The 57671-nt window shown below is 68.9% G+C and carries 48 protein-coding genes and 2 pseudogenes (1 of these 50 running past the window's edge); 38 read left to right on the top strand and 12 right to left on the bottom strand.

Annotated features, from left to right (window positions below):
- From IG99_RS36315 to IG99_RS36280, 9 genes are all read left to right on the top strand, one after another.
- Positions 1–366: the 3' portion of a glycosyl hydrolase 53 family protein gene (locus tag IG99_RS36315; protein ID WP_037681913.1), read on the top strand. The gene continues 693 nt to the left of window position 1, outside the view; 366 of the gene's 1059 nt are visible here — the last part of the coding sequence; the start codon falls outside the window, past its left edge; its stop codon occupies positions 364–366.
- Between the two features lie 68 nt (positions 367–434).
- Entirely contained in the window at positions 435–1505 is a 1071-nt protein-coding gene (locus IG99_RS36310; RefSeq protein WP_234312078.1) for a rhamnogalacturonan acetylesterase, read from the top strand.
- A gap of 34 nt (positions 1506–1539) precedes the next feature.
- Positions 1540–2415, top strand: coding sequence for an SGNH/GDSL hydrolase family protein (locus IG99_RS36305; protein ID WP_037681910.1), 876 nt, complete (start codon positions 1540–1542; stop codon positions 2413–2415).
- A 381-nt stretch (positions 2416–2796) separates the two neighbouring features.
- Positions 2797–3651 carry an extracellular solute-binding protein gene (locus tag IG99_RS36300; RefSeq protein WP_158973310.1) on the top strand — a complete coding sequence of 285 codons (855 nt, stop codon included), beginning with the start codon at positions 2797–2799 and terminating at the stop codon, positions 3649–3651.
- Positions 3652–3690: 39 nt separating this feature from the next.
- Complete coding sequence (locus tag IG99_RS48160) at positions 3691–3828, top strand: hypothetical protein (RefSeq protein WP_234312077.1); 138 nt, start codon at positions 3691–3693, stop codon at positions 3826–3828.
- Positions 3829–3944: 116 nt separating this feature from the next.
- Entirely contained in the window at positions 3945–5294 is a 1350-nt protein-coding gene (locus IG99_RS36295; protein ID WP_107056109.1) for a right-handed parallel beta-helix repeat-containing protein, read from the top strand.
- 4 nt (positions 5295–5298) lie between these two features.
- Entirely contained in the window at positions 5299–7494 is a 2196-nt protein-coding gene (locus IG99_RS51790) for a family 43 glycosylhydrolase (protein WP_324606160.1), read from the top strand.
- Between the two features lie 87 nt (positions 7495–7581).
- On the top strand, positions 7582–9501 hold the full coding sequence (locus tag IG99_RS36285) for a glycosyl hydrolase 53 family protein (RefSeq protein ID WP_037681907.1): 1920 nt from the start codon (positions 7582–7584) through the stop codon (positions 9499–9501).
- A 358-nt stretch (positions 9502–9859) separates the two neighbouring features.
- A complete protein-coding gene (locus IG99_RS36280; RefSeq protein ID WP_037681906.1) occupies positions 9860–11173 on the top strand; it encodes an RICIN domain-containing protein in 1314 nt (437 codons plus the stop codon).
- A 102-nt stretch (positions 11174–11275) separates the two neighbouring features.
- Here IG99_RS36280 and IG99_RS50835 read toward each other — a convergent pair whose 3' ends face one another.
- The 3 genes from IG99_RS50835 to IG99_RS36270 form a co-directional block, all read right to left on the bottom strand.
- Positions 11276–12259: a transposase gene (locus IG99_RS50835; protein ID WP_234312076.1), complete on the bottom strand. Its 984-nt coding sequence runs from the start codon at positions 12257–12259 to the stop codon at positions 11276–11278.
- A gap of 15 nt (positions 12260–12274) precedes the next feature.
- Positions 12275–13177, bottom strand: coding sequence for a hypothetical protein (locus IG99_RS50830; RefSeq protein ID WP_234312075.1), 903 nt, complete (start codon positions 13175–13177; stop codon positions 12275–12277).
- Positions 13178–13248: 71 nt separating this feature from the next.
- Positions 13249–14055 (bottom strand): IS607 family transposase, encoded by an 807-nt coding sequence (locus tag IG99_RS36270; RefSeq protein ID WP_107056108.1) that lies wholly within the window; start codon positions 14053–14055, stop codon positions 13249–13251.
- On the opposite strand from IG99_RS36270, the pseudogene IG99_RS46525 reads away from it, so the two are divergent.
- Positions 13961–14272 (top strand): annotated as a pseudogene (locus IG99_RS46525) (fumarylacetoacetate hydrolase family protein); the annotation flags it as partial. The gene IG99_RS36270 and the pseudogene IG99_RS46525 overlap by 95 nt on opposite strands.
- Before the next feature lie 43 nt (positions 14273–14315).
- A pseudogene (locus IG99_RS36260) lies at positions 14316–15200 on the top strand (zinc-dependent alcohol dehydrogenase).
- 324 nt (positions 15201–15524) lie between these two features.
- On the opposite strand, the gene folD reads toward IG99_RS36260, so the two are convergent.
- The 4 genes from folD to IG99_RS36240 all read right to left on the bottom strand — a co-directional run bounded on the left by folD (position 15525) and on the right by IG99_RS36240 (position 19767).
- Positions 15525–16457, bottom strand: a complete 933-nt coding sequence (gene folD / locus IG99_RS36255; protein WP_051866328.1) for a bifunctional methylenetetrahydrofolate dehydrogenase/methenyltetrahydrofolate cyclohydrolase FolD — start codon at positions 16455–16457, stop codon at positions 15525–15527.
- A gap of 21 nt (positions 16458–16478) precedes the next feature.
- Positions 16479–17273, bottom strand: a complete 795-nt coding sequence (gene purU, locus IG99_RS36250; RefSeq protein WP_234312074.1) for a formyltetrahydrofolate deformylase — start codon at positions 17271–17273, stop codon at positions 16479–16481.
- A 212-nt stretch (positions 17274–17485) separates the two neighbouring features.
- Positions 17486–18316 carry a methylenetetrahydrofolate reductase gene (locus tag IG99_RS36245; RefSeq protein ID WP_234312073.1) on the bottom strand — a complete coding sequence of 277 codons (831 nt, stop codon included), beginning with the start codon at positions 18314–18316 and terminating at the stop codon, positions 17486–17488.
- A gap of 74 nt (positions 18317–18390) precedes the next feature.
- A complete protein-coding gene (locus IG99_RS36240) occupies positions 18391–19767 on the bottom strand; it encodes a hypothetical protein (protein ID WP_037681903.1) in 1377 nt (458 codons plus the stop codon).
- 1185 nt (positions 19768–20952) lie between these two features.
- On the opposite strand from IG99_RS36240, the gene IG99_RS52150 reads away from it, so the two are divergent.
- Complete coding sequence (locus IG99_RS52150) at positions 20953–21108, top strand: hypothetical protein (RefSeq protein ID WP_158973308.1); 156 nt, start codon at positions 20953–20955, stop codon at positions 21106–21108.
- A gap of 669 nt (positions 21109–21777) precedes the next feature.
- On the opposite strand, the gene IG99_RS51525 is transcribed toward IG99_RS52150, so the two are convergent.
- From IG99_RS51525 to IG99_RS36230, 3 genes are read right to left on the bottom strand one after another with little or no spacing between them, the layout of a single operon-like run.
- Positions 21778–22161, bottom strand: coding sequence for an alpha/beta hydrolase fold domain-containing protein (locus tag IG99_RS51525; protein WP_267882593.1), 384 nt, complete (start codon positions 22159–22161; stop codon positions 21778–21780).
- The gene (locus tag IG99_RS51520; RefSeq protein ID WP_267882592.1) at positions 22113–22448 is read right to left on the bottom strand and encodes an alpha/beta hydrolase fold domain-containing protein; all 336 of its coding nucleotides are present in this window, start codon (positions 22446–22448) and stop codon (positions 22113–22115) included. The genes IG99_RS51525 and IG99_RS51520 overlap by 49 nt, the downstream gene beginning before the upstream one ends.
- A 39-nt stretch (positions 22449–22487) precedes the next feature.
- Positions 22488–23372, bottom strand: a complete 885-nt coding sequence (locus tag IG99_RS36230) for a LysR family transcriptional regulator (RefSeq protein WP_199815683.1) — start codon at positions 23370–23372, stop codon at positions 22488–22490.
- A gap of 415 nt (positions 23373–23787) precedes the next feature.
- Here IG99_RS36230 and IG99_RS36225 point away from each other — a divergent pair, with 415 nt between their 5' ends.
- The 7 genes from IG99_RS36225 (at position 23788) to IG99_RS36195 (ending at position 29944) form a co-directional block, all read left to right on the top strand.
- On the top strand, positions 23788–24846 hold the full coding sequence (locus IG99_RS36225; RefSeq protein WP_051866324.1) for a fumarylacetoacetate hydrolase family protein: 1059 nt from the start codon (positions 23788–23790) through the stop codon (positions 24844–24846).
- Between the two features lie 85 nt (positions 24847–24931).
- The gene (locus tag IG99_RS36220; protein WP_037681901.1) at positions 24932–25294 is read left to right on the top strand and encodes a hypothetical protein; all 363 of its coding nucleotides are present in this window, start codon (positions 24932–24934) and stop codon (positions 25292–25294) included.
- A 63-nt stretch (positions 25295–25357) separates the two neighbouring features.
- Complete coding sequence (locus tag IG99_RS44485) at positions 25358–26170, top strand: cytochrome P450 (protein ID WP_051866322.1); 813 nt, start codon at positions 25358–25360, stop codon at positions 26168–26170.
- A 144-nt stretch (positions 26171–26314) separates the two neighbouring features.
- The gene (locus IG99_RS36210) at positions 26315–26794 is read left to right on the top strand and encodes a DoxX family protein (protein ID WP_037681899.1); all 480 of its coding nucleotides are present in this window, start codon (positions 26315–26317) and stop codon (positions 26792–26794) included.
- Positions 26791–27813, top strand: coding sequence for an amidohydrolase family protein (locus tag IG99_RS36205; RefSeq protein WP_037681898.1), 1023 nt, complete (start codon positions 26791–26793; stop codon positions 27811–27813). Before IG99_RS36210 ends, IG99_RS36205 begins: the two co-directional genes overlap by 4 nt.
- Positions 27814–27870: 57 nt before the next feature.
- Positions 27871–28857, top strand: coding sequence for a cyclase family protein (locus IG99_RS36200; protein WP_037681897.1), 987 nt, complete (start codon positions 27871–27873; stop codon positions 28855–28857).
- Positions 28858–28960: 103 nt separating this feature from the next.
- Positions 28961–29944 carry a fumarylacetoacetate hydrolase family protein gene (locus IG99_RS36195; protein ID WP_037681896.1) on the top strand — a complete coding sequence of 328 codons (984 nt, stop codon included), beginning with the start codon at positions 28961–28963 and terminating at the stop codon, positions 29942–29944.
- 180 nt (positions 29945–30124) lie between these two features.
- On the opposite strand, the gene IG99_RS36190 is transcribed toward IG99_RS36195, so the two are convergent.
- Complete coding sequence (locus IG99_RS36190) at positions 30125–31252, bottom strand: FAD-dependent monooxygenase (protein ID WP_037681894.1); 1128 nt, start codon at positions 31250–31252, stop codon at positions 30125–30127.
- A gap of 632 nt (positions 31253–31884) precedes the next feature.
- Between IG99_RS36190 and IG99_RS36185 the strand changes: the two genes are divergently transcribed.
- The 18 genes from IG99_RS36185 (at position 31885) to IG99_RS36100 (ending at position 55042) form a co-directional block, all read left to right on the top strand.
- The gene (locus tag IG99_RS36185) at positions 31885–32769 is read left to right on the top strand and encodes a DODA-type extradiol aromatic ring-opening family dioxygenase (protein ID WP_051866320.1); all 885 of its coding nucleotides are present in this window, start codon (positions 31885–31887) and stop codon (positions 32767–32769) included.
- Positions 32766–33053, top strand: coding sequence for a hypothetical protein (locus IG99_RS36180; RefSeq protein ID WP_037681893.1), 288 nt, complete (start codon positions 32766–32768; stop codon positions 33051–33053). Before IG99_RS36185 ends, IG99_RS36180 begins: the two co-directional genes overlap by 4 nt.
- Before the next feature lie 200 nt (positions 33054–33253).
- Complete coding sequence (locus IG99_RS36175) at positions 33254–34615, top strand: glycine cleavage T C-terminal barrel domain-containing protein (protein ID WP_037681892.1); 1362 nt, start codon at positions 33254–33256, stop codon at positions 34613–34615.
- Positions 34616–34707: 92 nt separating this feature from the next.
- Complete coding sequence (locus tag IG99_RS36170) at positions 34708–35733, top strand: alcohol dehydrogenase catalytic domain-containing protein (protein WP_037681936.1); 1026 nt, start codon at positions 34708–34710, stop codon at positions 35731–35733.
- A 98-nt stretch (positions 35734–35831) separates the two neighbouring features.
- Positions 35832–36455 (top strand): TetR/AcrR family transcriptional regulator, encoded by a 624-nt coding sequence (locus IG99_RS36165; RefSeq protein ID WP_063768379.1) that lies wholly within the window; start codon positions 35832–35834, stop codon positions 36453–36455.
- An 823-nt stretch (positions 36456–37278) separates the two neighbouring features.
- Entirely contained in the window at positions 37279–38676 is a 1398-nt protein-coding gene (locus tag IG99_RS44480; protein ID WP_158973306.1) for an alpha/beta hydrolase, read from the top strand.
- A 223-nt stretch (positions 38677–38899) separates the two neighbouring features.
- Complete coding sequence (locus IG99_RS36155) at positions 38900–39472, top strand: TetR/AcrR family transcriptional regulator (protein WP_234312072.1); 573 nt, start codon at positions 38900–38902, stop codon at positions 39470–39472.
- A 353-nt stretch (positions 39473–39825) separates the two neighbouring features.
- Entirely contained in the window at positions 39826–40896 is a 1071-nt protein-coding gene (locus IG99_RS36150; RefSeq protein ID WP_158973305.1) for a pyridoxal phosphate-dependent aminotransferase, read from the top strand.
- 511 nt (positions 40897–41407) lie between these two features.
- Complete coding sequence (locus tag IG99_RS36145) at positions 41408–42682, top strand: ABC transporter substrate-binding protein (RefSeq protein ID WP_037681887.1); 1275 nt, start codon at positions 41408–41410, stop codon at positions 42680–42682.
- A gap of 213 nt (positions 42683–42895) precedes the next feature.
- Entirely contained in the window at positions 42896–43846 is a 951-nt protein-coding gene (locus tag IG99_RS36140; RefSeq protein WP_037681884.1) for a carbohydrate ABC transporter permease, read from the top strand.
- Positions 43843–44736: a carbohydrate ABC transporter permease gene (locus IG99_RS36135; protein WP_051866310.1), complete on the top strand. Its 894-nt coding sequence runs from the start codon at positions 43843–43845 to the stop codon at positions 44734–44736. The genes IG99_RS36140 and IG99_RS36135 overlap by 4 nt, the downstream gene beginning before the upstream one ends.
- Positions 44737–44849: 113 nt before the next feature.
- Positions 44850–45839, top strand: coding sequence for an alpha/beta hydrolase (locus tag IG99_RS36130; RefSeq protein WP_051866308.1), 990 nt, complete (start codon positions 44850–44852; stop codon positions 45837–45839).
- A complete protein-coding gene (locus IG99_RS36125; RefSeq protein ID WP_037681881.1) occupies positions 45836–46576 on the top strand; it encodes a sugar phosphate isomerase/epimerase family protein in 741 nt (246 codons plus the stop codon). Before IG99_RS36130 ends, IG99_RS36125 begins: the two co-directional genes overlap by 4 nt.
- Positions 46573–47667: a Gfo/Idh/MocA family protein gene (locus tag IG99_RS36120; protein WP_037681879.1), complete on the top strand. Its 1095-nt coding sequence runs from the start codon at positions 46573–46575 to the stop codon at positions 47665–47667. Before IG99_RS36125 ends, IG99_RS36120 begins: the two co-directional genes overlap by 4 nt.
- A 23-nt stretch (positions 47668–47690) precedes the next feature.
- Positions 47691–50162: a glycoside hydrolase family 2 TIM barrel-domain containing protein gene (locus IG99_RS36115; RefSeq protein WP_063768377.1), complete on the top strand. Its 2472-nt coding sequence runs from the start codon at positions 47691–47693 to the stop codon at positions 50160–50162.
- On the top strand, positions 50159–50809 hold the full coding sequence (locus IG99_RS36110) for an RraA family protein (protein WP_037681876.1): 651 nt from the start codon (positions 50159–50161) through the stop codon (positions 50807–50809). The genes IG99_RS36115 and IG99_RS36110 overlap by 4 nt, the downstream gene beginning before the upstream one ends.
- Before the next feature lie 9 nt (positions 50810–50818).
- Positions 50819–51433 carry a TetR/AcrR family transcriptional regulator gene (locus IG99_RS36105; protein WP_037681866.1) on the top strand — a complete coding sequence of 205 codons (615 nt, stop codon included), beginning with the start codon at positions 50819–50821 and terminating at the stop codon, positions 51431–51433.
- A 78-nt stretch (positions 51434–51511) separates the two neighbouring features.
- Positions 51512–55042 carry an indolepyruvate ferredoxin oxidoreductase family protein gene (locus IG99_RS36100; RefSeq protein WP_051866305.1) on the top strand — a complete coding sequence of 1177 codons (3531 nt, stop codon included), beginning with the start codon at positions 51512–51514 and terminating at the stop codon, positions 55040–55042.
- A 545-nt stretch (positions 55043–55587) separates the two neighbouring features.
- Here IG99_RS36100 and IG99_RS52145 read toward each other — a convergent pair.
- Entirely contained in the window at positions 55588–55929 is a 342-nt protein-coding gene (locus IG99_RS52145; RefSeq protein ID WP_394298063.1) for an alpha-L-rhamnosidase C-terminal domain-containing protein, read from the bottom strand.
- 500 nt (positions 55930–56429) lie between these two features.
- Here IG99_RS52145 and IG99_RS36095 point away from each other — a divergent pair.
- On the top strand, positions 56430–57671 hold a 1242-nt coding region (locus tag IG99_RS36095; protein WP_037681919.1), incomplete at its 3' end, for an MMPL family transporter.

Raw genomic sequence — 57671 nt, 5'->3', positions numbered from 1 at the left:
AAGTACGACGTCATGACGACGTTCTTCAGCCGCTTCGCCGCGAACGGCGGCAAGTGGGACATGTCGGTGTTCTCCTCCTACGGCAGCGCCGACCTCGCCCCCGGCATCGTCGCGAACATGAAGAGGATCTCCGACGCCTACGGCAAACCGTTCCTGCAGAGCGAGTTCGGCGGCCGGGTGGACCGGGCCTCCTCCACCCAGGCCTCGCTGGTCGCCTACATCAAGGCGCTGAAGGCCAACGGAGGGCAGGGCCTCTTCTACTGGGAACCGGAGTGCATGTCCCCGTTCACCGGCTACAACATGGGCGCCTGGGACTCCTCCACCAAGCGGCCCACGGCGATCATGAACGGCTTCACCCAGGCCTGAGCGGCGGGCCATGGACCTCAACCCGGGCAACTCTCCGGCCAAAAACTGGAATGGTGATTGTAATGGGCATGACATCAAGTCTCGAAGGGCACGGGGTCAGGCTGGGAGCAGTGGGTCTGCTGACCCTTGCGACGCTGGTCGGCACCGGTGCGGCGCATGCCGATGCCGCCACGCGGGCACTGCCGGCCGGTTGTTCCGGCACTGCGCCGATCAAGTGTCACTACGCGGTCTCACCCGGCAACTACGACGTGACGGTCTCCGTCGGTGGTGCCACTGCCGCCGAGACCGACGTGTGGGTGGAGGCCCGGCGCCTGATGCTTCCGGCGACGAAGACGGCGGCCGGTGCCGCCGCCACGTACTCGTTCACGGTCAACGTACGGCAGCCGGAAGGGCAGCCGACTGGCCAGGGCGGCACCGGAAACCCCGGTCTGGACATCCGGTTCGCGGGGACCAACCCGCAGGTGTCGGCCGTCTCCGTGAAACCGGTGGCCCAGCCGCTGGTCGCCTACCTGGCCGGTGACTCGACCGTGTGCGACCAGCCCGTGGCCCCGTACACGGGATGGGGCCAGATGATCACGCCGGCGGTGGGTCCCGGAGCGTCCGTCGCCAACTACGCGGACTCGGGGGAGAGTTCGGGCAGCTTCCTGAGGAACTCGGCGCTCTTCCCGGCGCTGCTGTCGAAGGTCAAGGCAAACGACGCGGTCTTCATCCAGTTCGGCCACAACGACAAGCAGACCAGCGCGTCAGCCTTCCGGAGCAACCTCACCTCCATGATCACGCAGGTCCGTGCGAAGGGCGGCGTCCCCGTTCTGGTGACGCCGCCGGTCCGCCGGCTGTTCGACGGCAGCCGGCTCACGTCAACGGCCCTGCACGTCAACGGCGTCGGCGTGAACCTGCCCGCCGAGATGCGCTCGGTCGGGACGGCCCAGAGGGTTCCGGTGATCGACCTGACCGCCAAGAGCAAGGCGCTCGTCGAGTCCCTCGGCCCTTCCGCCTCCGCACAGCTCTTCCTGCGCTCATCCGTCGATGGTGTCACGGACAACACCCACTTCTCGCAGTACGGCGCGAGCCAGATGGGCGGGCTGGTGCTCCAGAGCATCCGCGAGCAGCGCCTGCCCCTGGCCGCGTACCTGCGCTGACCGACGCCCGGCGCCAGTCCCAAGGAGGGACCCGTTGAGGAACTTACGGATTCTCATCACGACCGCGCTCATGATCGCCTTGTCGAGCCTGGGTGTCAGCGCCGCATCCGCGGCGGACCGCGTCGCCACGAACTGCACCAGCGCCTCCCACGCCCAGGCCCAGGCCCCGGCCGCACGGGCGGTCGCCGCGCCGGTCACCGTGTGGCTGGCCGGCGACTCCACCATGGCCAACCCGAGTTCCGGCCGTTGTCCGGTCGGCTGGGGCAGCCAGTTCGACGCCCTGCTCACCAGCGACGTGACCGTCAAGAACCAGGCCGTGGGAGGCCGCAGCATCCAGACCTGGCTGTACGAGGGGAACGTGAGCAGCACCAAGGGCTCGGACGGTGAGTGCCGCCTCACGTCCACCACGTACTCGTCCCGCTGGCAGGCGATGCTGAACTCGAGCACCGGAATGAAGGCCGGTGACTACCTGTTCATCCAGTTCGGCATCAACGACTCCTCCTCGACCTGCCCCCGGCACGTCGGCCCGGCCCGGTACCAACAGCTGATGACCATGATGGCGCAGGCCGCCCTGGCCCGGGGCGCGCACCCGGTGCTGCTCACCCCGGTCGCCGCCATCACCTGCTCCGGCGGCACAGCGACCAAGAACCGCGGCTTCGTGGGCGAGACCTTCGCCGCCGGATCCGCCACCAGGGCGCCGGTCATCGACCTGCAGACGCTCAGTGTCTCGCTCTACAACAGTCTGCGCTTCTGCCCGAACAACGGCGACTACGGAGGCAGCGGTCCCCTGGGCACCTTCTTCTGCAACGACCACACCCACTTCGACACCTACGGCGCCCAGCGGGTCGCAGGGCTCGTCGCCGGTGACGTGCGCCGCCAGAACCTCCCGCTCGCCGCGTATCTCACGTAGCACGCGGCGGTGGGCGCCAACCGGGGCCGCTCGGTTCGCGGGTGGCCTCAATGACGGCGGTGCCGCAGACCGACGTCGCAGTCGTCCCTACCTTTCGGTGGCGTGCAGAAGCGGCTTGGCTCCGACCGGGCCGCGGCGTGCGACGAAGGCAGAAGCCGGGGCGAGGGTACGACCGGCGAGGCAATCCCCGCATCAGTGGTAACAGGAGGCCTCTCCATGGGTGAGTCACGGCTGGTCGGCTCGACAGTTGCGGTGGCTCCGGACCGGCGTGCGAGTTGGCGCCCTCGGCGCCCAACCAGACCAACGTTCGCGATGTCTGTTCCGCCACCGCCCGAGAGATCAGGGGGTGGGCCGCTCACCCGGAAGGTGGTGCACGCGTCCATGGCAGTGTCACGAAGACGGTTGCTGGCGCTGAGCGCCGGAGCGGCCGCCGGAGGGTTCGGGACGGCCGGCTGCGGGTCGCAGCGCTCGCTCGGCGACCCGGATGAGATCACGCTGTGGACCTGGGGCCGGTCGGTGAGCGGCAAGGTGGTCGCTCGGGCAGAGACGAAAGGCATTCCCGGGGCCCAGGACTTCAGACTCAGCCGCACCGACGTCGGCGGCCATGTCAACACCGAGGTGGGTACCACGCTCGCCGGCAAGTCCATGGTGCCGGACATCATCGCAATCAACTCCGACGTGGCCACCTACTTCCCCAATCAGGACGTGTTCGTCAACCTCAACTACTTCGGCGCGGCCGAGCTGAAGAGCCGGTGCCTGGACTGGAAGTCAAACGAGTGCGTCACGCCCGAGGGCCGGATGATCGCGTTCCCCATGGACACCGGCCCCACCGGGCTGTTCTACCGCGCCGACCTGCTTCAGGAAGCCGGGATCACCACCGACCCGAAGGAGCTCGCCGCCCGGGCCCCGGACTGGGACGGCTTCATCACCCTGGGCAAGGAACTGCGGAAGTCCCAGGAGCGCGCGTTGGTCTGCCCCAACATCCGCCACGTCTGGAGCATCCGGCGGGGCCGGCTTGGCACCAAGTTCATGACCCGGGGCGGCCGGTACGTCGCCGAAGCCGCCGGCTGGTCGGCCACCTGCCACGTGCCCTCGGTCTTCGGCGCGGCCGACTCCGGGAAGGCGAGGCCCCACCACACCGCGCCGACCGGCTGGCGGCCGCTGGTGATCACTCCGTACAAGTCGGGGGAGCCATCCGGGGCGCCGGCCGACAGGCCGTCCCTGCCGATCCGGTAAGCCAGTTCGAATGCCTCGCGCAGTTCGTCCCTGTCGCCGATGAACGGCGTCTGCACCACCGGCCAGTCGATGGTCATCGCCGGAGCGCTCATGTCCGTGATCCCGCTGATCGGGGCCTTCCTGATCGGCTCACGCCACTTCATCGCCAACCTGGCCGCCGGCGCCTTGAAGTTCTGAAGAGACACGCGCGTGGTCCCGCCCTTCGAAAAGCAGCTTTCGCCTGCGCTGAGTACTTCAGGCCGGCACGAGCCCTACCGCTGCACGGGAAATCACCTGACTCGGGAGATGACGCTGTGAGAACCGCGAAGCTCGGCACCCCTGCCCTCCTGCTCTCGGTGGTCACGGCGAGTTCCGTCGCCATGACCCCCGGCTCAGCCTCCGCGAGCGCCGCGGCGGCCGGAAACACCTACTACGTCGCCCCGAACGGGAACGACGGAGCAGCAGGTACGCAGGCCGCCCCGTGGGCATCGATCGCCCATGCACAGGCCGTCGCCAAGGCGGGCGACACGGTCTACTTCCGGGGCGGCACCTACGCCTACACCCGCGCGAACAGCGCCTGTTCGAGCCAGACCGCCAAGGTCGACGCGATCACCCTCAACAAAAGCGGCAGCTCGGGCAACCCGATCCGGTACTGGGCCCAACCGGGCGAGAAACCGGTATTCGACTTCTCGCGGATGACGGACAACTGCCGCATCAAGGGCTTCAACGTCACCGGCAGCTGGATCCACCTCAAAGGACTGGAAGTCAAGGGCGTTCCCCAGAACAACAACCGCAACGCCGAGTCCTGGGGGATCTGGGTTTCCGGCAACAACGACGTTTTCGAGCAGATCGACACCCACCACCACATGGGTACCGGCCTGTTCATCAGCGGCGGGGGCGGCAACCTCGTCCTCAACTCGGACGCGCATGACAACTACGACCAGCGCAGCAACGACGGGCCCGGGGAGAACGCCGACGGGTTCGGTTCGCACTACACGCCGGCCGGCCAGTCCGCGAACGCGTTCCGGGGTTGCCGTTCGTGGTGGAACGCCGATGACGGTTTCGACCTCATCTCCACGTATTCGCCCGTGACCATCGAGAACTCGTGGGCCTGGCGCAACGGGTACGTGCCGGGGACGACGACGTCCGCCGGCAACGGAGCCGGCTTCAAGTCCGGCGGCTACGGGGGTGACTACGAGGCCAACGCGCCGAAACACACCGTCCGCTTCTCGGTGGCGTTCCTCAACAAGGCAGCCGGTTTCTACGCCAACCACCACCCGGTCGCCAACGACTTCTTCAACAACACGGGCTACGGAAACCACCCCAACTTCAACATGCTGGGAATCGACTCGCGCGGCGCCGCCGTCGGCCGGGGCACCCTGCGCAACAACATCGCCTACACCGGAACGGCCACGTCGAACATGAGCGGAACGAACCCCGCGTACAACTCCTGGAACCTCGGCGTCCCCCTGTCGGATTCCCAGTTCCGCAGTGTGTCGACGTCCGGCTGGGACGCGCCCCGCCAGCCGGACGGGAACCTGCCCGTGCTGCCCCACCTCCGTCTCGCGGCGAACAGTGCCCTGACCGACAAGGGCACCGACGTGGGACTGCCCTTCAGCGGAAGTGCGCCGGATCTCGGCGCCTTTGAGAATGACGGAAGGTGACCTCTTGAGGCAAAGATCGCGTGTCGTCTCCAAGTACTGGAAGTTGGCCGCCGCCACCCTGCTGTCCGTGGTGTTGGCGGCGCCGCTCTCGGCGAGCACCGCCGCGGCTGAGACACCTGCAACGCAGAGACAGGCAACGGAGCTCCAGGACCAGGGGGCGGCTGCTGGACCGGTGGTGGATCGCGGCCTCGAGTACCTGGTGTCCGACTACCAGACGCGCACTCCGACGAAGTACACGGCTGACTCCTGGAAGCCCTTCGCCAAGGCGTTGACCGCCGCGGCTGAGGTCGCCGGCGACACTTCGGCGACCACGTCGGACGTCGCCGACGCGAAGACGGCACTGATGACCGCCGCCGCCGATCTAAAGGCCGCCGACGAGGGCACGTTCCAGACCATCACGAACAACACCTTCTGGAACGACACCAGCGGCAACCCCATCTATTCGCAGGGCGGTGGGGTCTTCAAGTTCGGCGACACCTACTACTGGTACGGCGTGCACTACACCGGCGCCGAGCTCTACCGGGCCAATCCGACGAAGAAGTACGACGGGAACGTCAGCTTCGTCTCGATCCCCGTGTACTCGTCCAAGGACCTGGTGAACTGGAAGTTCGAGAACCGCGTCGCGACGCGCTCGACCAGGATCCAGAACGGCGCCACCCTCGGTCAGGCAGGGTGGGTCGGGCGCCTCGGAGTCTCGTACAACGAGAACACCGGCAAGTACGTGCTCGCCACCCAGGCCTACGTCGGAGGCGGGCACGGGGTCCTGTTCCTCCAGGGTGACTCCCCCACCGACACCTTCGACTACGGCCACTTCCAGACCCAGATCACCAACTCGCCCACGACCGGCACCGGAGATCAGACCGTCTTCACCGACGACGACGGCAAGGACTACCTGATCTTCTCCAACCGGGAAGGACGTGGCCGCGCCTTCGTCAGCAAGCTCAGGGAGTCCGACTCGCTGCGGGCGGAGCCCGCCGTGCAGATCGGCCAGAACTCCTCCGGCCGCGAGGGCAACGCCATGTTCAAACTCGACGGCAAGTACTATCACGCGGCCTCGGATCTGCACGGCTGGAACAGTTCGGTCGCGCACGTCCTGGAGTCAACCAGCGGCAACATCCAGGGTTCCTACACCAGCGAGTACACGCTTGCCGGCACCGAGATGGACTACAGCCACGTGACCCAGACCGGGTTCTTCATGACGGTCAAGGGCACCAAGCAGAACACGGTGATCTTCGCCGGCGACCGCTGGGCCGACTTCGCCTGGAACGGCATCGGGTACAACCAGTGGATGCCGGTGACCAAGACCGGCGCGAGACCACAGTTCCACTCGGTGAGCCAGTGGCAGTTCAACGCCACGACCGGGGAGTGGCGCATCGGGCCGGCGAACAACTACATCCTCAACCCCGACATCCAGGCCGACCGCGTCATCGTCTCCAGCGTACGGGGATGGCGGAACCTCGGTGGTTCGGTGACCAACGTCAACGGTGGTGTGAACGGGTCTCGCTTCGCCCTCCAGGTGAGCAACAGCGGCGGCGTCGAGCAGCGGGTCGAGTCGGTGCCCGCAGGCACCTACACCCTGTCCCTGCACGCTCGGGGTAGCGCCGGACAGGTCGTGATCACCGGCGCCAACGGCAGCCAACGCACCCTCGGCATCCCGTCGTCGAGCGGCTGGGCCAAGCGCGAGCTCACCGGTATCGAGCTGCCCGGCGGGGCCGCCACCGTCACCGTGCGGGCGTCGGGTTCGGGCGGCGTCACCGTCGACCAACTCTCACTCGTCAAGACCTCGGCCAGCACACCAGCACCTCCGGGGCGTTACGAGGCAGAGACCGCTCCGGCGCAGTGCCGGGGCACGAGCGACTCCAATCAAGCCGGCTATTCCGGCAGCGGGTTCTGCAACGGCGACCCCGCTGTTGGGGCCTTCGCGGAGTTCACCGTGACCTCCGAGACCGCCCGTACGGCGACGCTGGAGATCCGGTTCGCCAATGGCGCCACCACCGGTGCGAGGCCCGCGAACCTCGTCATCAACGGAGCCATGACAGGGGTGCTTTCGTTCGAGTCCACCGGTGCGTGGACGACCTGGACGACCAAGACCGTGACGGTCCGGTTGAACGCCGGCAGCAACACCATCCGGCTGGATCCGACCACGGCAACCGGACTGCCCAACGTCGACTACCTCGACGTCGGAGCCGCGGCCGGCTGACATTCCCGTGCTCCGCCGTCTTCTGGGGCCGGCGGAGCGTACGGAACAGCCCATGCCGCACGTACATCACCTCGTCAGGAGAAGGACATGAGCAGCAAGCGTCTGCCCCGCGCCATCGCGGTCACGACGACGTTGGTCACCATGGTGTCCGCGAATCTACTCATGGTGCCCAACCCGGCCCACGCGACCTTCGGAACCGCGGACATCAAGCCGATCGAAAGCAATATCGCTGCCAAGCCCTGGGCCGCGGCGACGGCCGCCGCCGGCTCGTCGAACGCCCGTCTGGCCATCGACGGCGACCCGACGACGTCCTGGCAACCCAGTCGTGCCGGCGCCCGTCAGTGGCTCACCGTCGACCTCGGTGGAACTTACGACAACCTGCGCAAGGTCAAGGTGCTCTTCCCGGACCGCGGCGTGGCCCACCGGTACGTCGTCGAGGCCTCATCCGACGGTCGCCGGTGGAAGACCATAGCCGACAGGTCCCACAACCGAACCGTGTCGCGAGGGGAAGTGCACCTGTTCACTCGGCCGGCAACACGCTTCGTCCGGCTGACCTTCGCAGGTGGGCCGGGCCGGGCCCGGGCAGGTGTCAGCGAGCTCCAGGTCTTCAACTACCTGCGCGACGACCTCACCCTCGGCGCCGATCTGTCCTGGATGGACGACGTCCAGGACCAGCAATACTGGGTCGACCCCCTGGCCGAGAACCGCGGCGCCGGGCCACACCTGCTCGACGTGGCCAAGGACCGTGGCATCGAGTACAGCCGGCTGCGGATATTCAACGAGCCGCGCAGCGAGAGCACCGGTCAACCGACGCCGATACCGCGCCAGGGCCCGGAGCGCTCACTGGCCTCAGCCAAGTGGATCAAGCAGCGGGGCATGGGCCTGGGGATCGACTTCCACTACGCGGACTCGTGGGCCGACCCGAGCAAGCAACCAAAACCACGCGCCTGGGCCGAGCTGGAGTTCGCGGACCTGTCCCAGACCGTGTACGACTTCACCGCCGACTATCTGAAGCGGTTGATCCGGCAGGGCACCACACCGGAGAAGGTGGCCGTCGGCAACGAGATCATCAATGGCTTCATGTACGGCAGCGAGGCGGCCCACATCGGCACGACGAATCCGCCGTATTTCGTCGACCAGGCCGATATCTACCAGTCCAAGCCCGGCGGTGGCCTGCTGTGGAAATACTGGCGGTCGACCGACCCGGTGGAGCAGCAGCTCTACGACCAGTCGTGGGACCGGTTCACCACCCTGGCCGCGGCCGGGATCAAGGCCGTCCGCGACGCGTCACCGACATCCAAGGTCGAGATACACGTGATCGTCGACAAGGACAAGCTCGCCAAAACCATCGAGTTCTGGCACCAGTTCCTCACCCGGGTGAAGGCCAAGGGCCAGAACCCCGATGTGCTGGCCATCTCGTACTACCCGGAATGGCACGGTACGCCCGAGGCGCTGGATCTCAACCTGAACACCATGGCCACCACGTACCCCGGCTACGAAATCGACATCGCCGAAACCGCCTACCCCGCGTCGGGCGGCGACGGCTCGCCGTTGCCCAACTCACCGTACCCGCGAACCGTTCAGGGGCAGGCGGACGCGATCCGGAGGGTGTTCCAGGCCGCCAACGACGTGGTCGACAACCGAGGTTCAGGGGCACTGGTGTGGGAGCCGGCCGGCTACCAGCCGATGTTCCGGGCCGTGCCCGGACTGGCGAACACATGGGAGCCGCACGCGTCCATCAACGTCTTCAACGCCAGCCGCGCCAAGCACATCCTCCAGGACACCGTCTACACCGGCACCGTGGTGAGGGCCGCTCCGCAGCTGCCCTCTTCCATCCGCATGCTCACCACCGCCAAGAACAAGATCACCACTGTCCCCGTCCGCTGGCAGCCGCTGCCACCTGGCGCGACCGACAGGCCGGGTGAGGTGACAGTCACCGGGACGACCGCCACAGGACCGGTCACGGCGGTCATCGACGTCATGCCCAGACACGGCGACACGACGTGACTACCTCATAGCCTGCGTCACCGACGTCGCACCGCCAGGACCACGACGGCACCGGCGACATCATCGCGGCCTCACAGCAGTGCTCCGCTCACTCGGTGGCCGACAGCAACAAATGCGGCAGCGCCTGGGAGAACCAGGCCGTGCTCGACCGGAACGGCCACACTCCCCCCGACATCCGGTGCGCCCGACCAACCGCACGCCGCTCCTGCCGCCCCACGCGGGTGGCAGGAGCACCCACACCCGCTGTCGCGCCGCGCGCCCGTCGACCTGTCGGCCTCTGCCGCCGACGGGACGCACCCGGCAACGGGACCAGCCGAACACCAAACCTTCCGCCCCTCCCCGCACTCAAGGAGTCACCATGACCCTGCGACGACGGACCTTCCTCAGGCTGAGCGCTGCCGGAGCGACAGGCGTGGGCCTGTCCCTGCTAGGGGCAGGACAGGCACCGGCCGCCGCCGGGCCACTGGACACCGCGCCGACCACGCCGTTCGCGGTCGGCGTGCGCCGGTACAATTGGACCCGCGGCAGCCGCCCGTGCACCACCTACGTCTACTACCCGGCCACCGGCACCGCCGGCGGCAGCCCGGTGACGGACGCCCCGGTTGCAGGCGGGCTCTTCCCCGTCTACAACTTCACCCACGGTTACGGAAGCAGCCCGCAGAACTCCCTGTTCATCATCCGGGCCCTGGCCTCGGCGGGCTTCGTCGTCCCCGCCCCGCACTTCAACCACAACTTCAGCGACGTCAACAACGGCAACTCCTCCAAGGACGTCTCTCAGGTCCTCACCAACACCCTCGCGCTCAACGCGAGCGGTCCGCTGGCCGGGCACATCAACACCGGCATCGGCGTCGGCGTCTCGGGCCACTCCCTGGGCGGCATGGTCACCCACGGGCTGCTGACCTCCTGGCCCGACAGCCGGATCATCTCCGCCAACCCCCAGTCCTGCGTGGACATGGGCAACCCGTCCAGCTCGGTCTCGGCCAAAGTCCTGTTCGTCCACGGCGACCGGGACTCGACCACGTCGTACTCCTCGGCCCGGCAGGCGTACACGGAGATCACCTGGCCCAAGGCGTTCCTCACCTTCGTCGGCGGCAGCCACACCAGCTTCTGGAGCGACCAGCGCTTCCCGAGGACCGTCGTCGACTGGGCTCGCTGGACCATGTACGGCGACACCGCCGCACGGGACCGCCTCCCGGCTGACGCGTCCGGGTCCAACACCAGGTGGGAAGCCCAGCTGGGCGACTCCCCCGGCGGCCCGGGCCTCTACACCCTGCTGGCCCAGCACAGCGGCAAGGCCGCCGAGATCAACGGGGCCTCCACCGCCGCCGGCGCACAACTCGTCCAGCGGACCACCAACAGTCACCCCAACCAGCAATTCGAGTTCGTCGACGCCGGCGACGGCCACGTCCGCCTCAAGGCACTGCACAGTGGCCTGTTCCTCCAGCCCACGGGCACCGCGACCGGCGCGGATATCATCCAGCAGGCCGACACCAGCGCCACCAGCCAGCAGTGGCGCGTGGTCGATCACGGTGGTGGCGTGATCAGCCTCGTCAACCGGGAGTCCGGCCTGGCGATGGATGTCTGGGAGTACTCGACCGCCGACGGCGCCCGCATCGCCCAGTACACCTACAGCGGCAACCCCAACCAGCGCTTCACCCGCCGCCGCGTCTGACCGGAACGTGTCGGGGCACCGCTCGGGCAACAGGGCGGGCGGTGTCCCGACATGGCGCCGATGGTCCTTCGCGACTGACCAAGGGGTGTGCAGCGTCTCTGATCAGTTAAGTGATCCTGCGTGATCCGCGTGTTGCGGGATCGGTTGGATCGTTTGCCAGCGAGGCGGGGTGGCGTGGGCGTGGAGGTGGAATCCAGCGCCCAACGTTGCCCCGCTCGGTTTGTGCCGCCTGGTGGTCTTGCTGATCGTCTTCACGCCCTGGTGCCGGTGGGCTGCGCGGGGCAGCCGCTTCCGGCCCGGTGGTGCGTGCCCCTCCGGACGCTGGCCCGCCCGGCCATGGGGCCGGGTGGGGGAGGGTGCCCCGCGTCGCCTGGGCGCGGGGCGTGTGGTTCGGTTCCGGGTCGGGCCGGTCTTCGACCGGTCGCGCCCGGTGGCCTTGGGTGTGATGACCGCTTTGGCTTCGAGTTTGTCCACCACGGCGCGGATGGTCATGGTGCTGGTGGCGCGGTCAACGACGGTCTTGGCCTGGTGGGCGAGTCCGCGTGCCGCGATGCGCCGCCATGCGCCTTGGTCGCGGTCGCCCTGCCAGCGGCAGGGTGGGTTGGGGCAGATTGCCCACTTCCAGCCGGTCACGGTGGACCGGTCGGGGGCTTTGCGGTGGCGTAGCGGCGTCAGGCAGTGCGGGCAGTGCTTGGAGGTGTTGCGTGCCCAAACGGTTACCACGGCGATCCCGGCTTGTGCCGCCAGGTGGCGCATGCGGTCGGCGATCTGACCGCGCACCTGCTGCGACAAGCGGGTGTTGTGGGTGCGGCCCATGCCCTTTGCCTCCATCGAGCGGAGGTCTTCGAGGTAGATGACGGTGGCCCCGGCAGCGATCGCCTGATCGACGGCCCACCGCGCGGCGGACCACGCCAACGCGGCGTTGAGGTTCGACCGGCGGTCGGCGACGCCCCGCATCTCGCCCAGCAGGACGGCGTGCTTACCTGCGAGCGGGTGCTGTTCCTGTCCGGCGATGAGCCGTGTGTAGTGGTCGGTCTTGGCGTGCAGCTTCTCCCCGTGACGGCGCAGCCGGTGCTGCTTGGCCATCACCCCGCCGGCCCGTTACTGCGCGCCGGAGCCGAGTGCGGTGATCGTCTGGTCCTGGTGGAGCCGGGCCGCGCCCGCGCTGAGGAGGGTGTTCAGGCCCCAGTCCACCCCGAGCGCGACCGTGTGGCCGCTGTGCCGGGCCTTGGGGACGGCGTGGGTGTAGGCGAGATCGGCCCTCACCGTGCCTTGGACGATCCGCAGTGTCGGCAGGTGCAGCACCGCCGACGCCGGGACGGTCGGGGGCAGGGCGATCGGGCACGCCACCCACGTCCAGTCCCGATACCCGGCCGGGTCGGGGCGGGTGGGCAACTGTAAGCGGACCAACGCCCGCCCCGGGTCCATCTCGCCGCGTTCGATCGTGACCTGCTGCCCGTCGCACGCGGACAGCAGCAGCATCCGGGCCACCCTGGGCGTGCCTTCGAGCTCGAACACGTCCACGGGCAGCCGACCGCATTCCTGCCGGTACTTGGCCACCTGCCGTGTGCGGCCTTTGATGATGCTGGAGGGCAGATGCCCCCCGCCCGGTACCGCGGCCCGTACCTGCGCCCACTGCGCAGGGGTGCGCCCCAGTGGATCGGCCAGCCACGTGGCCACAACCCCGGCAGTCAGGTCAGCGCGCCACTTCGCCGAGCGCAGAGCCCGCCCGGCCTGCTCCTGGGCCATGCGCACGATCCGGTCATTGACCTTCACCCCCTCGGGAGCGGTCACGGTCCAGCCCAGGCGCCGCAGCGCCATCCAAGCGTTCGACGGCAGTTTCTGGCCCCCGGCATCCTGCCCGGAGGCGAGGGCATCGACGTCGCCTGCGTTCCAGTGTTCGCCCATCAGCGCAACCACCATGCCCGCTACCAGGTCGGCGCACCAGCCGACGCGCTCCGCGAGCATGGCCTGCGACAGGACTTCACCGCTCTTCTCGTCCACGCCCCTGCGCACAAGCGCGCGGGTGCACGCGGTGCGCGAAGTCTCACCATCGGCGAGTGGCAGCTTCCGGCTCACTGCCCACCACCAGGATGGCACTGCCCGGACTCGGCCAGCAGACGACGCCGGTTATCAGCCGACCGCATCCCGTACAGACGGCCGGCGAAGGTGGTGACCAACGACACGAAGTCTTCGAGGAGTTCGTCCCGGCCGCCGAGTTTCTTCGGGTGCAGTACTTCGAGGGTTGCGCCGTGCACGGCCAGCAGGTGCCCCAGCCAGCCGACCCCGAACCGTGCGAGCCGGTCCTCGTACGTGACACGCACGACCGTCACCGAGCCATCGGTGACGGCCCGCAGCAGACGGTTGAGACCCGGCCGGTCCTCCCGCAGGCCCGACGCCCGGTCATGGAAGACCTTGACGATCTCACCGGTGGAGGTGGCCCGCAGCTCCTTCTCCTGTGCTCCCAGCGAGGATTCCTGCCCGCTGGAGCCGGACACGCGCACGTACAGGCCCTCCAGGCGGACACGCTCGCTACCGGTGGAAACCTTCATCGCCTCGACGTCGATCGAGGAGAACCGGCGCTCACGGCCAACCCAAGCCACCGGAATCTTCCCCGAGTCAGCCCAAAGACGAAGCGTCACCGGGTGAACACCGAGACGCTTCACGGCCCTTGAGAGTCGGAGAAGTTCCACAGAGTCACCATATGAACACTGAGGGTTGTTAAGCAAAATCGGTGAGCCTTCACGCCCGCCGCCCGAGTGTGCGCAGGGATACGTCCTTGGCCCACTGTCCGCCGCGTTACAGCTGGAAGGCACCTTCGACCCTGCCGGGCCCTGGCTGGCCACCACCGCCGAGATCGACGACGTCCTCGCGCTCGGCATGTGGCTGGACGTCAACGGTGTCCGCCGTCAGACCGGCAACACCAAGACGATGATCTTCGACCCGTACTTCATCGTGCACTACCTGAGCCAGTTCCTCGTCCTGGAACCCGGCGACCTGATCAACACGGGCACCCCACCCGGCGTCGGTATGGGCTTGACCCCGTCGGTGTGGCTGCGGCCAGGTGACGTGATGGAACTGGGTATCAAGTATCCCGGCACGCAGCGTCAGCGCGGCTCGAGCCACAGCGAGCACCCGCCCCATGCGCGCCTTCGTGCTGACTGCCCCTGGGGAGTACGGGGTGCAGCAGGTCCCTGCACCGGTGGCCGCCCCCGGCGAACCAGTCGTCTCGGCGTGTGCGGCACCGACGTGGAGTTCTTCACCGGCGAGATGGCCTACCTCCACCAAGGGCCCTCCGCCTTCCCGATGAGGCTGGGCCACGAGTGGACCGGTCGCGTGGCGGCGGTCGGCGCCGAGGTCGACCCCGCGTGGGTGGGCCGACGGATCATGGGCGACACCATGCTCGGCTGTCGCACCTGCCGCCGCTGCCTACGCGGCCACCAGCCCATGTGCGAGATACGGCAGGAACTCGGCATACGAGGGGAGCGGGCAGGTGCCCTCGCGGAGCAACTCGCGGTGCCGGCCTCCTCATTGCACAAATGCCTGACTCCGTCGACGCCGTACTGGGCGCGCTGGTGGAGCCGGGCGGCAACGCTGCATCTGATGGGCCGCACCCAACGCTCGCTCGCCTTCGCCCGCGAGCTGGGCTTCGCGCACGTATGGACGGAGGAATCCGTTCCGGACCTGCCGTTCGACGCTGTCGTCAACGCGTCGAACGCCATTCATCTACCCGACCTGGCACTGGACTTGGTCGATCCGGCCGCGTCGTGTACGTAGGACTGGCCGGGGAACCCAGCAGCATCGACACCCGCACGCTGGCACTCAAGGACGTGACTGCGGTCTGCATCCTGTCGGCCTCCCCCGGCCTCGACGACACCATCCGGGCCTATGCCGGCGGATCGGTCGACCCCAGGTCGCTCGTCGCCGCGACCGCGGGCCTGGAACAGGCCGGTCCCGGGCTCGCCGGTGAACGTCCGGCCGACGCCGGGCCGGGCCCAAGGTCCATGTCGACCCGCGGCTGGGCTGAGGAGGCGAGGACCGGGCCGTCGGGTGCTGGGACACCGTCACCTCACCCAGGGTGACGGCCGCGCCCTCGGCGAGCACCCGCACGTCCCAGCGGTGCAGTTCCAGCTCGTCCCCAGCCGCGTACCGCCCAGAGCCGGCGATGCCTCAGTGCTGCGGGCAACCGGACGAGGGCCCGCTCCCGAGGCGACCTGCGTCGACCTGGCGCGTCGTGGCGGCAGGCCACCGGCCGAAGTACGGGTGATCGTACCCGGCGAGGACGGTGGCGCCGTCGGCGGTGACCCCACGGCCCGTCTCGTGGCCGCGGCCGTCCCGTCGCGCCATCTCGTCACGGCGTCGTGCCGGCGCCGTCGCCGAGGACGTCCGCTCGCCGGCCGCGCAGGGAGCTGACCCCAGGATGGCCACACCGATCCGCCTGCTGTGCTCGCGCGGCAATGAGTGTGTTGGCCAGGAGCATGGCGATGGTCATCGGGCCCACGCCGCCGGGGACGGGAGTGACGAAGGCCGCGGCGCCGACGACGGCGTCGGTGTCCACGTCCCCGCACAGACCCGCCGTGGAGCGGTGGATGCCGACGTCGATCACGGTGGCGCCGGGCTTGACGGCGTCGATGCCGATGAGACCCGGGATGCCGGCCGCCACGACCAGGACGTCGGCGCGGCGGCACACGGCGGCCAGGCCGCGGGTGCGTGAGTGGCAGATCGTGACGGTCGCGTTCCTCTCCAGCAGCAGCTGGCCCATCGGCTTCCCGACCAAGGCGCTGCGGCCGACGACGACGGCTTCGGCCCCCTCGAGAGGAATCCGGTGGGCGTCGAGCAGGGCCATCACCCCAGAGGGAGTGCAGGGTCGCAGGCCGGGGCTGCCCTGGGCGAGCAATCCGGCGTTCACGGTGGTCAGGCCGTCGACATCCTTGTGCGCCGGGATGCGCGCGAGCAGGGCGGCGGCGTCCAGGTGGGCCGGTGTCGGCAGCTGCAGGAGGATCCCTGAGACCGCCGGGTCGGCCGCTAGTTCGTCGATGAGCGCGGCAGCGTCATCCTGAGTTGTCTCGGCTGGAAGATGCCGGTGCAGGTCGGTCATGCCGGCCGCGGTGCAGGCGCGGCGCTTGTTCCGGACGTACACCTCGCTCGCCGGGTCATCGCCTATGAGGACGGTGGCCAGGCCTGGTGCGTTCCCCCCAGCGTCCACGAGTGCGGCGACGCCGGAGGCGACGTCGGAGCGGACCTGCCGGGCAACGGTGGTGCCGTCGATGAGCTGCGCGGTCACGAGAATCCCTCGGAAGACGATTCAGAAGACGATGGTGGAGTTGCCGTGGACGGCGAGCCGGTCCTCCAGGTGCGCGCGCACGGCGCGCGAGAGAACGTCGCGCTCGACATCGGCGCCGAGGCGTACGAGGTCGGCGGTGGTGTGCCGGTGGTCGACCCGGACGACGTCCTGGTCGATGATCGGGCCCTCGTCCAGATCGGCGGTGACGTAGTGGGCGGTCGCACCGACCAGCTTCACGCCGCGGTCCTTGGCCTTCTGGTACGGGCCGGCCCCGATGAAGGCGGGCAGGAAGCTGTGGTGGATGTTGATCAGCGGACAGCCGACCGCTTCGAGGAAGGAGGGCGTGATGATCTGCATGTACCGCGCCAGCACGACGAGGTCGACGTTGCCGCGCAGCAGGTCGAGGATGCGGCTCTCCGCCTCGGCGCGGTTGTCCCGGGTGGCGGGGACGTGGATGTAAGGCACCCCGAAGGGCCGGACCTCGTCGGCGAGGTCGGGGTGGTTGGACACGACCATGACCACGTTCATGTCCAGTTGGCCGCGACGGTGACGCCAGAGCAGGTCGAGCACGCAGTGGTCGGTCTTGGACACCATGATGGCCACACGTTTGGGCCGGGCGGCCTCGGTGAGGCGGTGAGTCATGCCCCAGCGCTGAGCGACGCCGGTTTCGAACGCACGGTCCAATTCGTCCCGGGATGCGGACAGGCCGGGCAGGTGGAACCCGGTGCGCTGGAAAAAGGTGCCGCCGACGGCAGTCGTCGAGAACTGGTCCAGGCTCGTGATGTTCGCACCGGCCTCGGCCAGGAACGTGCTCACTGCCGAGACCACGCCCGGCCGGTCGGGGCACTGGATCAGCAGACGCCCGTGGTCGGCTCGGTCCTCAGGGATCCCGCCCTCACGCGAAGTGCTCCCTTGGGACGTGTTGGGCGCGGACGCGGTTCGTGCGGACGTGGTGGGTGCGGACATGGCGACTCCGGTGTGATGGGCAGGGTGAGTACGCGCCGGCACAGTGCTGGTCGCGGCGTCGGTCATGCCAGGTCCGAGAGAAGACGCCGGCGCCACGCCTCGGTCGGCGCGAGATCGTTGAAGGTGAAGACGTGGAACCCGGCGACGGCGTCGTCGGCCTCCCCGAGATGGGGCGCGAGCCCCGAGAGCAAGGCGTCCGGCCGATAGCCGCCGGGGAGGAAGAAGCGCCGGAGCAGGGTCTGCTGCTTCTTCAGGAACTTCGCCGACTCCCCGAGGCCCAGTCCGCCTGCGACGCGCAACAGCTTCTGCCGGTGGACGGCACCGGGGAGGCCGACGTGGACCGGCAGGTTGACGTCGTAGGCGCGGACCCGGTGGATCCACGCCAGGATGGCTCGGGGATCGAAGACGATCTGCGTCGTGATGTGCGTGGCGAGCGGCGCCTTGTCCGCCAGCGCCTGCATCAGCACCTGCTCCGATACGTCCGGATGGCCCTCGGGATGACCGCCGATCCCAATGTCGGTGAAGCCGTGGTCCAGTTCGTGCACCGCCCGTAGCAGCGCCAGAGCGTCGGCGAACGCCGTCGTCGTGGCGGTACGGTCGCCTCCGACCACGAACACGCCGGTGATACCGGCGTCGCGGCACCTGCCGACGAGGCCGGCCAGGTGCTGGTGGTCCCTCACTTGCTGGGCCGACAGGTGCGGTGACACGGCATAACCGTGGCCCGCGAGCGCGACCGCCAGGTCGATGGTCGCGTCCTGTCCCTTGGCCGGTGAGGCGGTCACGGTGAGCGGAACGTCGGTCGGGACGTGGTCGCGGACGGCCTGCTCGGTCTTGGCGAACGGGATGACCTCGTAGCCGAGACCCCTCACGGCCCGGACAAGGTCAGCGCGCACGATCACGTCGTGCTGGGAGTGGAGTCGGTTCACGGTCGGCCTCTCGGATGGGGGGGGTCGAGTGGTCCGGCACATCAGTGCTGAGCCGGCGGCCGGGTCCGTACCGTGGCCCGGATGGTGGTCTGCACGTGGTGGGGTTCGCTGAGCGGCCGGCCGGCTCCGCCGTCGGGCTCGCCCCACAGGACCTCGACGCGGTCGCCGTCGGTCAAGGACTCGTCGAGGATGGCGATGGTCACCACGCGCCCGACGTTGACGGTGTAGCCACCCCACGTGGACAGGCCCACGAGGCGATCGCCCTGCATCACGCTGTCCAGGTAGATCGTGGCGGGGTTCAGGTTGGGCAGGCTGAGCAGCTTGGGTCGGGGACCGTCTCCGAAGAAGCCGGCCCGGACCACCTCCATGACGTCGTCGGTGTCCCACTCCAGCCAGCGCTTGAGGCGCTTGGGTCCCTGGGCCGCCTGCTCGAGGGCTGTGCGGCCGATGAAGTCGTGGTCGAGCTTGACGATGGAGCCGTAGCCCAGCTCCCAGGGGTAGAAGTAGTAGTCCTGGATGTCGTCCGAGACGTAACTGCCCTCGATGGTGATCATGCCCTCCATCCCGAGACCGGGCAGGTGCTGCCGGTAGGCGGCCGTCTCCGGGGAGCTGTAGACGGCGGACGGGACGGCGGGGATCCACCCGGACTCGACCGTCGAGGACAGGTAGGACACGGCCCCGCCCTGGCGCAGGCCGCTCTGCGCGCCGGCGTACAACAGCGTCTCCAGGACGCGGGGGCCGTGCTCCACCGGGCCGAAGAGCTCCAGGCCGGTGTACTCCTCGCCCGGCACGCCCGCCATCGTGTGGTTCAGGGCGCGAACCGGGGTCCCCGCGATCTCGAAGGAGCCCATGCGGAAGAACGGAATGGGGTCGATCGGGCCGCCGACGGCGCGTTCCAGGATCTCCTGGGTGCGAGGGCCGTTGAGCTGGTATCGGTAGTGCTGTCGGCGGCCCAGCGGGTTGTAGACCGACGCCGGGTCCACGCTGAACTCGACGTCGTAGTCGCCCTGTTGAGCTTGGAACTGCACCCAGTTGGCCGCCTGGGGGACACCGACCAAGCTCAGGTGGTCCTCCTCGAGGCCGAACAGGATGCAGTCGCCGATGTAGCGGCCGTCCGGCCCGACGGCGACGAACTGCTTGGCGCGGTCGCGGCCGAGGGTTGCCGGGCTGTTGACGCCGGTGTCGCTGATCAAGCGCTTCACGTCGGGCCCAGTGATGTGCACCTCGGTCATGTGGTGGGACTGGTCGAACAGGACGCAAGCGTTCTTCCAGGCCCACTGCTCGTTGTGCCAGCTCGTGTACTCCTGGGCGTAGGTGAACGGGTAGTGCGTGGCGGGATTGGTCCGCAGCATCGCCAGCGGGCCCCCGCTGCGGTCGATGCGCTGCTGCAGGGTCTCGACGTGCGGTTGGTCGGTCACGGGGTTGCCTCCTGGGTGGGTGGTGGTCGGCGGGGCGCCGGGGTCGCTGCGACGAGATGCCGAGCAATGCGTCGCGCTGGAGCGCGCGGAGAGGGCACCGCCCGGCCTGGCATGCTCGGGGCGACTCCGTTCACTGGTCACCGGCCGCGGAGGTCCTCGTTCACTCAGCGGTTGCGCTGACGGCGGGGCCGAGATGGAGCTGCCGGCGACGTCGACGGCAGAGAAGAAGCGGCCGCCGTGGTGGGCACCGTTTCCCGGCCGGAGACCCTCAAGGACTAGGTCCTGGAGCCGCACCCGTGAATGACCATCTCGTCGGCGGCCAGTCCTGCATCACCTCGCCGTTGACCTGTAGGACGATCCGCACGGCGTCGCGGTCGGCCAAGGGCGCCCGCACGACGAATGGCCCGAACGGCTCGGCGCGGCATGTAATGGTTTCAGGCACCGGTCCGTCGCCGAACTGAGCGGCGAACAGCGACGTGAATGCTGTTTCCGGCGACGAAGCCGAGCGGCAGCTTCATCCCCATCGGCGGCATCGGCGACCTGCTCCGCCCCCCCCCGTGGGGAACTGGGCTGGTCCCGTGGCGTCGACCTGCACGGCCGCGACTGCCTCCGCCGCGACGCGCTTCTCACCCAGGCGGCTGACGGCGGTCCGCGCCGGTTCGCCGGGCTGGTCGGGAACACCGAGGAGCCGCATCCCGTGCTCGGCACAGGCGGCCGTCGGGGCGGCCCGGACGGTGTTGACGTCGTAGCTGTCGCCCCAAGTCCGGTACAGGATTCCGTCCGCGGGTGGACCGAAGGTTGCCAGGCGGTCCAGGTCCCAGCGGCCGTCCCGGCGAGCCGGCTGCGCGGCCGTTGTGACCCGCTCGCGTCAGCGGCGACCTGCGCGGGAGGCACAGGGGTCCCTTCGGATACCACCATCGTCGTCTTCTCCTGGGGCGGGCTGCCTTCCGACTCTCGGCCGGGCGGCAGGAGGTGGGGTGGGGCCGCCGGCGACGCGCCGGGCTTTCGGTGCCTGCTCGTCCCGCCGACGTCGTTGATAGTGACAACAGCCGCACCGATGCGGAATGGTCGAACTGGTATGCCACCAATCCACGGGACGGATGGCGAGCCACCGACGTCCTTCTGCTGAGCCGCCTACCGGACCCCAGCCAGCGGACCAGCTCCAAGCCTCGGTCCACGTGCGCCGTGAGGCGCCGACCCGCGACGAGTGCGGCGCCGACCCGGTTGCGGCGGCGCTTCGGTGCGGACCTGCTCGCCCGCGTCGACCGCGCCTACGAGCTCACGTCGCTCGCCGCCACTCTGCTGGTCCGGCTGTGGACGTGGTCGACGTCAAGGCCCTGATCCGGCGCGGCGACGCGATCACCCTGCCGCGGGAGGCCGTCCGCGGCTGTCCCAGCGAGCCCTTGGTCCAGGTCCGCTGAGTCGGCGTGGTGGCGGAGTCGGACGACAGCGTGGACAACGAGTTGCCGTCCGCCGACCTCGCCCCTCGTCACCACCTACCGTGGGCACGCCCCGCTCCCCTACGCGCCCCTGCGCGGGATGCACCCGATTCCGCCGGTTGATGACAATGGCGGCGCGGCGCCTCCAGGATCGCGAACACCTGGTGGCGCTGAACCGGCCACGCCGGGATTCCCGCCCGGGCGGGAGGGAGCCGGAGTTGTTCACGGCGGTCTGATGCTGCGTCAGCACGACGCGGCCCTCCAGCTCCGCTGCCCGCCAATCGGCGCTGCGCGAAGTCGACGGCGCCGCCCGAGGTCCACACGTCGCGCCACCGGGCCGTGGCCGCGCAGGCCACCGACACGAGCGTGCCACCCCCGGTTCCTCGTGTTCGACGTGGGCCGCTCTGCCCGGCTCGCCGTACCGCTGGTGCACGCGGGGCGGGCGCCTCCGCCTGGCACGCCCGCCGGTGCCCCGCCTGTCGAAGTGTGGCGTCAAGCCGTCGGGAAAGCAGGTGGTCACCGGGCCCGTCGGCGCGTTTCCAGACTCACTCTGCCACCGTGAAAAGTGCTGCTACGCCGCCGAGCGCACGCGCAGTCCTCGCTGGAGGCCGTCCAGCACGCCTGCGAGCATCGCCTGGCTGATTGCCGCGCCGGGGAGCCCTGCGGAGCCGTGGAACGTCCCCGGGTAGAGGTGGAGCTCGGTGGTGACCCCCGCCTGTACCAACCGCTGCGCGTAGCTCATCCCTTCCCCGCCCAGGTAGTGGCTCCAGCAGATCTCGGCGATAGGGCGGTTCCACACAGTGGTGTCGGTGAAGACCCGCATCGACGCTGTCTCCATTCGGTTGTCCAGCATCGGCACTCCCAGGTACTGGAAGCAGAGCGCCCGGCCTCCGCGGTCCCGGGCCATCAGGGCCACGGCCGTGGCGAGCCCACCGCCCGCGCTGTCGCCGCCGATGGCCAGCCGGGCCGGGTCGATGTCCAGCTCCGCCGCGCCCGGCCGTCCAGACCAGTGCGGCGTAGGAGTCCTCCAGTCCGGCCGGGAAGGGATGCTCGGGCGAGCCGGTAGTCAACCGAGACCACCACCGCGCCGACCTGGTCGGCGATCCGCAGCAGGTCGGAGGGGCAGAAGTCCGGACTGCCGAGCACATAGCCGCCGTTCAGGCCGGGCATCCCGCTGCCCACCGCTTCGGCGTCGACCGGGGTGTAGATCCGGACACGACGCCACGCGGCGGGACTGCTCACCCACAGCAGTCGTCCACGCGCTGACCAAGGAGTCCCACGCTAGGCGACACGTTCCGCCGCACGCCCCAGCGCATCACGGAACCATCGGTGGCCGGGATCGTCGCTCATGGTCGGGTGCCATCGCAGCGACAGGTTGAGAGGTCCGATGTCCACCGGGCTCGCCAGGATCCGCACGGGCGCCACGGGTGCCAGGCGTCGCGCGAGTCTCTCCTGAAGGAAGGCGACGCGGTTGCTGCCGGCGAGCAGGAACGGGACCGAGAGGAAGCTGTCGGTCACCACCTCCACGTGCGGCTCAATGCCGTTCGACCGCAGGTGGCGCAGCGCCGGGAAGCTGGCCGGGTCGGAGTGGGTGAACTGGCTCACCCACGGCAGGAGGGCGAGTTCGGCCAGGGTCGGCTCGCTGCTGATCACGGTGTTGCTGTCGGCCACGACGCACACCCAGCGGTCGCGCAGCAAGAGCCGGCCGGGATAGCCCTGCACCAGCTCGTGCGGCAGGACCACCCCGTCGGTGTGCCGGATCAGGGCGTCGGCGTCGAGGTGGGAGCTGGTGGTGAGGGGGCGAAGGTCGAGTCCGGCGCCGGGGGCCTCCTCGGCCAGAATCCGGTTGAGTTCCTCGAACAGGATGGCGACGGTGTAGTCGGAGAGCGCGAGGGAGAACTGCCGGTTGGTCGTCGCGGGGTCGAAGTCGTCGCCGAACACGCGCTCCAGCGCTTCGGTGGCCGACTCGATCCGTGACAGCAGGCTGGCGGCCAGCGGCGTGAGCTCGTAGTCCCGGCCCACCCGGATCAGCAGCTGGTCGCCGAACCGGCGACGAAGGCGGGCCAGCACCGCGCTGGTGGCGGGCTGGCTCAGGCCGAGGGACTCGCCGGCCCGGGTGACGTTGCGCTCGACCAGCAGGGCACGCAGCACGGGCAGGGTCGCCACGTCCTGGTTGCGCAGTATCCGGCCTGACGGCTCTGGGGTGCGTCCACCTGCCGTCGGGCTTGGAGTCGAGTTGTACGTCACCGCGGTGTCCTCCCCCGGCTTCTGTTTCAGGCGCGGTTCGGCGAGCCCACCAGCACAGCAGTGCGGCTCCGAGGCCTTCGCCGAACGACCCGCACCGGCCGGTCGATGCTGAGCATCCGTTCCGTCGATGGGTCACATACAAGGCTGAGCATATCCCAGGCCTCGTGGCCCGGTTCACAATCAGATCATCCTCCGGCCGGCCCGTCCTCCGGGCTCCTTGCCGTCCGCCGGAACGGTCGGACAGACCAATGGCGAAAGGTGATCCATGACTTTCCGCCGTCCAGGTGTCGTGCGTCCCGCACGACCCAGCGTCACCGAAACGGAAACGTGACCCATGACTGAGACCACCCCTGTCACGCGCGCTCCGGAACACCCGGTCGACCCGGCGACCGGACTGCGCGCGGGAACCTTCGCGCTCGGTACCTTCGCCGGCGAGACGCATGCCTTCCCGGCCCTCGTGACCGCCGACGGCATGGTCACCGACCTGTCCGACCGGTTCCACGACCTGCACGAGGTCTTCGCCGACTGGACGACGAACCTCCAGTTCCTCGAGGAGGTGTGGACCGACTCCTCCCGACCGACGCGGCCGTTGGCGGAGCTGCGTGCGCTACCGCCGCTCAGCCATCCGAACCTCCTGGGCGCCGGTGCCAACTACAAGACTCATTCGGCGCAGATGCTGACGAAGAACGCCTTCAACCAGCACAACCGCCGAGCGGGCGAGACCGACGAGGAGTTCTTCCAGCGCAATCTCGCGTTCATGGAGCGCCGGTCGCGAGAGGGGATTCCCTTCGCCTGGGTCGGGATGCACTCCTCGCTCGTGGGGGCGACCGACGACGTTGTGCTGCCAGCCCTGGGCGACGAGCCCGACTGGGAGCTCGAACTCGGGGTCGTCGTCGGCGGCACCGGTCGGTTCCTCACCCCGGACGAGGCGACAGGGCTGATCGCCGGCTACACGATCGTCAACGACCTAGGCACAGTCGACCAGTTCCGCCGCACCGACATCCCTTGGGGCTTCGACTGGATGGGCAAGCACCAGCCTGCGTTCAAGCCGGCGGGGCCGTTCGTCGTGCCCGCACAGTTCTTCACACTCGACGACACCATCCGGACCACATTGAAGGTCAACGGCCAGGTCATGCAGGACTGGCCGACCGGCGACATGATCTTCGACCCGGCGCAGTTCGTGGCGTACGCCTCCGAGCACGTTCGGCTGACGCCCGGGGACATCATCTTCATGGGCTCTCCGCCTGGGAACGGCAAGCACCACGGTCGCTTCCTGCACGACGGAGACGTCATCGACAGTGAGATCACCTACCTCGGACGGCAGCGCAACCGCTGCGTCGCCGAGATCCTGCAGGGCCGCAAGCCCCACTTCGGCCGCTTCCCGACCGACTGAGCTCGGCCGACCGACTGAGCTCGGTCGGCCAGCCTGGTCGGCCCCACCCAAGCGATTTCTGATCCACCGGAGAGCGAGGTGCACCATGTCGTCCACCGCCGAGACACATGTCGAACCGGACTGGTACCCGGAGGAGGACCTAGGGGGCCGTTCCCTCGGTGGTGGGATCCGCTCACCCGAACGGTACGCCGAGTACCCCCGTCTGCGCCGCGAGTGCCCGGTCGCCTTCAGCGACCCCTCCGAAACGCACGCGACCCAGACCCGGTACACGGACGTCAGCGCCGCCGCCCTGGACACAGCACGCTTCCGCAGCGACCCCTCGACCACCCCGTTCATCGGGATGCCGCTCGGCGACCAGATCCCCATCGCCTTGAACTCGCCGAGCACGGCCTGTTCCGGCGCATGCTCAACTGCTACTTCGGGCCGGGACCGCATGGCCGCGCTCTAGCCGCTCATCCGGCGCTACGCCGTCGAGCACGTCGAGACGCTCCTCGCCGCCGGGGAGGCCGACGTGAATCCCACGCTCTGCAGGCATGTCTCGGCCCAGGCCTTGGCGGCGCTGCTCAACCTTCCCGAAGAGGCCGCGCGGGAGCTGCTCGACCACTGGCAGATCGTGCTGGACACGGAATACGACGTCGAGAAATTCAACGACGTCATGTTCGGCGTCTCCGCCCAGTACGCCGGTGTCGTCGTCGCGCAGCGACGGGCCGCACCGCTCGATCCCGACGACGACATGATCAGCGGCACCCTGGCCACCGAGATCAACGGCACCGAACTCACCGACGACCAGGTCATCAAAAACGCCATAGCGACGATCGCCGCCGGGCACTTCACGACTGCGGAGACACTCGGGTCGGCGATCCACCGGGTGGCCACCGTCCCCGGGCTGCAGGAGACGCTACGGTCGCGGCCCGACCTCATACCGACGGCAGTGGAGGAGATGATCAGCCTCGCCCTGCCCCTCCACGAAGTCGGCTGGATGGCCGCCCCCGACGTCGAACTGCACGGCCGCACCATCGCGCGGAGCTGCCTCGTCGGGCTCAACTTCGCCGCCGCCAACCGCGACCCCGAGGCCTTCGACAACCCCGACGAGTTCGTCCTCGACCGGAGCCAGAACCGCCACCCCGGCTTCGGCCAGGGCGTCCACAAGTGCGTTGGTGCCCCGCTGGCCCGCTTGGAGATGAGGGTCGTGCTGGAGGAGATCCTGGCCAGGACGACGTCCACCGAGCTCGCCGGTGAGCCCCAGAACGACGTGGGCCTGCTGGGCCGGGGCTTCGAGAGGGCGCCGGTCCGTCTCCGGAGCGCGGCCGACCACGACAACTGACCCCTCGTCCGACCCCCCCCCTTTCTTGTGCGGCCCGTGGGCGGCCGCGGCTCGCGAGCGACCGCTTGATCCGGTCGCCGATCCACGAGCGCGGCTTTCCCCAACGCTCATCCACTCCGTCACCCCACGGGAAGAGAAACAGACATGGCGATCGTTTCCCTGCCACCTGTCCAGCGCCTCAGACCTCTGGCACCACTCGTCGTACGCGTGGCCGCCCGGGTCACCCTGATCGCGCACGGCTTCCACTACTCTCCCGCAGAGTTCGGCCAACTCGCCCGCCAGGCTCTCGGCTTGCCGTTCGCCGGCCTCATCGGCTGGGCGGCGATCCTGCTGCAAGTGGTCGGAGGCGGCAAGTTCGTCCTCGGCCTGCTGTCGCGGATCGTCGCGATCCCGGCGATCGTGCACATGGCGCTCGCGCTCTCGTGGGAGGTGCAGTTCGGGCTCGCGCCGGAGAACACGGCGGAGAGCATCGGCGCGCAGGTTCCACTCCTCATCATGGCGGGCTTCATCCTCGTGCTGCTCGCCGGCCCCGGGCCCGTGTCCCTGGACAGGTTGATCGGCTGGGACAACGGCTGGGATCAGCGCTCCCGGCCGGCTCGGACGGATGAGGTGGTGGCGCCGTGAGCGTGCCCACCGTCGATGTGCACGCCCATGCGGGCGTACCGGCCGTCGACGCGCTGATCGAGGGGCAGCCGGGCCTGGCACGGCAGCGGGAGATCGACGCGGCCACCCTCGGCCGGGCGTCCCTGGCGGTGAACCTGAAGCAGATCGCCGAGCTCGGGCCGAAGCTGGTCGACCTCGAGCTGCGGCTGGCCGCGATGGACGCCGCGCGTGTGCAGGTGCAGGCGCTCAGCGCAGCACCGCTGCCCCATGCGTGGGCCGACCGGGAGCTGGCCACCCGCATCATCGCGGTGGGCAACGAGGGCATCGCCGCGTTGTGCGCAAAGGAACCGACTCGGCTGCTTCCGATCGGAGCCGTAGCGCTGCAGCACCCCGACCTGGCGGTCGGGCAGCTGGTGACAGCGGTCCGCGACCTCGGTATGCGGGGGGTGCAGATCTCGACCTCCGCCGGCCCGGGCCGGGAACTCGACGACCCGTCGCTGGCCGACTTCTGGGCCGCGGCCGAGGAACTGGGCGCCGCCGTGCTCATCCACCCCTGGGGCTGCACCCTCGGCGAGCGGCTGAATGCCTACTACCTGTTCAACAGCGTGGGTAACCCGACCGAAACCGCTCTCGCGCTGTCCCGGATCGTGTTCTCCGGACTGCTCGAGCGGCACCCACGGCTGAAGATCTGGTCCGCGCACGGCGGTGGCTACCTGGCCAGTTACATGGTCCGCGCCGACTACGCCTGGGCGGCCCGCTCCGACGCGCACACCACCGTCGAGCCGCCATCCGCGCTGCTGCGCCGCACCTTCGTCGACTCGCTGGTCTACACCACTGAGCAGCTGCGGCTCCTGGTCGGCTCGATGGGCGCGAGTCAGGTGACCCTCGGCAGCGACTACCCCTTCGACATGGGCGTGGTCGACCCGGTCGACCGCCTGGAGGCGGCCGGCTTCGACCAGGCCACGACTGACGCCATCCGCGGTGGCAACGCCGCCCGCCTCCTGGGTCCGATCCCGACGGTGGGAACCGCGCACTCATGACGAAGCCCCCATGACCTTGCTGCCGATCCTTGATCGGAACTCCACGGAGGAAGACCTGTGACCACGTTCGACCGCTCCGATCCCGAAGGGGCCATCACGGCCGCGGCCAAGCGCGTCTCCAACTGGGGCCGCTGGGGCGCCGATGACGTCCTCGGCACGCTGAACTTCCTCGACGAGGCCAAACGGGCACAGGGCGCGCGGCTGGCCCGCCGCGGCGTGAGCTTCTCGCTGGCCCAGCGCTTCGACGCGGAAGGTCCGCAGAAGGGGTGGCGGCGGCGTACCAACCCGGTGCACACCATGCTCTCTTCCGGCCTGGACGCAGAATTCGGCCCGGCGGAGTTCCCGCACGGGCTCGGCGGCGCGGACGACGTGGTGTTCATGCCGCTGCAGGCCTCCACCCAGTGGGACGGCCTCGGCCACATCTTCGACCATGGCACGGCCTACAACGGACGCCGCGCCTCACAGGTGGTGACCAGCGAGGGAGACAGGCTCACCGGCATCGAGACCGTGGCCGACAGGATCGCCGGCCGGGGCGTTCTGCTCGACGTCGGCAGGGCGATCGGAGCCGAGGGCGAACTGCCGGACGGCTTCGCCATCACCGCCGAACACCTCGAGGCGACCATCGCCGCGCAAGGTGAGACCGCCCGGGTCGGCCGCGGCGACCTGCTGCTGGTCCGCACCGGCCAGCTCACCCGGGCCCGGCGTGGCATCGCCGCGGGCGACGGCTGGGGCGACTACGCGGGCGGTCCCGCCCCCGGTCTGTCGTTCGCCACGGCCGACTGGCTGCACTCCTCCGAGATCGCCGGAATCGCCACCGACACCTGGGGCTTCGAGGTTCGCCCCAACGAGTTCGATGCCGCCTTCCAGCCGCTGCATCAGGTCGCCATCCCGCACATCGGCCTGTTCATCGGGGAGTTGTGGGACCTCGACACCCTGGCCGCCGACTGCGCTGCAGACGGCGTCTACGAGTTCCTTCTCGTGGCCGCCCCCCTACCCGTGACCGGCGCCGTCGGCGCACCGGTCAACCCCCTCGCCGTCAAATGACAGGTAAGGAGCCCACCGTGCCCGTGGTGCACGACGTCATCGTCGACCGACGTCCGTCGAACACGCTCACTCCGCCGCCCCTCCACCTCGCCGGTCCGGGTCGATGAAGTTCGCGACCTGGGAGTCCCAGGGCAGAACGTTTTCGGGTGTCGTCTCCGAGGCAGGGCTGCACGCCCTCCCGGAGGGGACGACGGTGCTCGACCTCGTACGTGCGGGGCTGCCGGCCGCGCTGGAGACCGGCGGCACGGCGCTGGAGACGCGGGCCGTGCCGGTGGACGGCGTCCGGCTGCTGCCGCCGCTCGCCCCGCCCACCGTGCGGGACTTCGTGGCCTTCGAGGAGCATGTTGAGGGGGTGGTACGGAGCATGACCGACGGCGGAGTGATGTCGGAGTGGTACGAGGCGCCCACCTTCTACTTCACCAACCCCTACGCGCTCGTCGGTGCCCATGACGACGTCGCCGTCCCGCCCGGCTCACAGCTGCTCGACTTCGAGCTCGAGGTCGCCGCCGTCGTCGGCAGGGGCGGCACGTCGCTGAGTCCGGAGCAAGCCCGTGATGCCGTCTTCGGCTACACGGTGCTCAACGACTGGTCTGCGCGCGACCTGCAGCGCCGGGAAATGAAGGTCGGCCTGGGCCCGGCCAAGGGCAAGGACTTCGCCGGCACCCTGGGCCCGTGGCTGGTCACCGCCGACGAGCTGGAGCCGTACCGGGACGGCGAGGGCTTCCTGTCCCTCGAGATGCGGGTCTCCGTGAACGGCACCGAGATCGGGCATGACCTGCTGTCCAACATGGGCTGGCCGTTCGAGGAACTGGTCTCCTACGCATCCCGCGGCAGCGAGGTCCGTGCCGGGGACGTCCTCGGCTCGGGCACCTGCGGGAACGGCGGTTGCCTGGCGGAGCTGTGGGGCCTCCGTGGACGCCCGGACCCGCCGCCGCTGCGGCCCGGCGACGTCGTGGAGATGACCGTCGAGGGCATCGGTACCATCCGCAACCGGGTCGTCCCCGGCCTCCAGCTGCCGCCGGTCCGCGCCGCCCGGACACGGCCACGGCCACGGCCACGGCCACGGGCAAGAAAGCGGCTGTCGTGAGCGGGCGGTGACGCGAGCGTGGTGCTTCGACGGGGTCGAAGTCCGGTGAGCGCGAAGGCGCGCGTCGATGAGCGCACCGCTGGAGTCCGTCCGCCAGGGGCGACACCCGGTCCGGTGATCGTGCGTCGTCATGCTCGCCGGCTCCCGTGGTCGTGGGTCCGCATGTGCCGGGCACGGGGCCTAATAGGGGCTGGACAGAGCCTCCATCGCCCGCCCTCGCACCTTGTTCTGGGCGGCGATCGGCTCTCCCCGCTGCTGCATGCGGTCCAGTTCGACGCTGGTCTGCACGACCAGGCGAGCCCGCTCGAAGCGCCGCGTCATGAGGCGCTTGAACACGTCCTCAAGTGGGCCGCCGGCCGCGCATTCCTGACCGAGGACCACGCCGTCCTCGATCGCCATTCCTCCGCCGGCACCGAGGTGGGCGGTGGTGGCGTGCGCGGCGTCGCCGATCAGCAGGATCCGGCCCCGGTACCAGGGCTCGGACACGAGCAGCCAGTCGTAGTCGTTGACGATGATCTTCGTGTCGTCCGTGAGCCGCTCCTCCAGCGCGCGCATCAGCGGCGCGGTGAAAGCGCGGAGGTTCTCCCGGACGATCTGGCGGGCCTGTGCCGCATCGATGCGCGGGCGCTCCGGGAACTCGCGGCCGGTAGCGAGGTAGAGGCCGCCGTCCCGCTGCCGCCGGGTCACGCAGAGGTACTCCGACTCGTAGTGCCCGATCGGGCCGACGTCCGGCACCCCGTCGGCGACCCATCGGAACATCGTGAGGCCGGAGTAGGTCGGGGTCACCTGGTCCCCCAGGATGAGCGAACGCGTCTTCGACCGGATGCCGTCCGCGCCGATGACCAGGTCGTACGACCGCTCCGAGCCGTCGGTGAGGGTGGCGGTGACGGAGTCTTCCGTCTGCCGCAGCCCGGCGAGACCCACGCCGTTCCGGACGCTCGCGCCGGCCTGCTCCGCGGCTCGCCTGAGGATGTTCGCCAGGGTCGGCCGGTAGATGAGGATGCCGTGCGGCAGAGCGGACGTCGGTGCGGGAGGCATGGGCGGCGTAGACACCGGTTTCCCCGCCGCATCGAAGTAGGCGAAGATGTCCTGCGGGGACACCGCCAGCCCCTCGTCCAGGCACTGATCCAGGACTCCAATCTCGGCGAGACCGTCGACGGCCCGGTTGAGCAGTGAGATGGCGGCCCCGGCCGGACCGTCTGCCAGGTCGACGACGTCGCAGGAGATTCCGGTACGGGACAGGGCAGTCGCGGTGGTCAGGCCGGCAATGCCCCCGCCGACGATGAGCGCGTTCTGGATGCTGGTCATGGCAGGGCTCCCGAGTGCGTCAGGGCAGGTTGAGGAGATCGGTGCAGGGCGATGAGAGACGTCCGGGCCGAATGCCAACGAGCGTCGGTGAGCACCGGGAGGCCCGGCGGCTGCGCTGCGGATGCCCTGAACTCCCGTGGTGCAGCACCATCTTGTGGGTGGCCTGGGCCACGTCCAATACGTGGTTTCATATCGCAGCCATGGACCAGATGAATACCCGGCCGCACTCCGTGTCTGCCCTTCGGGGCAGCTCGCGTCACGGGCCGGCATCAAAGGATCTGGTGTCCCCTCCGGTGCTGGTGGCGCTGCTCCGGGGAACGGTGCGTCACACGGGCCGGCGAGGTCGTCGGGCTCATCCAGTCGGCCACCAGCAATGCCCTGGCCGGGCTGCGCCCCGGTTGGGTGACGAGCTGCTGGTGGGCATGCTCCACCGGGCGGCCTCAGCTGCCACGAATTTGCGGCGCACCCTCCCACATGACGAACGTCGTCGGACCATACGCTCCGCGGATAGTGCGCATACCGGTTCCGCTATTCCACAACGACGTCGCACCGCTCACGCTGTTACCACCGAATGTGGAGATCCCCTCTGTACGGCTGGTCTGCCTGGAGGGTTCCATGCTGAAAGGTGAGCGATGGCCAGCGTCGTCCAAGTGCTGTGCACTCCCCATGACCCGCTGCTCCCCGGCGTTGCCGCCGGCGGATCGGCGGCTCCCGAGCCGCTGCGGCGGTCAATAGCCCATTTCGCGGAACTGCGGGCACGGCTCGCCGCCGCGCGGCCCGACGTGCTGGTGGTGGTTTCCGGGGACCACTTCAACCAGTGGTTCTACGACAACATGCCGACCTTCCTGATCGGCAAGGCGGTCCGGGCGCGTGGCCCGTTCCCGCACGAGCAGGAGCTGTTCGGCATCGGGTCCTACGACACGGCCCTGGAAGGGGACATCGCGCGGCACCTGCTGCGCGGTGGCTTGGAGCGCGGGATCGACTTCTCCTACAGCGATGACTTCCTGCTCGACCACGGGTTCACCGTCCCGTTGAGCTTCCTCAGGCCCGAGCAGGACCTACCGGTCGTTCCGATCTTCACCAACGTGATGGCTCCGCCGGTGGCCACCGGGCGTCGTTTCTACGACCTCGGCGCCGCCATCGTCGAGATGGTGGAGGCGCACCCCGCCGACCTGCGGGTGGCGATCATCGCCAGCGGGCACCTGTCCAACGCGATCGGCAACCCGGCCATGGCACGGTTCCAGACCGAGCCGGAGACAGAGTGGGACAAACGGGTATGGGGGCAGATCACCGCCGGTGACACCGAGTCGCTGATCAAGAAGACCACCTACGAGTCGCTGGCAGCGATCGGCAGCGGCACCCCTGGATTCCTCGACTTCCTCTTCGCGCTCGGCGCTGTGGGCGGAGTCACCCCGGACTACGCCGAGAAGGTGGCCAGCACCTTCGCCCCGCCGACCGGTTTCCTGGCCTGGGGTGACCATGCGTCCGCCCCCGCATCGGAGGTGGTGGCTCCATGAGCCGGTACGCCACCAACCGAGTGTTGTGGGAGGTCGCCGCCGACGGCGACCTGGCGCAGCAGCTGAAGGAAGTCCCGGAGGCCGCCCTCGCCGACCGCGACCTGACCGACCAGGAGCGCGAGGCATTGGCCAGGACCGACATCCGCGAGTTGTTCCAGCTCGGTGTCCACCCCTTCCTGCTCTACAACTTCGCCCTCCGGCTGAACGGCGGCTTTTCCATGGAGTGGATGGCGTCCTACCTGGAGCAGCTGAAGGGTCTGGAAGTCGGCGACGTGACGACGTGACCGCGCGACCAGTGCGGTGTATCGACGGCGAGACCCCTCGGCCACCGAACCCGGCCAAGCAGTCGTCGCCTGCCGACGCAGCGGCACAGGCCGCGCCGTCCAGCTTTCTCGTGAGTATGTCGCTCAGCGAAATGACGGCTTCCCGGCGAAACAGTTCCGGGTCAGAAATGCAGTACCACCATCACCGCCGGAGGAATTCCATGGAGCATCTGATCGACCGGCAGCGCGACCGCTACCAGGCTTTGCTGGAACTGGCCGACCGTCCCTTCGACGTAGAGCGGCCGGCGGTGTTCAGCCCGGCGGCCGCCGCCCAGGACGAGGCGAACGTCAAGGGTCTGCTCTTCCGGTGGACGCCCGTTTTCATCCCGTACGAGTACACCAACTGGGGCGAGGAGAGCCTGGCCCATGTGCAGTCGTGCTACATCGGCGACTGGTCGGCCATCGGCAAGCTCCGCGTCCACGGGACCGAGGCCCTGACCGCGCTCACCCGCATCGGCATGAACAACCTGTCACGCTTCGAGCCCGGCCAGATCAAGCATCACGTCCAGCTGGACGAACGCGGCCACATCGCCTCCGAGGGCCTGCTGTACCGGGTGGCCGAGGAGGAGTTCGTCTACAGCGGCGGCGGCGTCGACTGGACCGCCTGGCAGATCGACCAGGGCGGCTGGGACGCCAAGAGCGAGGTGATCAGCCCCGACATGTTCATCTTCGAGATCCAGGGGCCGACGTCGCTGTTCGCACTCGAGGCCGCGACCGGCGAGAGCCTGCGCGACATCGGCTTCAACCGGAGCCGCATGACCAGTATCAGCGGCATCCCCGTGCGGATTCTGCGCTCGGGGATCTCCGGGGAGCTGGGGTACGAACTGCACGGGTCCGCCGACGACGCCAACGCGGTCTGGACGGCGGTCGTCGAGGCCGGGGCCGAGCACGGCATCCGCCAACTGGGGATGCGCTCCCAACTCGTGGCCCACATCGAGTCGGGCATCGCGACCGTCGGCATCGACTACCTGCCTTCGTCGATCATCACGCCGGGGGCGCCCAAGCTCTTTCCCCGCGGGATGCCGGACGGCAGTTTCATCCCGACCGACGTGACGGAGTACTTCCGCCGCCCCGGTGAGCTCGGCTGGGGCCGTCGCGGAGTCCTCACCTCCCACGACTTCATCGGACGCGACGCGCTGGCCACGGAGGCGGCCGAAGGCGGCCCGGCGCGCCACCTGGCAGGCCTGCACTGGAACAACGAGGACGTGATCGCCCTGTTCGCCTCCCAGTTCGGCGACGGCCCGTTGCCCGATCCCATGGAGATGCCGCGCAAGATCGGCGCCAGCCTCGACCAGGTGCTGGTCAACGGACAACCGGTAGGCGTCTCGACCTCCCGCACGTACAGCACGCACCTGCGCCGCACCATCTCCCTCTGCGTCATCGATCGCGACCTGGCGACACCGGGCACCGAGGTGACGGTGCTGTGGGGGAACCCAGGCACCGTCCAGCGCGAGCTCCGCGCCACCGTCACCTCCTTGCCCATGAAGGAGGACCGCCGTCGCACCGACATCAGCACGCTGTGACCCTGTCGTGACGCGCACGTACCTCCTGCGCCGTCGGTGGTCGACGACGTCCGCGCCCTCCTTTCATCCGTCGCACAAGAAAGGTGAACTTCGTGAAGGCAGCCGTGATACCCGAGGTCAACTGCAGGTGGGAACTGCGCGAGGTGCCTACTCCACAGCCGGGGCCCGGCGAGGTGCTGATGCGGGTGCGCGCCTCCGGCGTATGCGTCAACGACGTCCTGGCCACGACCGGGGCGATCCGGTTCCCCTCGGTCGACCCTGCGATCACCGGACACGAGCCGGCGGGCGAGGTCGTGGCGGTCGGGCCGGGGGTCACTACGCGGCGTGTCGGTGACCGGGTGGGAACCCACTGGGTACGGGCCGCCTGCGGACGGTGCGGCTACTGCCGTCTGGGCCTGCCGATGACCGGGCAGGCCGCCTTCGCGTGCGCGGCGCCCACCACGACCGGTTTCAGCGTGCAGGGCGGGCACGCCGAGTACATGGTCGTGGGCGCCGACGAGACCGTACTCCTGCCCGACGGACTCCCCTTCGAGTTGGCCGCGCCCATGTTGTGCGCGGGCTACACGGGCTGGTCCGCCCTGCGCGCCGGGGAGCCTCAGTCGCACGAGCGGGTCGCTGTGCTCGGCATCGGCGCGGTGGGCCATCTGGCGGTGCAGTTCGCGCACGCCTGCGGTCACGAGACGATCGCGATGACGAACTCGCCGGACAAACACGACGTGGTACGGCGGCTGGGCGCGGACGAGGTCGTGGCGAGCGGCGCCGAACTGCGCGCAGCGGGCGGCGCCGACGTCATCTTGGCGACCGGCAAGTCGTATCCGGCCGCGGCGGAGGCGCTGACGGGCCTGCGGCCCGGCGGGCGACTGGTCCTGTCGGGCATCGACCCCACCGCCCCCTTCACCGTCCCGCCCGCCGGCAGGGGCCTTCCGTTCATCGGCACTCGCATGCAGGTGATCGGTTCCACCCACAATGGGCCGCAGTACCTCCGGGAGGCCCTCGACCTCGCCGCCGCGGGAAAGGTCACCCCTATGGTCGAGACGTTCCCGAAGGAGGAGGTGGCCACGGTGGTCGACAAGGTCGCCAAGGGCGCCGTCCGCTTCCGCGCGGTGGTCACCTACTAGGAGTTCGTCCGGGCGGCGACCTCGCCGCCTCGCCACGCTAAAACAGAAGCACGTTGATGAATTAAGTCAGGGGCAAGGCACCGCTCTATGCTCGACCCGTGACAAAGCAGGCCAAGGCAGCGAGCAGCGGGGCCCGCGGCCCCCGGGGGTCCTATGCGAAGACCGCGGAGGTGCGGCAGAAGATCCTCGACGCCTGCGTCGAGGCATTCGGCGCCGGAGGCTTCCACGGCGCCACCATGAAGGACATCGCAGAGCGAGCCGGCATCAGCCAGACCGGCCTGCTGCACCACTTCGGCAGCAAGGCGGAACTGCTGGTCGAGGTTCTCGCCGCACACGAGCGGGAGACGGCCGCGATCGTCCGGGAAGCCGATGACCTGGATGTTCTGCAGACTCAACTGCGGGTCGTACACGCCAACAAGGCCCGACCCGGACTGATCCAGCTGCACAGCATCATCTCGAGCGAGGCCACGGCCGACGGGCATCCCGCTCACGAGCTGTACCGGGCCCGCTACGACAGCCTGCGCCTGCACCTGACCCGGATCTTCGCCGAGTTGCGCGGTCGCGGACGCCTGAAGGTCGACACCAGGCCGGAGGTCCTCGCGAACCTGCTCATCGCATCCATCGACGGACTCCAGATGCAGTGGCTGTACAACCCGGGCGCGGTGGACGTGTCGACAGGCATCGAGGCCTTCCTCGCAGGGGTGGTCGACGACGAGGCCTGAGAACTTCCATGCGACTGAAACCGTGTGCTAGCGTCCACCTCAATCTCGAAACACGAATCTAATTTCGAGATTGAGGTGATCGGTTCGCCGATCGCGCACGCGCAGTCAAGGAGACCTCACATGCCTCGCTCTCGGCCATCCGAGGCTCGCACCCCGGCCGAGACATCCGCTGCATCCGCGCCGTTGGCCGACGCCGCCGCGCCCGCCCGGAGCACGGTCCACGATATGACCTCGTCCGGTACCGGTCTGCGGCGAAGGCTCCGAACCGGCCGCCCGGCTCTCCGCCGGCCTCGTCGGCGCGCGACCCCGACCGCACCCGGCGTGGCGGAGGCCGGCGAACACTTCCCCGGGTACGGCACAACCGAAGGCGCAGGCGACCAAGGCATCGATCGGATCGGACATGCCTTCGTCGACGAGCACCCTGCCGACACGTATCGAAGACCCCGGCGACGCTCCCGCTGAAGGCCGCCGAGGATCCTCCGGGCGCGGCCGACCTGTGTGCCCGCGCACCGGCGAGACCGGGATCCGGCTCCTTGTCGGCGACCAGGCGAGCCATGAGCGTGCTCGCGCCTGGTCGGCCGGCCCGTCTCGAAGCGGCTTGAGCGCACGACGCCAGATGCCACGGCGGCATCGACGGCGGCGGGTCACGGAGACGGTCGCAGCGCGCGGCTACGACATCCACGGACGCCGCGCCCCCGGTCATCGCCGAACACCGGGACGGCGGCACGCCGACCCAGGAGACAGCCGCCGTCCCGTGTCCGCGGGCGCCGCGAGCCCGGCACGGACAGAGAAGCGAAGCATGACCACAAGGAGACGGACCCTCTTGAACGGCAGGCGCGTGAGGATTCCCGCGGCACTCGCTCTGGGGGCGGTGATGGTCTTCGGATGCGGTCACCCTCCCGTCCAGACAGCCGAGGTAGCCGCGGCAACCCGCACCGAAACCGGCATCGCGCTGGTGAACAAGAAGCGACTCTCGCCGCGGCTCAGCGAGCTGACCTTCACCTCGTCCGCTCTCGACGGCACGACCAAGGTGCGCGTAATGCTCCCCCGCGGCTACGACGCGCAGAAGGGGCGCCGTTATCCCGTCCTGTACCTCTACCACGGTGGCGGGCAGAGCGCTTCGAGCTGGACGAAGGACGGTGACGCGGAGGAGATCACGGCCGGCCTGCCCGCGATCGTGGTGATGCCGGACGCCGGCTCCACGGAGTGGTATGCCGACTGGTGGAACAACGGCCACCGCGGCCGGCCGATGTGGGAGACCTTCCACATCAACAGGCTCCTCCCCTGGGTGGACGAGCACTACCGCACGATCCCCGAGCGCGGGGCCCGGGCTGCAGCCGGACTGTCGATGGGCGGGTTCGGGGCCGTCTCGTACACCGCCCGGCACCCCGACCTCTTCGGTGCCGTCGGCTCGTTCTCCGGAGACGTCGACCACCAGAACGTCCAGATGCGCACCATCATCGAGCAGCTCCACCCTTCCCTCTGGGGCCCGTGGGCGACGCAGGAAGTCCACTGGCGCGGGGACAACCCCTGGGACCTGGTGGCCAATCTGGCCCACACGGACGTGTCCCTGTACACGGGCGACGGCCGGCCCCGGCACGACGGCGAGGCCGTGGACCCCACGGAACAAATGATCCAGCAGGAGAACGTGTCCTTCCACGAGCGCCTGCTGGATCTCGGCATCCGGCACCGGTGGCACGACTACGGACCCGGCAGCCACACATGGCCCTACTGGCAGGCCGACCTCCGCGCCTGGATACCGCACCTGAAGGCCTACTTCGCCCGCCACGCGCGGCACCGCGCCACTCCCCGGTCGTTCACCTTCTCGTCGATCAGGCCGCAGTACAGCGCCTACGACTGGACGGTACGGATGCGGCGGGAAGTCACCGAGTTCAGTGCACTGGAGGTGGCCAGTAAGCGCCGCTTCACGGTGGTCGGGAACGGCTCGGCCACGGTACGGACGCCCTCACTGGCTGGCCCGGGCACGCGGTATCGCGTCACCCTCCGCGGCCACGAGGGCGCTTCAGCGCGGTCGGCCACCGCCGACGCCCAGGGGCGCTTGACGATTCCCCTCGTACTGGGCACCGGCAACCCGCACCAGCAGTACTCGCCGCAGGCCGAGACGTCGAGTACGGGCCCCAGCCCTGACGACGTGCCGTTCCACACCAGGGGTGACAGCTCCCGCTTCAACCGGGTCGAGGTGACGATCCTCCCGCGTTGAGATCCGCTCGCCCAGCCCTCCGGGTCAGAAGCCCGGGGGACACCGAGGAAGATCAGCAGAGCCATTCATGCACATCCCGGCACCGGGCGAGGCCCCTCCGCTTGAGCGACTCGGACGGACGTCACTATCGTCTTGCCCAGAGGTGAGACACCTCTCTGCGATGAGGCATCCCGGGAGGCTCCCCCTGACGGTCAAGAACGAGGAACAGGGTGCTGGGCGCGGCATGCGACGCGACGCGGTCCGTAACCGGCGCAAGCTCCTGGAGGCCGTGGGAGAAACGCTCAGGACCGAGCCCGGCGGGATGACCATGGCGGTCATCGCGGAGCGGGCCAACCTGTCGCTGGCCACGGCCTACCGGTACTTCCCGTCGGTCGAGGAGCTCCTCAAGGCCTACCTGCTCGGCGTGATCGTCCAGCTGCGCAACTACAGCCACGACTGCCCCAAGACCGGCCCGGCCCTGTTCGAGGACGTGGTGCGGGAATGGGCTCGCCTGGTCCGCAGCTACGGCCCCGCCATGGTCCAGATCCGATCGCGCACGGGCTTCCTCACCCGCCTGCGCAGCAACGACGAGGTGATCACCCCGGTCCGGGACGCCTGGGAGCGCCCCATTCGCAGTGTGATGAGGCACCTGGACGTGCCGGACGATCATTTCGATCACGCGTTGTTCCTGTACAACGCCATGTTCGATCCACGCGAGATCCTGGACCTGATCAGCACCGGCCTCCCGGAGGAGGAAGCGATCAGCCGTTTGACGGCGGCCTACTACGGGGCTCTCCAGGGCTGGGCCGGCGCCTGAGGCGCACGATCGGCAGCCGGTGAGGGGCGGCTCCCCGCGGGGGCCGCCCCTCAGTACCAGGAACCGACCACCCACGGCGTCTGCGGTGGGCTTCAGGCATGCCCACCGGACCACAGCGCGCATACAGCGCGCCCACCGCGCACCCGCTCGGGCACGTGCAACCACCTACCTCCGGCCGATCCAGCCGCGTCCCCACCCTTGAACCGCTCACCACGATGTGAGAACGTTCTCGCACTTTACATCCGTCGTGACCCCCTGGAGATCGGATGAGCGCCCTCCCCTCCCAAACGGCCAGTTCTCTCCCGGAACGCATCAGAGCAGCTTCGAGGCGGCCCAAAACACTGGGCGGAGCGGTGCCGGGCGCCATCTCTCTGGCCATGGGTGAACCGGACAGCAACACGCCGCAGCCAGTGGTGGAAGCTGCCGTCCGGGCGTTGCGCGCCGGTCGCACTCGTTACTCGCAGATCACAGGGTCGCCGGATCTCCGGCAGGAGATCGCCTCCCACCTGGCGCGTTTCCAGGGCCTCGGGGTCGACCCGGCGAATGTCGTCGTCACTCACGGAGGCAGCGCCGGCCTCGCAGCCACCGCCCTCGCCTTGCTGAACCCGGGCGATCGAGTGCTGCTCCCCGAACCGACCTACTCCCTGTACGCGGACCACGCGGCCATGGCAGGGGCCAAGGTCGAGTGGATCTCCACGCGGCCTGACGGCTCCATCGACCTGCACAGACTCGCGGCGGCCGCAGCGGGAGCCCGCATTCTCATCCTGTGCAACCCGGTGAACCCCACCGGAATGGTGTTCTCCAAAGCCGATATCGAAGGAGTCGGCGCCATTCTCCGCGATCACCCCGACCTCTACCTCCTGTCGGACGAGGCATACAGCGACATCGTCTTCGACGAGATCGCGTTCACCTCGGCATCTGAACTGATCTCCGTGCGGGACCGGGTGGTGCTCTCCGGCACGTTCTCCAAGTCGTACTCGATGACCGGCTGGCGCATCGGATTCATCTGCGCCGCCGCCGCGGTCGCCGAAAAGATCAACCTCGTTCACCGAACGATCAACGGGCCTCTGAACACCTTCGTCCAGGACGCGGCCGTCGAGGCGCTACGCATTCCCGACAAAGATCTGCACGCACTCTCGGCGCGCTTCCAGCGGCGCCGAGATCTGGTCATGCGGCACCTCGACGGTCTCGACGCGGTGAGCGTCGTTCGGCCTCTCGGAGCGTTCTACGCATTCCCTCGTATCGACAGCGCCCTGTCCTCCGTCGAACTCGCGCAACGGTTCGCCGACGGAGGCCTGCTCGTACGCGCCGGGTCCGAATTCGGCCCGTCGGGCGAGGGACACGTACGCCTGTCCTTCGCCACGGACGAGGCTGCACTCGAAGAGGGTCTGCGCCGCTTTACGCACGTCATCAACGCGCTTTAGCACTGCCCCCTCGATTTCGATCACATATCAGCTCGGCCGACAGCGCGCATACACATGGACCCCGGAGATCTCGAGTGCGTCACAGAGGTCCCGAAGTCCGTGCTACCCAGCACCCCTTTCGGTGAAAAGCCAAGCTCTTTACCAAAAGGCGACGAGAAAGCGTTGACAGGCGGCACACCCGGCCCCATAGTCGACGCAACTGAGATTCGCTTCGCACTTCAGAGTGAGCCGCTCGGTTCGAACGCAAGCACTCCGAGCCTCGGACCCTGCTCCGCGGGGCCAGCGCATCACGTAGGCCAGACGGGCCAACAAGGGCTGGCGCACACCTCAAGTGAAACCCCAATCGCAAGCCGTTCGGCAGTGTTCGTAGGGATGAGTCCCCGATGACGGGAAGCTCACAACGACTCCGTGCGCGACACGCCGCTCGCAGATCAACCGGCAGGCTCCGCAAGGCGGACGGCCGACGGAAGGAGTTCCCATGGCTTCACGGTGGGTGAAGGAGGCTGGGGTCATGTTGGCCGTTGCCTCGCTCGTCACGCTCAGCGCCTGTAGCGGTTCCGGCGACTCGGGCGGTTCGAGTTCCGACGGCAAGCCGGTGAGGGTGGAGTTCTGGGGGGCGGCGGTCGGCCTCGACAAGTCCGTGGCGCTGTGGAACAAGTCCCACCCTGACATCAAGGTCAAGTACAGCCAGATCCCTGCGGGCAGCATCGGCGGCTACGCCAAGATGCAGAACGCGGTGAAGGCCGGCAACGCACCCTGTCTCGGACAGGTGGGCTACGACACCCTCTCGAACTTCATCGCCACCGGCGCGCTGGAGGACATCTCCCAGTACGCCGACGCCGGCAAGGACAAGTTCGTGCCGTGGACCTGGCAGATGTCCAGCGTCGGCGACAGGGTGTTCGGGATCCCGGTCGACACCGGGCCCATGGCGATGTACTACCGCACCGACCTGTTCAAGAAGTACAAGATCTCGCCACCGAAGACCTGGGACGATTTCGCCGCGGCCGCGCAGAAGGTGCACAGCGCCAACCCCTCGGCCTACCTGACGACCACGCCGCAGGACGCCTATGACCTGGGGGCGCTGACCTGGCAGGCCGGAGGCAAGTGGTTCGGTACCGCGAACGACCGGTGGCAGGTGACCATCGACAACCCGCAGACGAGCAAGGTCGCGCAGTACTGGCAGGGCCTGCTGGACAAGAAGCTGGTCACCAGTGACCCGATGCTGGACACTGCCTGGTTCAAGAAGGTGCAGGACGGGCAGCTGCTGTCGCTCGTCAGCGCCGTGTGGGCGGCTCCGCTGATCTCCAAGAACCTGCCCGAGCTGTCCGGCAAGTGGGCCGTGGCTCCCATGCCCCAGTGGTCCGCCGGGCAGAAGGCGGCCGGTAACCGCGGAGGCTCGGCGACCGTGGTGCTCAAGGGGTGCGCGCACCCGAAGGAAGCCACGGAGTTCGCGACCTGGATGAGCACCGACAGCGACAGCGTCACCAGTCTGATCAAGAACACGGGCATCTACCCGGCCGCTACGAGCGGACAGCAGCTGCCTGCCGTGGACCAGCCGTCGGCGTACTTCGGTGGACAGAACATCTACGACGTGTTCAAGACAGCGGCCGCGAACACGAGCACGGGCTGGGTCTGGGGCCCGACGATGAGCCAGGTTCAGTCTGACATGAAGGACGGGCTCAAGAAGGCCGGAGCCGGGCAGGGCACCATCCCGAAGGCCGTGACCTCCGTCCAGGACAGCACCGTCGCGGCCATGAAGAGCCAGGGGCTGAGCGTCGGGAAGTGACGCGCGCGGAGAACGACGGCGGGTGCCCGGCGGCCTTCCTGACCTGCCGGGCGCCGGTGCCGCCGCTCCACGCCCTCTGCCCCGACATGCGGGGGCCCGTCCTCCCCCGTGCCACCACCGCCCGCGCCCCCGCAGGGCGACGACCAGCCCGACCAGCACCAATGACCAGCCGGTCCCCACTTCACGGGACCACTTCACCAGCTAGGAGCAGGCATGGCGACAAGAACGCCTGGCGACGCTCTCGCCCACCCCATCGCCGGCTCGGCAGCGAAGCGTGTCCCCGGCCGTGGCCACACTCGTTCCGCGGTGCTCTTCCTGGCACCGTTCGGGCTGCTGTTCACGGCGATGTTGCTCGCACCGATCGGCTACGCGGTGTACCAGAGCTTCTTCAGGACGCGCCGCAGCGGCCTCGGACTGGGACCGTCGACGACTGTCTTCGCCGGGTTCGACAACTACGTGACGGCTCTGCACGACAGCCGGTTCATGTCGTCGTTCCTGCGGGTGTTCACGCTCGGCATCGTGCAGGTGCCGGTGATGCTGGGCCTGGCGCTCCTGCTGGCGCTGCTGCTGGACTCGCGTGGCGCCGTGTTCAAGAAGGTCTTCCGGCAGATCTACTTCCTGCCCTACGCGCTGCCGGGCGTGATCGCCGCGATCATGTGGTCGTTCCTGTACGCACCGAGCGTCAGCCCGTTCACCGCTGCCCTGCGGCACGTCGGGCTCGAAGTGAACTTCCTGTCCGACGACCTCGTGCTCGCCTCGATCGGCAACATGATGACGTGGGCCTGGACCGGCTTCAACATGCTGATCATCTACTCGGCCTTGCAGGCGATCCCGGGCGAACTCACCGAAGCCGCTGTGATGGACGGCTGTTCCGGGTGGCGGGTCGCCTGGCACGTGAAGGTTCCCGCGGTACGGCCGGCGCTGATCCTCACCACGGTGTTCTCCATCATCGGTACCGCCCAGCTGTTCAACGAGCCCGCGGTGCTGAGTCAGGTCGCCCCGACCGTCTCCCCGACCTACACGCCGATCCTGGCCACACAGCAGTCGGCGGACATCAACAACTACAACTACGCGGCCACCCAGTCGGTCATCCTCGCCCTGCTGACCTTCGTGCTGTCGTTCGGCTTCCTCAAGTTCACCCAGCGGAAGGGCACCTTCGCATGACGACCGTCACTCCCACAGCAACACGTGCCGCCGCCGGGTCTCCCGGGCGACTGCGTACGTCATCGCTGGCCGGCCGGGCGGGCGTGTTCGCGGTCATGGCGCTCTTCGCCCTGTACACGCTCATCCCGATCTGGTGGCTGCTGGTCACCGCGACGAAGAACAGCGGCTACCTGTTCACCACGAACGGGCTGTGGTTCTCCCACTTCGACCTGTGGACCAACATCCGTGACGTCTTCCAGGAACAGGACGGCATCTTCGCCCGGTGGCTGCTGAACAGCGCCCTCTACAGCATCGGCGGCGCGGCGGTGAGCACGACGCTGTCCGCCATGGCCGGGTACGCGCTGGCCAAGTACCCCTTCCGCGGTCGCGACCTGACCTTCAACGTCATCCTCGGCGCCGTCCTGATCCCGGACGTCATGTTCGCGCTGCCCCTGTACCTGATGTTCAGCCAGGTCCACCTCGTCAATACCTACTGGGCCGTCTTCCTGCCCAGCGTCGTCAGCCCGTTCGGGGTCTACCTGTCGCGCATCTACGCCGGAGCGTCGGTACCGGACGAACTGATCGAAGCCGCGCGACTCGACGGTGCCGGCGAGGCCCGGATCTTCTGGCGGGTCGCCATGCCGATCATGTCCCCCGCACTGGTCACCATCTTCCTGTTCCAGTTCGTCAGCATCTGGAACAACTACCTGCTGCCCCTGCTCATGCTCAACAGCGACGAACTTCAGCCGGTCACCGTCGGGCTGGCCAACTGGAGGGAAGGGGTGAACCAAGGCATCCCCTACAACATCACCATCACCGGCGCGTTCCTCTCGGTGATCCCACTGATCGTCGCGTTTCTCGTCCTGCAGCGGTTCTGGCGCTCCGGACTGGCCGCCGGGAGCGTGAAATAGGCCTGCCCGCCCGGCAATTCCGGCCGGCCACGAGGCTGAGCGGACATCCCCCACCCCTCCCGCCTACGCGCGCTGCACCCGATTTCCCCCGCACCCCTGGAGACCTGACCCTGATGGCCCTGCATCCCAGCATCTCCGCGCGGCTCAGCCTGATCGAGGACCTCCCGTCCTGGCGCGAGGCACTCGCCGATCCGGCTGTGCAACCGCGCCTGCAGGAATACCGGACCTGGAAGGCGGCACCGGCACTGCCCTCCGTCGAAACCAGCGACGAGAGCATTCCCGGCCCGCACGGCCCGATAGCCGTCCGCGTCTACCGGCCGCCGTCAGCACCGCAGCGGCCTCGCCCCGGCCTGGTCTGGGTGCACGGCGGCGGCTGGGTCTTCGGCGATCTCGACATGCACGAGGCCGACTGGACCGCCCGCGAGGTGCGCGCCAGGGCCGACGCCGTTGTCGTGAGCGTGGACTACCGGCTCGCGGTCGACGGCGTGAGGTATCCGGTGCCGCACGACGACGTCGTGGCGGGCGTCCGATGGGTGCGCGAGAACGCCGCGGTGCTCGGCATCGAACCGGCGCGGATCACCGTCGGCGGTGCGAGCGCGGGGGCGAACCTCGCCGCAGGAGCCGTACTTCGCCTGCGGGACGACGACAACTGGCTGCCCACCACCCTGGTACTGGCCTATGCGACCATGCACGCCGTCTCCCCGCCCCTCGCGCCGGCACTGGCCGAAGCGTTCGCGCCGTTGCCGCGCATGGTCCGGATCCTGCCGGAGGACGTGGCCGGGATGACGGCCAACTACCTGGGCGGCACACCGGATCCGCACGGCTACGCCTTCCCCGCGAGCGCCGTCCTGGACGGACTCTGTCCCACCCTGGTACTCGACGCCGAGTACGACGATCTGCGCGCCAGCAGCGAGGCATTCGCGGCCGCACTCGTGAAGTCGGGCGTACCCGTACGGCATGTCACGGTGCCCGGCGTGCTGCACGGCTTCCTGAACCTGCCCTCTTCAGTGGAACCGGTCGACCAAGCGCTCGCCGTCCTCGCCGAGACGGTGACAACGGCTCATGCGGGAGAACTCGGACTGGACCAGGGAGAACGCGGATGACGGAGCGCCTGTACTCAGTGCAGCTCTATACGCTGCGCAACGCCATCGAGACCGATCTCCCGGGGACGCTCGCGCGCGTTGCCGCGATGGGATTCGAGAACGTGGAGCTGTGGAGGTTCGAGCAGTACCGGGACGCGTACCGGCGTGCGCTGACCGAGACACCGCTGCGCCCGCTCAGCGCACACGCGAGCCTTGTCGATGGAAACGCTTCCGCGGCTGTCCGCGCGGCAGCAGAGCTAGGAATCGGCACGCTCATCGAACCGCACATCATCGCTCAGCGCTGGACCACGCGGGCGGACATCGAAGCGGCGGCTGCGAGTCTGAACGGCGTCGCGAGGCTTGCCCGGGACGCAGGCGTCACCATCGGGTACCACAACCACGACCACGAGGTCCGTCAGGACTTCGGCGGCAGGACCGGCCTCGAACTCTTCGCGGAGGCGCTGGACGAGGACATCGTCCTGGAACTCGACACCTTCTGGGCCGAGGTCGGTGGCGCTTCCGCCGTGGAGTTGATCTCCCGGCTCAGGGCGCGCGTCAGGTTCCTGCACCTCAAGGACGGCCCGTACACCACAACCCTCCTGGAGCAGCAGCCGGTAGGCCAGGGTGCGATGCCGGTGGCGGACATCCTGAAGGCCGCACCGGACGCGGTCCGCGTCGTGGAACTGGACGACTACGTGGGCGACCCGTTCGAAGCCGTGCGGCAGAGCCTGCGTTATCTGGTGGAGGTCGACCGGTGAACTCCAAGCGAGTGGGTGTCGGCGTCATCGGCGCCGGCGTCATCAGCAGCCACTACCTCGAGAACCTGACGCGGTTCCCTGATCTGAACGTGGTCGCGATAGCGGACCTCGACCAGGAGCGCGCCCGTGCTCGTGCGCGGGAGTTCGGGTTGCGGCACCTGCTCGTCCACGAGCTCCTGGCCCACGACGACATCGAGATCGTGCTGAACCTCACCGTCCCCGCCGCCCACTTCGACGTGTCGGCCCGGATCCTCGCGAGCGGCAGGCACGTCTGGAGTGAGAAGCCCCTCGCCGTCAGCCGCCGCGACGCACGACTGCTGCTGGACAAGGCCGGCCGGAGAGGACTTCGCATGGCCTGCGCGCCCGACACGTTCCTCGGTGGTGCCCTGCAGACGGCACAACGAGCGGTCCTCGCGGGCCGCATCGGCGAACCGAAGAGCGCTCTGGCGATCATGCAGTCTCCGGGACCGGAAGGCACCCACCCGAATCCCGCCTTCTACTACGACCAGGGCGCCGGCCCGCTGCTGGACATGGGGCCGTATCACGTCACCGCGCTCGTGCAGACCATGGGTGCCGTCCGGCGTGTGAGCTCGGTTTCCTCAACCGCACGGGCCGTCAGGCGCGTCCTCGTCGGGGCGGGCGCCGGGACCGAGTTCGACGTGCGCGTACCGAGTCAGCACATGGCTCTGCTGGAGTTCGCCTCCGGCGCTCGCGCGACCCTCGTCACGAGCTTCGATTCGGGGATCCGCCGCGACCTCCTCGAACTGCACGGCACGGAAGCCTCACTCGAGGTCCCCGACCCCAACCGCTTCGCTGGAACAGGCAGGTTCGTCCCTCTCCATGCGGAACCGGAAGACGTACCCGCTGTCGGGTCCACGTGGGGCCGGGGCGTGGGGGTGCTGGAGCTCGCTCGCTCGATACGTGACGACGTACGGGAACGCGCCTCCGGCGCTCTCGCCTGCCACGTTCTCGACGTGCTCCTCGCCGTCGAGGAGGCAGCACGGGCCGGGACACCGCTGACCCTCGAATCCACCGTGGCATCGCCGGCTCCCCTGGACGAGAACTGGGACCCCACGGCCGCGACCCTCTAGAACGATCGAGCAAGGAAGTTCCAATGATCCGCATCCCGTTCAACGACGCCTGGCGCGTCGGCCCCCTCGTGTCCGTTCACGAGGCGATCGTGGTCGCCGGTGCCGGCGAGGAAGAAGTCACCCTGCCGCACGACGCCATGCTGGGGGGAGGGCGGTCCGCGGAGAGCTCCGGTGGACCGCAGACGGGCTACTTCCGCGACGGAAAGTGGACCTACGAGAAGCAGTTCGACGTGCCGGAGGAATGGGCGACGAAGCGAGTCATCTTCGAGCTCGAAGGTGTCTACCGCGACGCGATGGTCTACATCAACGGTGCTCTCGCCGGACAGTGGGCAGGCGGATACTCCCGCTTCCACGTCAGCGCGGACCCATTCCTGCAGTGCGGCCGGGTCAACACCGTCCGGGTGGACGCACAGGCACACCAGGACTCCCGCTGGTACTCGGGGGGTGGCCTCCACCGCCCCGTCAGCGTCCTCGTCGGCGACCTCGTCCATGTCACCCCGACCGGGCTGCGACTCACCACGCCGGACATCGACGCCGATCTCGCCACCGTGGTGGCGGCGACCGAGATCGTCAACGAGGACGTCTCCACTCGCGTCGTCGAAGTGCTTCTCGAGATCCTGGACGCCGGGGGCGAGGTCGTGACGTCCGACCGGGCCCGGGTCACGCTCCTGGCGGGCGACAGGATCACCACCCACCAGCGGGCGTACGTCCAACGGCCGTCACTGTGGAGCGTCGAATCACCCCACCTCTACCACGCGTCCGTGCGCCTCTTTGACGACAGCGGGCCGCTCGACGCGGCTTCCACGCACTTCGGTATCCGCACCGTCACCGCCGACCCGATCCGCGGCCTGCGGATCAACGGCGAGACCGTCAAGCTCCGCGGCGGTGCGATCCACCACGACAACGGCATCCTCGGCGCCGCCGACTTCGCCGACGCCGCCGAGCGGCGGGTGCGGATGCTGAAGGCCGCGGGCTTCAACGCCGTACGCTCCGCGCACAACCCGATGAGCATTGCCCTGCTCAACGCGTGCGACCGCCTCGGCATGCTCGTCATGGACGAGCTGTTCGACGTGTGGACGGTCGCGAAGTCCGGTGACGACTACTCGCGCAGATTCCCGCAGTGGTGGGAACGCGACGTCGACTCGCTCGTGGCGAAGGACTTCAACCACCCCAGCGTGATCATGTACTCGATCGGCAACGAGATCATCGAAGCCGGAACCCCCCACGGTACGCGCCTGGGCCGCCGCATCGCCGACCGGGTACGCGCGCAGGACCCCACCCGCCTGGTCACCCACGCACTCCAGGGCATGTACATCGCCCGCGACAAGATCCCCGCGCTGAAGGCCGAACTGGGCCAGGACGCCGCCCCAGTCCGGGGCCTGAACGACTACCTGGGCCAGGTGACGCATCTGATCGACGCCCTCATGGCCTCGCCGGTCGTCGGTGAGCGACTCGCCGAGCCCGCCTCCGTACTCGACGTCGTGGGGCTCAACTACGGCGAGAGCCGGTACCTGCTGGACAAGGAGGCCCACCCCAACCGCGTGGTCGTGGGCTCGGAGACGTTCCCGACGAAGATCGACCAGCTGTGGCAGCTCGTCACCGAGAACCCCCACGTCATCGGCGACTTCACCTGGACCGCATGGGACTTCCTCGGCGAGGTCGGAACCGGCCGGCACGTGTATCCCGAGGACCAGCAGGTACACCGCGCCCCCTACCCGTGGCTCACCGCCGAGTGCGGGGACATCGACATCGTCGGACAGCGTCACCCGATCTCGTACTACCGCGAGATCGTCTACGGGCTCACACAGACGCCCTACCTCGCCGTGCGACACCCCCGCGACGACGGCTACGTCATCAAGCCCAGGGCATGGACCTGGACCGATGTCTCCCCCAGCTGGACCTTCGACGTTCCCGTCGGCTCGCCGCTCCATGTCGAGGCCTACGCGGCAGCCGAAGAGGTCGAGTTCCGGCTCAACGGCACCACCGTCGCGACCGTGCCCGTCGGTACCGAGCGGAACTTCCTCGCCGAAGCCGACGTGCCCTACGAGCCCGGCGTCCTGGAGGTCGTGGCGTACCGCGACGGAGCGGAAGTGGGACGCTCGGCGCTGCGCACCGCCGGCGAGCCCACGCGCCTGAGCCTGGAGACGGACCGCTCCGAACTCACCGCCGATCCCCAGCGTTTGGCCCACATCAGCATCAACCTGGTCGACGGCAACGGTGTGCTCAACCCGGCCCGGGACACGAAGATCACGATCCGGGTCGACGGTCCCGGGGTCCTCCAGGGATTCGGTACGGGAGCTCCGGCCACCGAGGAGAGCTTCCTCGACGATTCCGCCACGTCGTTCAAGGGTCGTGCCCTGGCGATCGTCCGGGCCACCGGGGAAACGGGACGGATCACCGTCACAGCCCGGGCACACGGACTCCCGGACGCCTCCCTCGAGATCGACGTCGTCCAGGCACCCATTCATCACGAGACAGGGGAAGGACAGAAATGACCTACGCGCCGACATCGGCCGGCTCGCCCAACATCGAGGTCGGCCCGAAGTGGCAGCGCCCTGACGGGGAGTTGCTCGCACAGTTCCAGCGGCACTCGGTCGCGAACATCGGAGACGCACTCGGGCGCCTCGGCATGCCCGACGGCGGCATCACCCCCCTCTGGGACGGCTGCCGTGTCGTGGGTAGCGCCCTGACGGTCCTGACGGTCGCCGGAGACGATCTGGCCGTGATCGACGCCGTCGCGCACATCGAACCCGGCGACTTCCTCGTCATCAACGGATTCGGTTACCCGGGCCGGGCCGTGATGGGCGACATCCTCACCCAGTACTTCTCCTCGCGGGGAGCCGTGGGAGCGATCGTCGACGGAGCGGTCAGGGACCGCGACGAGATCCGGCAGCAGCAATTCCCCGTGTGGTCGCGTTCGGTCACGCCGGCAGGGCCGTGGAAACACGGCCCGGGAGCCGTCGGGACGCCCGTCGCCATCGGCGGTGTCGTCATCAACCCCGGTGACGTGGTCGTGGCCGACGCCGACGGCGTCGTCGCAGTGCCCCTGAAGAAGGCGCATGAAATCGCCGCCGAGCTGGCGCGGATCGCGGAATCCGAGCAGGGCATGCGCACGCAGGCCAAGCAAGCGCCCACGAAATGAGCCGCGTAGATGAAGAGGACGCTCATGCGCAGGGATCAGCGGTTGAACAACGCCAAGCTGATCCAGGCCGCCGCAGAGCTTTTCGAGCGTTGCGAGCAGCCGATCAGCCTCGCCGACATCGCTCGGCAGGCGGATGTGTCGGTCGCGACGGCTTACCGGCACTTCGAGTCCGCGGACGACGCCCTCAGTGCCTACCGACGGGACATCGTGAGCAAGTTCCGCGATCACAGTCTCGAGCAGCCGAGCAACGGTCTGGCCCTGCTCGAGAGTGTCTGCGGCTTCTGGGTGGACCTCATCCTCGCCGAAGGCGCGGCGCTGGTGCACCGCCGGTCCTCGGAAGGGTTCCTCGCGCGGTACAAGGCCCAGGAGCCGTACTTGGAAGGCCAGGCGGAGGCCCTTGCCCGCCCCATCCGCGAACTCGTGGCGATTCTCGGGGTGGGCGAGCTCGCCGGCGTCGAGGACGAGGCCGCCTTCCTGTGGAACGTCCTCTTCGACCCTCGGGAGATCTTCGACCTGCGTGACACGCTCTCACTGCCGCCCGCTCAGATCACGCGCCGACTGGTATCGACGTTCCGCGGCGCACTGCTCGGCTGGGCGACTGCTCGGCTGGGCGAACCAGCCTGACCGCGAGGAAGCCGTCTCTCCGCACGCGCAGACGGGCGGGACCTTTAGCAGCCCCAGATTGTTGTGAGGAAGAGGACGATGACTGCACCCATCACCGAGACCGGGCAGCTGGGCAGCCGACGCTTTCGTCTGGATGACCGCTACCGCCGCGAGGAAGGCATCGTGCACCTCTCCGGGATCCAGGCTCTCGTCCGCGTTCTGCTGGACCGCTCCCGGCGTGACAACGCGAACGGACTGCGTACCGCGACATTCGTCTCGGGATACGAGGGATCACCACTCGCCGGCTACGACATCGAGTTGGGCCGACGCGGGGCGTTGTTGCACGAGCACGACATTGTCCACAAACCGGGGCTGAACGAGGAGCTCGCCGCGACCGCCGTCATGGGCAGCCAGTTGGCCGGCCAGGTCGGCGCTTCGCGGTGCGACGGCGTCGTGGGCATCTGGTACGGCAAGTCCCCCGGCCTCGATCGCGCCTCCGACGCTCTCCGCCACGCGAACCTGGTGGGAACCGGCCCTTCCGGCGGTGCCGTCGCGCTGGTCGGCGACGACCCGGGAGCCAAGTCGTCCAGCGTGCCGTGTGCCAGCGAGGCGACGCTCGCGGACCTGGCGATCCCGACGCTGTACCCGGCCGATGCCCAGGACGTCCTCGACTTCGGGCTCCACGCGCAGTTCCTCTCCCGGTTCAGCGGCCTGTGGTCGGGCCTGAAGATCGCTACCGCGGTGGCGGACGCGGCGTCCACGGCCGTCGTGGCGCGCGATCGCATCACGGTCACTGAAGGCGACGCCAGCCCCAGCCCGCACAAGCCGAGCTCCATGCTCCTGGGCGCCAACCTCATGGCCCTCGAACGCAGCCTGCACGACATCCGCCTCCCTCGCGCCGTGGAGTACGCCCGCCTCAACCGCCTCAACCGCGTGGTCCAGTGCGGGCCGTCGGACAGGATCGGCATCCTGACATCCGGTAAGACCTATCTCGACGTCCGCGAGGCCCTCCGCATCATCGGCCTCACCGACAAAGACCTCGCACGGTACGGCATCAGGATCCTCAAGCTCGGCATGATCTTCCCCCTCGAACGTGACGCCGTCATCGAGTTCGCGGACGGTCTCGCCCAGCTGGTCGTCGTCGAGGAGAAACGGCCGTTCCTCGAAACCGCCGTCAAGGAGATCCTCTACGGCCGCACCGACGCCCCGGTCGTCCACGGCAAACAGGACCAGGACGGGCGATCGCTGTTCAGTCGCTCAGGAGAGCTCGACGCGGACAGCATCGCCACCGGACTGTCCAGGGTGCTCGCTCCGCTCGGCATCGAAGCCGCCCGCGCTTGGCGTCAGCGGCCCAAAGCCCGTACGACGTCGGCGCTGCCGCTCCTGGCCCGCAGTCCGTACTACTGCTCGGGGTGTCCGCACAACACCTCGACCACCGCCGGCGGGGACTCACTGGTCGGCGCTGGGATCGGCTGCCACTCGATGGTCGTGTTCATGGATCCCGAACAGGTCGGCTCGGTCGTCGGCATGACCCAGATGGGCGGGGAAGGTGCTCAGTGGATCGGGTTGGAGCCGTTCGTCGACACCGACCACTTCGTGCAGAACATCGGTGACGGCACTTTCATGCATTCGGGCAGCCTGGCCGTGCGGGCGGCGATCGCCGCGGGGGTGAACGTCACGTTCAAGCTGCTCTACAACGGAACGGTCGCCATGACCGGCGGCCAGGACGCCGTCGGCGCCCTGCCGGTCGACCGGCTCGCCGCCACGCTCCTCGACGAAGGCGTCGCCAAGGTGATCATCACGACCGAGGACAGGGCCCGCATCCCCCGGGCCCGGCTTCCGAAGTCGGTGAAGGTTCTCGACCGGGCCGAGATCGAGGAGGCGCTGGCGGAGCTGAAGGCCACTGCCGGTGTCACCGTCCTCATCCATGACCAGGAATGCGCCGCCGAGAAACGGCGTGCGCGTCGGCGCGGCAAGGCCGAGGCGCCGACGAAGCGCGTGTGGATCAACGAGCGTATCTGCGAGGGTTGCGGTGACTGCGGCCGCAAGTCGAACTGTCTGTCCGTCCACCCGGTCCCGACCGAGTTCGGCCGCAAGACCAGGATCGACCAGTCCTCGTGCAACCTGGACTACTCGTGCCTCGACGGCGACTGCCCGGCGTTCATGACCATCACACCCGCAGGCAAGCCGAAGCGCGCCGAGCTTCCCGCCCTGGGGGCCACCGACATCGCCGAGCCTGCCCGCGCGGCCGGCGCCGACTCCTTCGGCATGCGGATCACCGGGATCGGGGGAACCGGCATCGTCACCATCTCGCAGGTGCTGGCGACCGCGGCCGTCATCGACGGCCGCCACGCCCGCAGCCTCGACCAGACCGGACTGGCCCAGAAGGGCGGCGCGGTCGTCTCCGACATCAGGATCACCGAGGGTGTCGTCGAACAGGGCGCCAAGATCGCCGAGGGGCAGTGCGACCTCTACCTCGCGTGCGATCCGCTCGTCGCGACCGACCCGAAGTACCTCTCCGTCGCCTCCGCGGACCGCACCGTCGCCGTCATGACCACGACCGAGATACCCACCGGGCAGATGGTGGTCGACACCGCCGTCAGCTTCCCGGCTCCCGATGTCGTACGTCATGCCGTCCACGACGCGATGCGCCAGCTCATCGCTCTGGACTCCGGCGCGCTGGCCGAGCAGCTGTTCGGCGACGAGCAGTACGCCAACATGCTCCTGGTGGGCGCCGCCTACCAGACCGGGCTGCTGCCGATGTCGGCTTCAGCCATCGAAGAGGCCATCACCCTGAACGCAGTCGCCGTGGAACGCAATGTGCAGGCCTTCCGGCGAGGCCGCCAGGCGGTCGCCGACCCCGAGGCCCTGAGTGCCACGCTTGCCGACCCGACGCTCCCAGACGTGGAACTGCGGCTGCCCGCCGGGATTACCGAGCTCGTGGCGTTGGTCACCGATGATGAGGAATCGGAGCTGCATCGCCTCCTCACCGTGCGTGTGGCCGACCTCATCGACTACCAGGACAGGCGCTACGCCCGCGCCTACGTCGACTTCGTCCAGACGGTGGCGGCCACGGAGCGCGCTGCCGCCGACGGCTCGACCGAGCTGACCGAGGCTGTCGCCCGCTGCCTCCACAAGCTCATGGCCTACAAGGACGAGTACGAGGTTGCACGACTCGCCATCGACCCGGCCGTGGACGACCACATCACCGCGGCATTCGGAAGCGGGAGCCGACGCTCCTACCGTCTGCATCCGCCCGTCCTGCGAACCCTGGGCATGGAAAGGAAGGTCGCTCTCGGAAGCTGGTTCCGCCCGGTCCTCATACTGCTGCGTGGGCTGCGGCGCGTTCGAGGGACCCGCCTCGATGTGTTCGGACTCCAGCACATGCGACGCATCGAGCGCGATCTCATCGCCGAGTACCGGGAGTCGATCAAGACCGCGCTCGTGCTCCTGAACGAGGAGAACCTGGCCGAGGTTCGCCGGCTCGCGGAGCTGCCCGATGCGGTCCGTGGATACGAAGGCGTCAAACTCGCGGCCATTGAGCGCTACCAGGCCGAGCAGGCGCGCATACTCGGCGAGTTGCGGGAGAACGCGGACCCCGTCCCGACGGAAGCCGGGCAGGGCCGTTGAACTCGATGTGAGGCAGGCCGTCTCGCGGGAGCCATCGGCTCAGGGAGTACGGCCGTCCGGACCGGAGGCTCGCCCACAGGTCCGTTGCCCCGCCCCGGACGCGCGCATGGTGGCTGACACCATGCCGGTTCGGTACGGGACCCGGTCGGCATGATTGGCCACTCCAACGAGACGCCCAGTTGTTCGGTTCCGTGATCGCCCGCCGTGCGGCTACTTCATTCCCGTGGTAGCGATTCCCTTGACGAGGTAGCGATTCCCTTGACGAGGTAGCGCTGGCCGACCAAGAGGAAGACGAAGGCCGGGTTCAGCCTGATGACGGACATCGCGAACCGCGTTCCCAGGGCTCGGTGGCCGAGGACGACCTCGTCGCCGGCCACGAGCGTGAGGGCGGCCCGGATTTCTCGTCTCGGCGCTCCCATGGCCGAGGTCTGCCACACCCTGTGGTATCGAGACGACGCCTGCTTCGCGGTCGCCTGGCGCGGCAAGGGGGAGCCGAGGTGGCGGCCCCACCATGGGCCACGGCATCCATCAGTTCCACTTCGCCGTCACTGCTGCGGCTTGGCAACAAGATCGCGAAGCCCACCGACGCAGAATGCGTGGGTGCCCGCGCCGAGTTCGACCACGTCCCCTTCCCCGGGTTGCGAGAACAGTCCGCTGACGCCGTCAGGAAGAGTGGTCCGAACGGTGAGCGTCTCGCCCTGTACACGCCGATCGACCGAAACCTCGCCGTGCGGGATGGCCAGTCTGGTGGAGGCCGAGGTCAGCCCACCGCCGGGTCTGGGCGCCACCAGCACGCGCCGGTAGCCCGGTTCGAGGGGGCGAGGTGTGGGGCTGCAGTGGCAGCGACATGGCGGGCGGGCAAGGCAGGCGCCGTCGTGGCTACGGATATCCGCGCCGGGCCACCTCGCGGAGATGTCCGCAGGATGCGTGAGTCATCACCGGTGTCCCTGCTCATGAGCCGAACTGTCCCGGGTCGCTGCAGTGGTCGACGCGTTGAGCAGCGCCCTGTTCCGCCCGCTCACGCGCCAGGAGCCCGCGCCGCTCCTCCCGGTGCTCGCGCTGTGCGACTGGGTCGGGGACGGGCGCGGCCACCAACAACGGCCTTGGGTGAGGGGTGTCGGGGCGTAGCGGTCGCCTGCCCGGCGGCTCCGGTGTCGACGATCTCACCGCCTCGGTTCGCGCCTCAGGCCTGCTCACCACGTCTGGACCAGCGGCTTCCGCTCCGCCCACAGGGGGCACCCCCATTCTTCGCCACCGCGTCTGCTGCGATCGCAGTAGGCGCAAGTGTCTGCGAACGGCCAATGACGAGAGTCCGGAGAACTGCGAGCGTGAGGGTGGGCCGTGATCACCGGCTCCGGCGCATGGCATTTTCTGGAAAGGCACGTCGATGTCCCCTCTCGCCCGCTGGTGTCATAGGCACCGGCTCGCAGTCGTCCTGGTCTGGGTGGGTCTGTTGCTCGCCCTGGGAGCCGGGGTCGGCGCCGCCGGCAGCGCCTTCGGCAACAGCCCGACCTCACAGGACACCGACTCGGCCAAGGCCACGGCCCTGCTGCAGCAGGCCTCCGACAGCGCCGCGGGCAAGAGCGGCCGGGTGGTCTGGCAGCTGGACGGCGGCGAGGTCACCGAGCCCGCCGCCGAGAAGGCGATGACCGGCACGCTCAAGGGCATCGCCGACGCGCCGGGCGTCGCCGTGGTGACCAGCCCCTACGCACCCGTCGGCAAGGGACAGATCAGCAAGGACGGCAGGACCGCCTACGCGACGGTCGCGTTCGACCAGGACGTCTCGGACGCCCAGATCGACCACGTGAAGGAACTCGCCACCGAACCGGAGACGGGGAGCCTGCACATCGCCCTCAACGGGCAGGCGTTCACCGTCAACCCGGAGCCGAACGCGGTCGCCGACGCCATGGGCATCGTCCTCGCCTTCATCGTGCTGCTGTTCGTCTTCCGGGCGGTCTGGGTGGCAGCGCTGCCCATCATCACGGCCATCGTCGGTGTCGGCACCTCCGCGGTCACGGTGATGCTGCTCAGCCACGTCATCACGCTCTCCGACACCACGCTCACCCTGGGTTCGCTGATCGGCCTGGGCGTGGGCATCGACTACGCGCTGTTCATCGTGCTGGGCATGCTCACCCTGAACGTCGGCATCATCAACGGCATGGCGATCGGCGCGGCGATCACCGTCACACTGACCGTGCTGGCCGCCATCACCCTGCTGCCTGCACTGCTCGGGATGATCGGTCCGCGCGTCCTCAGCCGCAAGCAGCGCCGCGAGATGTCCGGCTGGACCGGGCCGAGCTCTTCGGGCCGCACCGGCGTGTGGGGCCGGTGGGCCGAGCGGGTGCAGGCCAGGCCCAGGACTCTGGGTCTCGTCGCCCTGGCCGTGCTCGCGGCGCTCGCGCTGCCGACGCTGTCGCTGCGCCTGGGTGCCTCCGACGACGGCAACCTGCCCACATCCTCGACGAACCGTCAGGCGTACGACATGATCGCCGACGGGTTCGGGCCTGGCTTCAACGGCCCGCTCGTCCTAGCGGTCCAGGCCCCCGACGCCGCCGGCAAGGCCGCCGAGAGGAAACTGGTCACCGCCCTCGAGAAGGTCGACGGTGTCGCCAGTGCCAACTCCGCGCCC

The sequence above is a fragment of the Streptomyces griseus subsp. griseus genome (genome assembly GCF_000720255.1).
GTDB classification, from domain to species: domain Bacteria; phylum Actinomycetota; class Actinomycetes; order Streptomycetales; family Streptomycetaceae; genus Streptomyces; species Streptomyces griseus_I.
The sequence above is the reverse complement of the archived record's forward strand: the minus strand, read 5'-3'. Positions and strand labels throughout refer to the sequence as shown.

What these genes read in the sequence shown, in the direction of transcription:
- IG99_RS48160 (WP_234312077.1), top strand. Translation starts at nt 3,691, where the DNA reads ATGAACGGCGTCTGCACCACCGGCCAGTCGATGGTCATCGCCGGAGCG.
- IG99_RS36115 (WP_063768377.1), top strand. Translation starts at nt 47,691, where the DNA reads ATGATCCGCATCCCGTTCAACGACGCCTGGCGCGTCGGCCCCCTCGTG.
- IG99_RS36105 (WP_037681866.1), top strand. Translation starts at nt 50,819, where the DNA reads ATGAAGAGGACGCTCATGCGCAGGGATCAGCGGTTGAACAACGCCAAG.
- IG99_RS36125 (WP_037681881.1), top strand. Translation starts at nt 45,836, where the DNA reads ATGACGGAGCGCCTGTACTCAGTGCAGCTCTATACGCTGCGCAACGCC.
- IG99_RS36100 (WP_051866305.1), top strand. Translation starts at nt 51,512, where the DNA reads ATGACTGCACCCATCACCGAGACCGGGCAGCTGGGCAGCCGACGCTTT.
- IG99_RS36135 (WP_051866310.1), top strand. Translation starts at nt 43,843, where the DNA reads ATGACGACCGTCACTCCCACAGCAACACGTGCCGCCGCCGGGTCTCCC.
- IG99_RS36185 (WP_051866320.1), top strand. Translation starts at nt 31,885, where the DNA reads ATGGCCAGCGTCGTCCAAGTGCTGTGCACTCCCCATGACCCGCTGCTC.
- IG99_RS36280 (WP_037681906.1), top strand. Translation starts at nt 9,860, where the DNA reads ATGACCCTGCGACGACGGACCTTCCTCAGGCTGAGCGCTGCCGGAGCG.
- IG99_RS36285 (WP_037681907.1), top strand. Translation starts at nt 7,582, where the DNA reads ATGAGCAGCAAGCGTCTGCCCCGCGCCATCGCGGTCACGACGACGTTG.
- IG99_RS36300 (WP_158973310.1), top strand. Translation starts at nt 2,797, where the DNA reads ATGGCAGTGTCACGAAGACGGTTGCTGGCGCTGAGCGCCGGAGCGGCC.
- IG99_RS36310 (WP_234312078.1), top strand. Translation starts at nt 435, where the DNA reads ATGACATCAAGTCTCGAAGGGCACGGGGTCAGGCTGGGAGCAGTGGGT.
- IG99_RS36145 (WP_037681887.1), top strand. Translation starts at nt 41,408, where the DNA reads ATGTTGGCCGTTGCCTCGCTCGTCACGCTCAGCGCCTGTAGCGGTTCC.
- IG99_RS36270 (WP_107056108.1), bottom strand. Translation starts at nt 14,055, where the DNA reads ATGCCGAGCGCGAGGACGTCGTCGATCTCGGCGGTGGTGGCCAGCCAG.
- IG99_RS36225 (WP_051866324.1), top strand. Translation starts at nt 23,788, where the DNA reads ATGACTGAGACCACCCCTGTCACGCGCGCTCCGGAACACCCGGTCGAC.
- IG99_RS36220 (WP_037681901.1), top strand. Translation starts at nt 24,932, where the DNA reads ATGTCGTCCACCGCCGAGACACATGTCGAACCGGACTGGTACCCGGAG.
- IG99_RS36130 (WP_051866308.1), top strand. Translation starts at nt 44,850, where the DNA reads ATGGCCCTGCATCCCAGCATCTCCGCGCGGCTCAGCCTGATCGAGGAC.
- IG99_RS36195 (WP_037681896.1), top strand. Translation starts at nt 28,961, where the DNA reads ATGAAGTTCGCGACCTGGGAGTCCCAGGGCAGAACGTTTTCGGGTGTC.
- IG99_RS36175 (WP_037681892.1), top strand. Translation starts at nt 33,254, where the DNA reads ATGGAGCATCTGATCGACCGGCAGCGCGACCGCTACCAGGCTTTGCTG.
- IG99_RS36155 (WP_234312072.1), top strand. Translation starts at nt 38,900, where the DNA reads ATGCGACGCGACGCGGTCCGTAACCGGCGCAAGCTCCTGGAGGCCGTG.
- IG99_RS36180 (WP_037681893.1), top strand. Translation starts at nt 32,766, where the DNA reads ATGAGCCGGTACGCCACCAACCGAGTGTTGTGGGAGGTCGCCGCCGAC.
- IG99_RS36140 (WP_037681884.1), top strand. Translation starts at nt 42,896, where the DNA reads ATGGCGACAAGAACGCCTGGCGACGCTCTCGCCCACCCCATCGCCGGC.
- IG99_RS50835 (WP_234312076.1), bottom strand. Translation starts at nt 12,259, where the DNA reads ATGGCCAAGCAGCACCGGCTGCGCCGTCACGGGGAGAAGCTGCACGCC.
- IG99_RS36210 (WP_037681899.1), top strand. Translation starts at nt 26,315, where the DNA reads ATGGCGATCGTTTCCCTGCCACCTGTCCAGCGCCTCAGACCTCTGGCA.
- IG99_RS36190 (WP_037681894.1), bottom strand. Translation starts at nt 31,252, where the DNA reads ATGACCAGCATCCAGAACGCGCTCATCGTCGGCGGGGGCATTGCCGGC.
- IG99_RS36110 (WP_037681876.1), top strand. Translation starts at nt 50,159, where the DNA reads ATGACCTACGCGCCGACATCGGCCGGCTCGCCCAACATCGAGGTCGGC.